Genomic DNA, 57,333 nt, shown 5'->3' with positions numbered 1-57,333 from the left:
CTGCTTCGAGGAAAAACTCGCGGTTCTGCACCGCAATTTCTTCCAGCGTCTCCAGGCAGTCGGCGGCAAAGCCAGGGCAGATAACCTGAATATGTTTAACCCCCTTCTCACCCAGCATCTTCAGCGTTTCATCGGTGTAAGGCGTTAGCCACGGCTCCCGTCCGAAGCGGGACTGGAAGGTCATCATTACTTTTTCAGGCGGCAGGCCCAGGGCCGAGACCAGCTCGCGGGTGGTGTCACGGCAGCGCTGCGGGTAATCATCCCCTTCATTCGCATAGCGCTGGGGAATGCCGTGATAGGACAATAACAGTAAATCCGGCTCGCCGTGGACGGCGAAAGAGGCGCGCACACTGTTAGCCAGCGCCTGAATATACGCGCTGTCGTCCGCGTAATCACGGATCAGGGTGACGCCGGGTACGCGGCGGTTTTTGGCCAGCAGCCGTCCCAGTTCATCCCACACCGCCGCCACCGTCGAGCAGGAGTACTGCGGGTAGAGCGGCAGCACCACGATATGATCGACATCGTTTGCCAGCAACTCATCCACCGCGCTGGCAAGCGAGGGTGAGCCATAGCTCATTCCCAGCGCGACCGGGACATCGGGCAGGCGTTCTGCCAGCGCGCGCTGCTGTCGGCGGCTGTAAACCATCAACGGCGAGCCTTCTTCCATCCACACCGACTGATAAAGCTTCGCCACGCGCGGCGAACGAATCGGCAAAATGACCCCACGCAGCAGCGGCCACCACAGTATACGCGGCGTATCTACCACACGTTTATCGCTCAGAAATTGCCGCAGATAGCGCTTAACCGCACCGGGCGTCGGTGCATCGGGAGTACCAAGGTTTGCCAGCAGAATACCGGTTTTCGTCTGACGCATTACCGCCTCTTATCGATTCAACTTGTTGATAATTGTAGCGGAAAAGTGAGGAAGAATAACTAATTGCTGTGAAAGGCGACGTTTTGCAGGATAACGTTAGGCAGCATCTTGTTCTGGCTGTAAACAATAAGCCCGAAAGCATGGCACTATCGGGCTTATTACATATTAGCCGAGGATTTTTTCCAGTTCGGCGCGTACGTCGCTGACCGCTTTGGTGCCGTCAACTTTCGCGTATTGGGTATTACCCGCCTGCGCTTCTTTCTGGTAGTAGCCGATCAGCGGCGCGGTCATCTGATGATACTCGACCAGACGTTTACGCACGGTTTCTTCCTGATCGTCTTTACGAGTGGTCAGCTCTTCACCGGTCACGTCATCTTTACCTTCCACTTTCGGCGGATTAAATTTGATGTGGTAGACGCGGCCAGATGCAGCGTGGACACGGCGGCCAATGATACGATCGACGATCAGTTCGTCCGGCACGTCAAATTCGAGCACATAATCAACGGTGATGCCCGCGTCTTTCATGGCGTCAGCCTGCGGAATGGTGCGCGGGAAACCGTCGAGCAGGAAGCCGTTGCGGCAGTCTTCCTGGGCAATACGCTCTTTGACCAGCGCGATGACCAGTTCGTCCGTCACCAGTTTGCCAGCGTCCATGATGTCTTTCGCCTGTTTACCCAGCTCGCTGCCGGATTTGACGGCCGCGCGCAGCATGTCACCGGTGGAGATTTGCGGAATGCCATATTTCTCCATGATGAACTGTGCCTGAGTTCCTTTACCCGCGCCTGGTGCGCCAAGCAGAATAATACGCATTACGAAAATCCCCTCAAAGGTTGTCATTTTTAAACAAAGCGCTAAACGATACCACCATCACGCTATCGGCTCAAGGAAGGGGAACGGCGCTGAAACGGTTAATGGGGAAGAATAAAGAGAAAAGCAGCGGTATGGCGTCGCAATGCCCGGTGGCGCTGCGCGTACCGGGCAGGCGGCACCGACCACCCTCACCCCAGCCCTCTCCCTGAGGGAGAGGGAGTACTCCGTACACCGGCGTAGCCCCGGTAAAGCGCAGCCGCCACCGGGCATGATGACACCAAAGCCAGAGCATCGTATTACGAATGCACAGGCCCGGTAAGGCGAGGCCGCCACCGGGCATCACACTACCGCTATCAGGAAACTAAAAGCTGGTTCATGCGGCGAATGAACAGGTTTGGATCTTCCAGGGTGCCACGTTCGGCGAACAGCGCCTGATCGAGCAGCAGTTCAACCCACTCTTTAAACTGTTCATCATCCTGAGTGTCCGCCGTGCGTTTCACCAGCACGTGATCCGGGTTCAGTTCAAAAATGTATTTCACTTCTGGTACCGCCTGGCCCGCCGCCGCAAACAGCTTCGCCATCTGGGTGCTCATTTCATCGTTGTCGGTGGTGACAATCGCGGGCGTATCGGTCAGACGATGCGTCAGCCGCACCTCTTTCACGCGATCGCCCAGTAAGGTTTTCACCCGCTCAACGAACGGCGTCAGCGCTTTTTCTGCTTCCTTCGCGCTTTCGTCAACATCGTCAGCCAGTTTATCCAGCGATTCGTCAGCTTTCGAAATGGACTGGAATGATTTACCGTCGAACTCGGTCAGATAGTTCATCATCCACTCGTCGATGCGATCGGAAAGGAGTAGCACTTCAATACCTTTCTTACGCAGCAGTTCCAGGTGCGGGCTGCTCTTCGCGGCCGCATAGCTGTCGGCGGTGATGTAGTAGATTTTCTCCTGCCCTTCTTTCATGCGCGAGACGTAGTCAGCCAGCGCAACCGTCTGCTCAGACGAGTCGGTATGCGTGGAGGCAAAACGCAGTAATTTAGCAATCGCTTCCTGGTTGGCGTTGTCTTCCGCCGGGCCTTCTTTCAATACCAGGCCAAACTGTTTCCAGAAGGTCTGGTATTTTTCAGCGTCGTCTTTCGCCAGTTTTTCCAGCATTTGCAGAACGCGTTTACTCAGCGCGCTGCGCAGGTTACGGGTGACGGTGCTGTCCTGAAGGATCTCGCGAGAGACGTTGAGCGGCAGGTCGCTGGAGTCGATCAGGCCGCGCACGAAGCGCAGGTAGTTGGGCATAAACTGTTCGGCGTCGTCCATAATGAAAACGCGCTGAACGTACAGCTTCAGGCCGTGCTTATGGTCGCGATTCCACATGTCCCACGGTGCCTGCGACGGGATATACAGCAGGCTGGTGTACTCCTGCTTGCCTTCCACCCGGTTATGGCTCCAGGTCAGCGGATCGGTGAAATCGTGGGCGATGTGCTTGTAAAACTCGGTGTACTCTTCGTCTTTAATTTCCGCGCGATTGCGGGTCCACAGCGCCTGCGCCTTGTTGATCTTCTCCCAGGAAACCACGGTCTCGCCGTCTTTCTCTTCGGATTTTTCGATCTCTACCGGCAGGGCGATATGGTCGGAGTATTTGCTGATGATCGAACGCACGCGCCAGTCATCGAGGAATTCGTCTTCACCTTCACGCAGATGCAGCGTGATTTCGGTGCCGCGATCCGCTTTATTGATATCCGCGACGGTATATTCGCCTTCGCCGGCAGATTCCCAGAACACGCCGTTCTCAGCAGCATCGCCCGCCGCACGGGTACGCACGGTCACTTTATCGGCTACGATAAACGCGGAATAGAAGCCGACGCCGAACTGACCAATAAGCTGGCTGTCTTTCGCCTGATCGGACCCCATCGATTCGAGGAACGATTTGGTGCCGGATTTGGCGATGGTCCCCAGATGATCGACCACATCGTCGCGGTTCATCCCCACGCCGTTATCAGCAATGGTCAGGGTGCGTTGTTCTTTATCGAACGAGACGCGTACGCGCAGTTCGCCGTCGCCTTCATACAGATCCGGGTTAGACAACGCGCGAAAACGCAGCTTGTCTGCCGCATCCGAGGCGTTCGAGATAAGCTCACGCAGGAAGATCTCTTTGTTGGAATAGAGAGAGTGGATCATCAGGTGCAGAAGCTGTTTTACTTCTGACTGAAAGCCGCGAGTTTCTTGTCCTTTCATCGTGTTCAACCTCAACAATACCGTTTATCAGGTAAAAAAAGTGATGAGGGTGAGATGGGGTTACGGTGGGAAAATTTCAAGCGGGAGCAAAAATTTCTGCTCCCGTTTGCTTAAAAACGAATCTTATGACGCCCGGCCAGAGAGTGTGACAGCGTAGTACCATCAACCATTTCCAGCTCGCCGCCGACCGGCACGCCGTGGGCGATACGGCTGGCTTCGACGCCATACTGCGCGCAGAGTTCGGCGATATAGTTAGCGGTCGCCTCCCCTTCCACCGTCGGGTTGGTGGCGAGGATGACTTCTTTAAGCGTTTCGCTTTCCAGACGCTGCTCCAGCCGGTCGAGACCGATATCGGCAGGGCCGATACCGTCCAGCGGCGAGAGGTGGCCCATCAGCACAAAATAGCGCCCGGAAAACTGTCCAGTCTGCTCAATGGCATAGATGTCCGCCGGACTCTCCACCACGCAGATTTGACCGTTTTCCTGACGACGCGGATTGGCGCAAATATTGCACACTTCCTGCTCGGTAAAGGTGCGGCAATCGGCACAGTGGCCGATTTCCGACATCGCCTTCGTCAGCGACTGCGCCAGGCGCATCCCGCCGCTGCGATCCCGCTGCAACAGCGTAAACGCCATGCGCTGTGCCGATTTCGGGCCGACGCCCGGCAGGCAGCGCAGGGCTTCCATTAGCTGAGTTAACAGCGGACTGGTTTGCATCAGAACGGCAACTTCATACCCGGCGGCAACTGCATGCCGGAGGAAACGGAGGCCATTTTCTCTTTCTGAGTCTCTTCAATGCGACGCGCTGCGTCGTTGAAGGCCGCAGCCACCAGGTCTTCCAGCATCTCTTTGTCGTCTTCCAGCAGGCTCGGATCGATTTCCACGCGACGGCAGTTGTGCGCACCGTTGATGGTCACTTTCACCAGTCCGGCACCGGATTCGCCAGTGACTTCCATCTGGGCGATTTCTTCCTGCATTTTTTGCATTTTTTCCTGCATCTGCTGGGCCTGCTTCATCAGATTACCCAGACCGCCTTTACCACCAAACATAGGCTTCTCTCTCATTAAAGGTTAACGACCCTACGCGTAGCGTGAGATCAAATGGGGCGGATACTCTCTTCATCCAAATCCGCGTCAAAGAAACGACGCAGCGTCTGGATGTTGTTATCCGCAATAATGGCCTCGCGCGCCTGCGCGAGTTTTTCTTCATAAATCGCCTGACGCCACTCCAGCGGCGTACGGATCGCCGGATTATCATCTTCAATGATAGTCAGTTCAACCGGCTTACCGTATAACGTGTTCATTGCTTCGCTCAGCTTCTGCTGCGCCCCGGCAGAATTCAAATGGCGCTGCGCGGGACGCAAATGCAGGCAAATCGCATCACCGCTCTGCTCCTTCCACGCGTTAAGCGCCACCTGCTCAACCAGTTTTGGTAACTGAAGCTGTTTCACTTCGGCCGCCCACGGATCGCGCGCCATGGCTTCTACCGCCAGCTTTTCTGCCAGCTCCGGCGTTTTTTCGTGCTCCAGCGCTTTTTTTAATGCTTTCGGCGTAGCGATAACTTCTTTAACTGCCTCGCTGACCGGCGTCGTCGCTTTCCAGCGGTAGGCTTCTTTCTTTACCGGCACCGCTTCCTGAGCAGTTTGCGCCGGGCGAGTCTGGAGCCGTTCGGAAACAGAAGCCAGTCTTTCCAGCGCAGCGTTATTCACCGGCCGCGCGCGGGATGCGGCTGCCGGTTCATTCTTTTTTGTTTTGGTTGCTCCCTGAGCGCGCTGTAGCTGGCTGCGCGCCGCCAGAACGCTGCTGGTGGCGTCATTTTGCACAACCGGCGCGGCTGGTGCAGGCGCAGACTGTACAGGGATCTGCGTCGGCGTCATGACCGCCGTCGGCGCAACTGGCGCAAATGACTGCTGGACGCCTTCCGGCTCCGGCAACGGCATCTGCGGATGGAATGCCAGCGCACGCAGTAGCGTCATCTCAACGCCCATCCGACGGTCTGGCGCATAGGGTAGCTCTTTGCGACCGACGAGCAGCGTCTGGTAATAGAGCTGGATATCCGCAGGCGGCACGGTGCGGGCTAATTCACGCATTCGCTGCTCAATGGACGCCATATCGGCTCCCAGCGCAGAAGGCGAAAGCTGGACCATCGCAATCCGGTGCAGCAGACTTTGCATTTCGACCAACAATGCGTCCCACTCAATCCCGTGCAGCGCCGCTTCATTGACCAGCGCCATTACGTTTTCGCCGTTAGCTGCCACCAGCGCTTCAATCAATGACAGCGCCTGATCGTCATCCAGAGTACCAAGCATAGTACTGACGGCGGCGGCAGTCAGTTGTCCGTCGCCGCTGGCAATCGCCTGATCGGTCAGGCTCAGCGCATCACGCAGGCTACCATCCGCCGCCCGCGACAGGAGCTGAAGTGCACGCGGTTCGTGGACAATCTTCTCTTCATCAAGAATGTGTTCGAGCTGATGGCCGATCTGCTCAACGTCGAGCGCCTTAAGATGAAATTGCAGGCAGCGCGACAGGATCGTCACCGGGAGCTTCTGCGGATCGGTGGTCGCCAGCAGGAATTTCACGTGCGACGGCGGCTCCTCCAGCGTTTTCAGCAGGGCGTTGAAGCTATGGCGCGACAGCATGTGGACTTCATCGATCAGATACACTTTGAAACGTCCGCGTGCCGGGGCGTACTGCACGTTATCCAGCAGGTCGCGGGTGTCTTCGACTTTAGTACGGGAAGCGGCGTCAATTTCAATTAAATCGACAAAGCGCCCCTGCTCGATTTCACGGCAGTTATCACACACGCCGCATGGCGTAGCAGTGATGCCGGTTTCGCAATTCAGCCCCTTCGCCAGCAGACGGGCGATAGAGGTTTTGCCGACGCCACGGGTGCCGGAAAAAAGATATGCGTGATGAATACGCCCTAACGATAAGCCGTTTGCCAGGGCGGTCAGCACGTGTTCCTGGCCGACGACGTCAGCAAAGGTTTGTGGACGCCATTTGCGGGCTAAGACCTGATAACTCATTGGCTGGCTCTGACGCTGGAAGGTGGATTCATGAAGGGGTAATGCTATCACAACCTCACCCGTTGAGCGAGGTTGTGCGTCAGGGGATTAATGCCCCGGGAAGGGTACCAGGCTGTAACTGGTAATACCTTGTTTTTCCAGACGTTGCTCGCCGCCCAGATCGAACAGATTGATGATAAATGCCGCATCAGTCACTTCCCCACCCAGACGGCGGATCAGCTTAACAGTGGCTTCAATCGTGCCGCCCGTGGCAAGTAAGTCATCCACCACCAGCACTTTATCGCCCGGCTGGATCGCATCAACGTGGATTTCCAGTTGGTCAGTGCCGTATTCCAGCTCATAGCTTTCTGCGATGGTTTCCCGCGGCAGTTTGCGCGGCTTACGTACCGGCACAAATCCTACCTCCAGACCCAGCGCGACCGGCGCACCGAACAGGAAACCACGCGCTTCAGTACCAACGACTTTGGTGATCCCGGCGTTTTTATAGCGCTCAACCAGCAATTCAATGCTGAGAGCATACGCTTTGGGGTCTTCCAGCAAGCTGGTGACATCGCGGAAAAGGATGCCAGGTTTTGGATAATCCTGGATACTTTTGATGCTGTTTTTCAGAAATTCAAGCTGCTGTGCAGTTGCGGTCATAGATATATGCCTGATTAATACGGTGTTACTCACCACGCAGCCGAAAGAGGCCAAAAGAAACATTTGTTTAACCTTTGACCAGGCGCGCGCGTGCTCGAAAACGGTCGAATTTACTGGCTGTGCCGGACAAATGCAACAGCGATTATTGCCGTTCAGTGCTTTTGTTGTTTTGCATCAACCACCGGAATACGCCACATGAAAATCAGCAGGCAGCTTAATATCACCAGCAGCAGGATACGCACCCATAACATCTTTACCAGCCATAGCGAAAGCGCGAAGGTCAGCAGGATCATAATAATAGCCCTGGGTTTCGCCCCCGGCGGCATGGCGCGATGGGCTTGCCAGTGGCGCAAATAGCTGCCGAACCATGACCTGTGCAAAAGCCAGTGATGAAAGCGCGGCGAAGAGCGCGCAAAGCACCAGGCTGCGAGTAAGATAAACGGTGTGGTCGGCAGCAGCGGCAAAAAAACGCCGAGCGTGCCGAGGACTACCGCCAGCCAGCCAATAATGAGTAAAATAGTGCGTCGCATAGTACGAATCGTTACGTAACTGAACGGCTAATGTAACATAGCTGTTGTAATTACAGGAGAGAATGCGCTGAAAACTGCCCGACTACTGCATATTCTGCATCAACAGCTTGAAGAACTGCGCGCCCGCGTGGTACCGCTGGCGCATTATGCCACGCTAAGCGCCCGCTTCGATCGCCATTTATTTAAAACCCGCAGCACGCTATTACAGGCCTGCGTTGATGAAGCGCAGGCTGGCTATGATGAACTTTGCCGGGCGGTTGAACAGCAGCAGCTTGCGCAGGTGGCCTGGCTGGCTGAGCACCTTAGCGCACAAATTGAGGCCATCACCCGGGAAACAACCAGTTGGTCGCTGCGCGCCTGGGATAATGGCTCTCCCGGCATCACGAAATGGCAACGTAAGCGTCTTCAGCATCAGGAATTCGAACGCCGCCTGATTGAGATGAAGGCGCAGCGTGTTAATCAGCATGCGCAGGCAACCTCGTTTGAAGAACAGCAGCGACTGGCGCGGGAAGTTGAGGCTTTTAATGGCAGGATTAGCCGCTGTCGTCATGCGCTGGCGGAAATTGAACAGGTACTGGCGCGCCTGACGCGCTAATGACAGGAGAGAAAATGTCACTGGAAAATGCGCCCGACGAGGTCAAACTGGCGGTCGATTTGATTATGCTGCTGGAAGAACATGCTATTGCACCAGAAACGGTATTAAAAGCGCTGGCCATTGTTCAGCGTGATTTTGAAAATAAAATCAACGCGGCTGAAGCGTAGCGTCACGTTCATTGCGATGCCATGTGCGCATCATGCCGGGCGGCGGCTACGCCTTGCCCGGCCTACGAAACCGCGCAGTACCTAAACGTTGGCCAGACAAAATGTAGGCCTGATAAGCGACAGCGCCATCAGGCATCACAACGCTCGCGGCTGGCCGTTGTGGCGGGATGCCGGGCGGCGGCTGCGCCTTGCCCGGCCTACGAAACCGCGCAGTACCCATACGTTGGCCGGATAAAAACACAGGCCTACAAATCGACTTACCGGAGGGCAGGTATCGGATCGTCGCTCTGGACCTCGCGTTTCACTTCCAGATGCTCATCGCCCTTCTCGTTATGCAGATGCACTTCAAGCTGATTAAAGGCAATATTAATCCCGTTCTCCCGACACAATCTGTCGATGGCACGGTTAATCTCGTCCACCGTATAGCTGCGATCACGCAGTTCACGTACATACAGCCGCAGTTCATGGTCAAGCGTGCTGGCCCCAAAGGTGGTAAAGAACACCGACGGTTCTGGGTCGTGCATGACTTTCGGGTGATCTTTCGCTGCTTTGAGTAAGACTTCTTTGACTTTATCCAGATCAGAACCGTACGCCACGCCGAGTTTAATCACCACGCGCGTCACGGTATCGGAAAGCGACCAGTTAATCAGCCGTTCGGTGACAAAGGCTTTATTGGGAATAATGACCTCTTTACGATCAAAGTCGGTAATGGTGGTGGCGCGGATACGAATTTTACTGACCGAGCCGGAAAATGTACCAATAGTCACCGTATCGCCAATACGTACCGGACGTTCGAAGAGGATAATCAGACCCGAAACGAAGTTACCGAATATCTCCTGCAAACCAAAACCAAGGCCGACCGATAACGCCGCCGCCAGCCACTGAAGTTTGTCCCAGGAGACACCAAGCGAGCCAAAAACGGTCATGGTGCCGACCACCAGAATAGCGTAGTTCAGCACCGTGGTGATGGCGTAAGACGCGCCCTGGCGCATATTCAGTCGGGAGAGCACCAGCACCTCCAGCAGGCCGGGCAGGTTGCGGATCAGCGCCCACGCGACCATTGCCGCCACCAGTGCAAACAGCAGGCTGCCCATCGTCACGTTTTTAATCACACTGGTCCCGGCTTCGCTGACGTTGTAATGCCACAGCGTGATGCTATCCAGGTAAGTAAATACGGTGATTAAGTCTGACCAGATGGTCCAGAACACCACTGCAAACAGGGCCAGCATCAGTAGCATGGTGATGCGCAACGTTTGCTGGCTGACCTGCTCCAGCGCCATCGCAGGGGCGTCCTGAGGTTCCGCGCCTTCGGCACCTTCTTTAATAATGTGCTGACGCCGGGCCAGCGCACGCCGCCAGGCAATACGCCGCGCCGCCACGCTCAGCCCGCGCAGGACCGTCTGGTAGAGCAGGTTCCAGACAATGACCAGATAGACGGTTTCTATCCAGCGCCCGGCAAGGCGCAGGGTAGTATAAAAGTAGCCAGTTGCCGTCAGCACAATGAGGGCAATCGGCACAATCGATAACACGGTTATGGTGACCAGACGAATGCCGCGCGACTCTTTATCTCGCCAGCTGTCGACAAATACCGGCCAGGTCAGAATGATAATCACCAGCAGGTTAAGGAAAATCACCAGTTGCCCCAGCACGTCATCCATCAAATGCAGCGGGGAAAGTTCGGAGACTACCGACCAAAAATGGAGCGGTAATAACGCCAGACTGATGCGCACAATCTGCCGCCGCCAGTGCCCGGTAAGCTGCGCAGGCATAGCAAAGTGTCGTATTGCCACCCCGTCTTTCTCCAGCACTTTCCAGCACAGCCCGAAGATCAGCCAGAACATCGTCAGTTTTTTACTGAATGCCCACAGCACGTCGCTAATGCTCAGTTGCATGGTCAACAGGATCAGCCCCAGTGCCAGAATGATCAGGCAGACGGGTAAGGCACGGACTAAATCAATCACTATCGCTTTTGGCGTATGAAGCTGACTATCATGACGTAACTGCCCGACTTCTGAGGCCAGCTTTGCCTGCCATGCCTTGAGCCATTGCAGACGCCAGCGAATAAGCCCTGCTACCAGCAGTAACGGCAGTCCGGCCAAAAAAGCAATAAACACGGCAGGCCAGGCTTTTTCCCAGTTCACCGTAATCTTCATGGACGTAAACTGTTCCTGAACGGATTTCGGAAAGGCTTTCAGCCACCCCCAGTCCATCGGTTTATTACTGTTGACCCAAAAAATCTGCTGGGTGAGGATGCCTTTCAGGTTTTTCGACACGCTCATCAACTGCTGCTGATTAATTTGCAGGTTAATCGCCATCATCAGATGGTTGCCGAGCTGTTTGTTCAGTTGGTCGAGTAATTCACGTCGCATTTCTACAACCTGAATCAGCGCCTCATGAACATCGGCATCCACCTCATTTTTATGCCCCTCTTCCAGTTTTGCCACGAAGGCATCACTCTGGAACAGCGCATCACGCTGCTGATTGATGTCAAATTGCTCAAGGCGCAGATCCGCAATCCGGTTAGTCATATCCTCCAGTTCGTCAGCGGAGGGTAATGTTTGTTGCTGCTGATACAAAATGCGGGACAACAGCAGGCTGCCTTTAAGCACCGCAATCTGCTCTTTGATATTACGTTCAGACTGAAGTGCACGATCCAGCCAGTTTTTGACTTTAATATTTTGCTGGACCAGGTCGTTGCCATTTTGGGTAGCCTGAATTAACCGCTCGCTGAGCTGATGATTGATCTCCAGCTCCTGTTTCACCAGCGGATTGGCCTGAATGCGAGCCGTTTCATCCGGGGTAACCGCCTGCTGCGCAGCCTTTTCGGTCAGACTCAGACGCTTGCTGTTCACCGCCTCCTGTAAAAGCTGGAGTTGATGCTCAAGCCGATTGCTGTTTGCCGTCACGTAGTCGCGCTGTTTTTGCAGGGTATCCTGAAGAACGGTATTGCCTTCAAGGCTTTTACGTTGCTGATCGATTTGCGCATTCAGTAATGCCTGTTGCGCTGCCAGCAAGGTTTGCTGGGAAGGACGCAGCGCCCCTTCCCCGGATGCATTGAGATGGTTGCGGATTTGCTGAAGCTGCTGCGACGCGTTAAACATAGCGTTCTGCACCCGCTCCGGCTGCGTTTGTAATGACACCAGTTGGCTGTTATAGCTGGCCAGATCGTTCTGGGAGGTTTGGAGTTCGTCCAGCGTTTGCGCAATGCGGGCCTCAAGCTGACGTAAAGAAAGTGCCGCCAGGGTTTTACGCGTCTCGTCGTCATTGTCTTTATCGTTAAATGCGTTCAGCCCCTCTGCCGCCTGACGCATTTTTTCAGGTGCCATGGCGACGCGCTGGCGCAGTTGAGCGGTTTCAGCTTTGACCCGCTCAATTTTATCCAGAATATCCAGCGTTTCCGTCAGATCCTGCTGAACCAGTTTATCCTGTGCGGAGAGGTCTTTTTGTTTATTCAGGGTCGTTAATTGAGACTGGATTTCGGCACGGTCGTTAATATCGCCCGTTCCTTGCGCAAGCGCCTGAGCCGTGCCAAAAACGCCAAAGAAAAGTACCCATACCAGCAAAAAAAGCCCGGCGGGTTTTCGAGAATTTACATTGCGTAGCATAGTATTAGCGTGAGTAATTAATAGACCGGTTCCACCGGGGATTGTCGCGGGCGAAGAATATCACGGCTCAGGAAAGCAGAGTAGCATCCCATAGAAAAATCGTGGCTATTGACGTTCGCTGGCGCAGAGGCTCGGACAACGCTGGTACATTTCCAGCAGGATGGCAACGAAGTCACGGGCTTCGCTTTTAAGATCAAACGAGTCCGGCGCAAACAACCAGTTTTCCATAATACCGGAAATATAACAGCGCATCAGGACCGCGGCACGGCGGGTAAGCAGGTTTTCAGGCAGCATTTTTGATTCGATACAGCGAGTTAGCGCTTGCTCAATGCGATCGTAGCTCTCCAGGCACAGGCTACGCTGCGCTTGCTGCACCACTGCCATTTCCCCCACAAATTCACATTTATGGAAGATTATCTCCATCATCAGGCGTCGACGCTCCACCACCACGGTGGCTTCAAGGACATAAATTAATATTTCTCGTAACACTGACAGTGGATCGTCAGGGAATTTTGCCTGATACTCAATCTCGAGGTCGGCGATGCTGGACTCTGAGAGTTCCCATATTTCACTAAATAGTTCTGACTTGTTTTTGAAATGCCAGTAAATGGCACCGCGCGTCACCCCTGCTGATTTAGCGATTTCAGCCAGCGAGGTTGCAGAAACGCCCTGCTGAGAAAACAGACGCATCGCCACATCCAGAATATGCTGGCGTGTGGCAAGTGCTTGTTGTTTGGTTTTTCGTGCCATAAGCAGGTGAATTTACAGAGGTCAGATTTACATACATTTATGAATGTATGTACCATAGCACGACGATAATAGAAACGCAGCAATGGGTTGGTGAGCGATAGCGCCATTGATCAATTTGAAATCGGACACTTGAGGTTTACTTATGAACAAAAACAGAGGGTTTACGCCTCTGGCGGTCGTTCTGATGCTTTCAGGCAGCTTAGCGCTAACAGGATGTGACGACAAACAGGAACAACAGGGAGCACAGCAGATGCCGGAAGTCGGTATCGTCACGCTCAAATCTGAACCTCTACAAATTACTACCGAGTTGCCCGGCCGTACCAGTGCTTATCGCATTGCGGAAGTTCGCCCTCAGGTCAGCGGCATCATCCTGAAACGTAACTTTACCGAAGGCAGCGACGTTAAAGCAGGTGTCTCTCTTTATCAGATTGATCCCGCCACCTACCAGGCGTCCTATGAAAGCGCCAAAGGGGATTTAGCCAAGGCAGAAGCCGCGGCGAAAATTGCCCAGGTGACGGTGAATCGTTACCAGAAACTGATCGGTACGCAATATATCAGCAAGCAGGACTACGACACGGCGCAGGCGGACTACCAGCAGGCCAATGCGGCGGCTATCGCGGCCAAAGCGGCGGTGGAAACGGCACGTATCAACCTTGCCTATACCAAAGTGACCTCCCCGATCAGCGGCCGTATCGGTAAATCATCGGTGACCGAAGGGGCGCTGGTGCAGAACGGGCAGGCAGATGCGCTGGCCACCGTGCAGCAACTGGACCCGATTTATGTCGATGTTACTCAGTCGAGTGATGATTTCCTGCGCTTACGTCAGGAAATGGCCAACGGCACCCTGAAGCAGGAAAACGGCAAAGCGAAGGTGGAAGTCATCGGCAACGACGGCAAAGCCTATGCCCAGAGCGGGACGCTGGAGTTTTCCGACGTCACCGTTGATCAGACCACCGGCTCCATCACCCTGCGCGCAGTGATCCCTAACCCGGATAACGCCCTGCTGCCGGGCATGTTTGTCCGCGCCCGTCTGGAAGAAGGGACCAACCCGAATGCGCTGCTGGTTCCACAGCAGGGTGTCACCCGTACTCCACGTGGCGATGCGACGGCCATGGTGGTCGGTGAAGGCGACAAAGTTGAAGTCCGCCAGATCAAAACCGCACAGGCGATTGGCGATAAATGGCTGGTCACCGACGGTTTGAAAACCGGCGACCGCGTGATTGTGACAGGTCTGCAAAAAGTGCGTCCGGGCGCTCAGGTTAAAGCCCAGGAAGTCACTTCTGACAACAAAGAGCAAGCGCCTGCCGCTGCCCAGTCAGAACAAACTAAGTCTTAACTTAAACAGGAGCCGTTAAGACATGGCTAAGTTTTTTATCGATCGCCCCATATTTGCATGGGTCATCGCGATCATCATCATGCTGGCAGGGGGACTTGCGATCCTCAAATTGCCGGTGGCGCAATATCCAACTATTGCACCGCCAGCGATTTCGATCTCAGCCACCTACCCTGGCGCAGATGCAAAAACGGTGCAGGACACCGTCACCCAGGTTGTCGAACAGAACATGAACGGTATCGACAACCTGATGTATATGTCCTCCAACAGTGACTCCACCGGTACGGTGCAGATCACCCTGACATTTGAGTCAGGTACCGATGCGGATATCGCTCAGGTTCAGGTGCAGAACAAACTGCAGCTGGCAATGCCTTTACTGCCGCAGGAAGTTCAGCAGCAGGGCGTAAGCGTTGAGAAGTCATCAAGTAGCTTCCTGATGGTTGTCGGTGTTATCAACACCAACGGCACCATGACTCAGGAAGATATTTCTGACTACGTTGCGGCCAACATGAAAGACGTGATCAGCCGTACGTCCGGCGTGGGTGACGTTCAGCTGTTTGGTTCGCAGTATGCGATGCGTATCTGGATGGACCCGAACAAGCTGAATAATTACCAGTTGACGCCAGTTGACGTGATCAGCGCGATTAACTCGCAGAACGCCCAGGTGGCGGCTGGTCAGTTAGGCGGTACGCCGCCGGTGAAAGGCCAGCAGTTGAACGCCTCGATCATTGCGCAGACCCGTCTGACCTCAACCGAAGAGTTCGGTAAAATCCTGCTGAAAGTGAATCCGGACGGTTCTCAGGTGCGCCTGAAAGACGTTTCGCAGATTGAACTTGGCGGTGAGAACTACGATATTGTGGCGAAGTTCAACGGTCAGCCTGCATCCGGTCTTGGGATCAAACTGGCGACCGGAGCGAACGCGCTGGACACCGCTACCGCGATCCGCGCTGAACTGCAAAAAATGGAGCCGTTCTTCCCGTCAGGGCTGAAGATTGTTTACCCGTATGACACCACGCCTTTCGTGCAGATCTCAATTCACGAAGTGGTAAAAACGCTGGTTGAAGCGATCATTCTGGTGTTCCTGGTCATGTACATGTTCCTGCAAAACTTCCGCGCAACGTTGATCCCAACGATTGCGGTACCGGTGGTACTGCTGGGAACTTTTGCGGTGCTGGCAGCGTTTGGTTATTCCATCAACACCCTGACGATGTTCGGGATGGTACTGGCGATAGGCTTGCTGGTGGATGACGCCATCGTGGTGGTAGAGAACGTCGAGCGTGTCATGGCCGAAGAGGGGCTACCGCCCAAAGAAGCCACGCGTAAATCGATGGGCCAGATCCAGGGCGCGCTGGTCGGTATTGCGATGGTACTGTCGGCGGTATTTATTCCGATGGCATTCTTCGGCGGCTCTACCGGGGCAATCTACCGTCAGTTCTCGATTACCATTGTTTCGGCAATGGCGCTCTCCGTACTGGTGGCGTTAATTCTGACCCCTGCCCTGTGTGCCACGATGCTCAAACCGATCGAGAAAGGTGGTCATGGCGAGCATAAAGGTTTGTTCGGCTGGTTTAACCGCACCTTTGATAAGAGTACGCACCATTATACCGACAGCATAGGCAATATTCTGCGCAGCACCGGTCGTTATCTGCTGCTCTATATCATCATCGTCGCCGGGATGGCATTCCTGTTTGTTCGCCTGCCAAGCTCCTTCCTGCCGGACGAAGATCAGGGCGTGTTCCTGACGATGGCGCAGCTGCCGGCAGGGGCAACGCAGGAACGTACGCAGAAAGTGCTGGATGAGGTAACGGATTATTATCTCAATAAAGAGAAAGCCAACGTTCAGTCGGTATTTGCGGTTAACGGCTTTGGCTTCGCAGGCCGCGGTCAGAACACCGGTATTGCCTTCGTGTCACTGAAAGACTGGGGCGATCGTCCGGGTGATGAAAACAAAGTCGGCGCGATTACCGGCCGTGCGATGGGCACCTTCTCACAGATTAAAGATGCGATGGTGTTCGCCTTTAACCTGCCGGCGATTGTTGAACTGGGTACCGCTACCGGCTTCGACTTCCAGCTTATCGATCAGGGCGGTCTCGGTCATGAGAAACTGACTCAGGCGCGTAACCAATTGCTGGGCGAAGTGGCGAAACATCCTGAGATGCTGGCAGGTGTACGTCCTAACGGGCTGGAAGATACGCCGCAGTTTAAAATCGATATTGATCAGGAAAAAGCCCAGGCACTGGGTGTTTCCATCAGCGATATCAATACCACACTGGGTGCGGCCTGGGGCGGTAGCTACGTCAACGACTTCATCGACCGTGGTCGCGTGAAGAAAGTGTACGTCATGTCGCAGGCGAAATACCGTATGCTGCCGAGCGATATTGATAACTGGTACGTTCGCGGTAGCGACGGGCAGATGGTGCCGTTCTCCGCCTTCTCGACGACACATTGGGAGTATGGCTCTCCGCGTCTGGAACGCTATAACGGTCTGCCGTCAATGGAGATCCTTGGCGAAGCCGCTGCAGGGAAAAGTACCGGTGAAGCGATGGATCTTATGGAACAGCTGGCGGGCAAACTACCCACTGGTATTGGTTATGACTGGACGGGAATGTCCTATCAGGAGCGGCTGTCCGGTAACCAGGCCCCTGCCCTGTACGCTATCTCGTTGATTGTGGTCTTCCTCTGTCTGGCCGCACTGTATGAAAGCTGGTCTATTCCGTTCTCGGTCATGCTGGTGGTGCCGCTCGGGGTCATCGGGGCGTTGCTGGCCGCCACGTTCCGTGGGCTGACTAACGACGTTTACTTCCAGGTAGGTCTGCTGACGACCATCGGCCTGTCGGCGAAGAACGCGATATTGATCGTGGAATTCGCCAAAGACCTGATGGAAAAAGAAGGCAAAGGTCTGGTAGAGGCAACGCTGGAAGCGGTCCGTATGCGTCTGCGCCCCATCCTGATGACGTCGCTGGCGTTCATCCTCGGCGTTATGCCGCTGGTGCTCAGCACTGGCGCTGGCTCCGGTGCGCAGAACGCCGTTGGTACCGGTGTAATGGGCGGGATGGTAACGGCGACCATTCTGGCTATCTTCTTCGTTCCGGTGTTCTTTGTGGTGGTTCGCCGCCGCTTCAGCCGCAAGAGCGACGATGTTGAGCATAGCCATACTGTAAAGCATCCTTAATGTGATGCTTACCAAAGGCCGCGCAAGCGGCCTTTTTTATGTCTTCGATATCTTCATACCTTTAAATGCGTCATCTTTATGTCTGACAAATAAGGAAATACTTACCCGAGAATATTAAGAAATATCTTAGACATAAGAATTTCATAATACTATTGCATCCATCTTACATATACCGCAGGTAAACGATTCACCAATTCGTTTTTAATGAACAGGTCGTCGCAGCGTTGCTTAGCAAGAAAAGTATTAAAATGTCAGAATTGTAATTTTTCGTTCCAGAGCGGTGAAATCTTTCCTAGAGTAGATTATAGTTAGAGCATCAGGAATGAACGTAAGCTTCAGGTAAGTGAGTTGTATCCATCCCAAACAGTGTTCGCAATCCGTTGTCTATAACATTTATAAGGGGATGCGCTATGGACGAATACTCGCCAAAAAGACACGATATCGCACAGCTTAAATTTCTCTGTGAAAACCTGTATCATGATTGTATTGCCAATCTCGATGAGAGCAATCATGGCTGGGTGAACGATCCCACCTCGGCGGTCAACCTTCAGTTAAATGAGCTTATCGAACACATAGCGACCTTCGCGCTTAATTATAAAATTAAGTACAACGAAGATAATAAGCTGGTTATGCAGATTGATGAATATCTGGACGACACTTTTATGTTGTTCAGTAACTATGGCATTAGTACGCAGGATTTGCAGAAGTGGCGTAAATCCGGTAATAAACTGTTTCACAGTTTTGTTAATGTGAGCCAGGCGAACCCGGCAAGTCTCTCCTGCTAAAACGAGAACAATCAACAAGGTACATCTATGACTGACAAAGCGTTAACCAAGACTGATTATTTGATGCGTTTGAGGCGCTGCCAGACAATTGACACCCTTGAGCGTGTCATTGAAAAGAACAAATATGAATTATCAGATAATGAGCTGGCCGTATTCTACTCAGCGGCCGATCATCGTCTTGCAGAACTGACCATGAATAAGCTTTACGATAAAATCCCCCCTTCCGTCTGGAAATTTATTCGCTAATACTTTATTTATTATTCAGGATGTGAAACACGTTGCGCTCCCCTTCTCTTCCATTGACAACGGTCACATAAAATGGGATTAACATCACAATGTATGATGGGGAACGTTCCCAACGGCACAAATACCTTCTAAGGTAGCTACCTGCTAACAGGAGCGCCGTATGAGTGAAGAAAAACGCAAAATGATTGCTGGTGAACATTACCACCCTGGAGATGAAACGCTCCGGGCAGAACGTATGCGCGCCAGGCACTTAATTTATCAATATAACCATACCACTCCCGATGAGCGCGCCGTACGTAAAGCGCTACTGGGCGATCTGCTGGGACAGGGTGACGGCGCGTATATCGAACCGAGTTTTCGCTGTGATTACGGGTACAATATCTTTCTTGGCGCAAATTTTTACGCCAATTTTGATTGTGTGATGCTGGACGTCTGTCCTATCCACATCGGTGACAACTGCATGCTGGCTCCCGGGGTGCATATCTATACCGCAACCCATCCGCTGGACCCTGATGAACGTAATAGCGGCGTTGAGCTGGGCAAACCCGTGGTGATTGGGCATAACGTCTGGATCGGCGGGCGGGCAGTTATTAATCCGGGTGTGACCATTGGTAATAATGTGGTCGTGGGCGCTGGCGCAGTGGTGGTAAAAGACGTCCCTGATAATGTGGTAGTGGGAGGCAATCCGGCACGGGTGATTAAATCGATACCCGTGTAACTGTTATGCTTTTTCGTAACCAATCTGTTACTTTTTGTTGGCTTTATTAAATTTTAAAATGGGATGTTTTCCTGCGCGTATAGAAGAATAAAGGCCCAACATGACAGAAATACGGCGACTGCTAACCCATACCATCGATGAACTCAATGCCCGCGAAAAACGTGACAATCGCCCGCGTTTTAGTATCAGCTTTATTCGCAATCATCCCGGCCTGTTTGTCGGGATGTATGTTGCCTGGTTTGCCACGCTGGTTGTGATGCTGCGTTCGGAAACCCTGGCAGATTCGGTGTGGCTGCTGGTGGTATTGTTTATTTTGTTTAACGCTTTCTTCTTCTTTGACGTTAATCCCCGCTACCGTTATGAAGATATTGACGTGCTGGATTTTCGCGTCTGTTTTAACGGAGAGTGGTATAACACCCGCTTTGCGCCAGAACAGTTAATTAACAATATTCTGCAGTCGCCACACGTGGAAGCCGCGTATAAAGCGCAGTTGCAGAATATGCTCTCCACTAAAGGCGATCTTTCATTTTACGACATCTTTACTCTCGCCCGTGCTGAATCGGCGCAATCAGGCGGTTAAGGGTGCGTATGGCATTGGGGTAATGCGATGCCGAGGTATTGCCGTAGCCAAGGACCAGACCGCGTAGTGCGTTGGCAGGTTTAAGATATAAACGGCTGAGTGCGCCCGGCGCTAAATGATAGCGCCGGGCCTGCTCAGCCAGCATAACATCATCCACGTTTTCCAGCGTCAGCGTCAGGTGCAGTCCGCCTTCGCCGCCATAAACCTGATGAGGGAATGTCAGCTCGCTTGCCAGCGCCTCGCGCAATGCAGCCTGCCGTTTACGATACAGCCGTCGCATGGCTGCTAAATGACGGGCGTAGTGTCCCTCTTCAATAAAGTGTGCCAGTGCCAGTTGCTCAGCACGATGACCTCCCCGTAGTAAAGAGGCAATCGCCGGCTCGAGCGCACCAGCCAGGGCGGGTGGCAGAACCATAAAACCAATACGTAGCGAGGGAAAAAGTGTTTTGCTGAAGGTACCCAGATACACCACCGGAGCATTCTCACGCATTCCGAGCATCGCCGGGACCGGCTCGCCGCTGTAGCGAAATTCGCTATCGTAATCATCCTCAATAATCCACGCGCCCTGCTGCTGAGCAAATTCCAGCAGCGCCAGACGGCGCGACACGCTCATCACCTGCCCAAGCGGATACTGGTGTGATGGAGAGGTAAAAATCAGCGAGGGAATGTCCGGTGATAGGGTGTTAACAGCCAGCCCTTCCCCGTCAACGGATACGCCAATGACCCGCAGTCCGGCAGCTATAAACACGCTTTTCGCCCCCGGATAACCCGGCTCCTCCACCCATGCTACTTCTCCGGCCTGACTGAGCAGGTGCGTACATAAGCCAACCCCTTCCAGAGAACCTTCCGTGATCACAATCTGGCTGGCATCACACTGAATGCCGCGCGACAGCGCCAGATGACGGGCAATAGCCTTTCTTAACCGGGGCTCGCCTGCCGGATCGCCATAGCCCAGCAGGACACTGCCTTCTGTGCGCAATACTTTATCAAGCAGACGACGCCAGAGGGAGAGGGGAAAGTAATTGGTCGCCGGCAAGCCGGGCGTCAGCCACAGCGCGGGAGAATCGCGGCGGCTACCCGCGGGCAAGTGCCGCAAACGCGCAGCAAGCGTGACGGGTGGACAAGCCTGCGTCACGCAAACGGGCGAAGACGGTAGAGGCGAGACCGCTGTGCCCTGCCGATTGCGTGTCAAATAGCCTTCTATGGCAAGTTGCTCAAGGGCAGCATTGACCGTGTTACGCGATACCTTCAGGGCCCCGGCCACTGTCCGCGAACCCGGCAGACGACTGTGCGGCTGTAATCGTCCGTCCAGGATGGCCTCCCGTAGTGCGTAATACAACGCCCGCTGGCGGGTGTGTGTTTTGCGTCGGTCAAGCGCCTGGCGCAGCAGAGTATAGAACGCATCATCCGGAATATTCATCCTGCCCTCTTTCACGTGGTACTACGAAAAATAGACTTACTGGCTCTTTTGACAGAGCCATACTCAGCATACGCTGGCCTTCCCGACTACTGAAGGAGTTTATGATGAGCGAAGTCAATCAATTTGGTCAGCCCGTAGGGAAAGCCTTACCCGACTGGCAACCGCGCCCCTGGCCGCAGCGCGTCACTCTCGAAGGGCAATATTGCCGACTGGAGCCTCTGGAATGCCGCCATGCCAATGCCCTGTATGCCGCTTATGCGACTGCTGAGGATACCCGTAGCTGGACCTGGCTTTTGCGCGAACCAGATGAAAGTGAAGACGCCTATCGCCAGTGGGTTGATAGCGTTTCTTCCCTGAGCGATCCGATTCATTTTGCGGTCATTGACCGGCGAACGGAGATGCCTGTAGGGTCTCTGGCGTTAATGCGAATCGATGCAAAAAATGGCGTTATGGAGGTAGGGCACGTTCACTTTTCACCGCGCCTCAGTCAGACGCCCATGTCCACTGAAGCTCAGTGGCTGCTGATGCACTACGCTTTTAACACACTTGGCTATCGTCGCTACGAATGGAAATGCAACAGCCTGAATGCGCCTTCACGCCGGGCGGCGCAGCGGCTGGGCTTTCAGTATGAAGGGTGTTTTCGTCAGGCGCTGGTCATTAAAGGACATAATCGTGATACTGACTGGTTTTCGATTATCGACAGTGAGTGGTCGCTTGTCGATCGCGCGTTGCGCACGTGGCTTGCCGCCGACAACTTTACTGCCGACGGCAGGCAAGTACGCACGCTGCAAAGCCTGCGTGCTTAACGTCTTTTCTTACGTCCCTGCACCGCTTTAAAGCGCGGGTTGGACTTACAGATAACATACAGCCGCCCTTTGCGCTTAACGATTTGGCAATCCGGGTGGCGCTGCTTCGCGCTGCGTAAGGAATTCAGTACCTGCATGATTTAGCTCCTTTTCGCGCCAATAAAACGACCATAGCGCTGCTGAAAACGCGCGGCGCTGCCCTCGTTACTCAGGGTTTTCTGTTTCCCGGTGTAATAAGGGTGAGAAGCGGAAGAGACGTCGAGTGTAACGTAAGGGTACGTCACCCCTTCCAGTTCAATTTCACGATCGGTCCTGATGGTCGAGCCCACTTTGAAATATTCGTCAACGCTGGTGTCGTGGAATACCACGGTACGGTAATGCGGATGGATATCCGGCTTCATAATAAACCTCAAATTTTATGTTATAACATAACAATAAAATATCCTGGGCATGATGAAAGATCAAGTGGCTTACGGGAGAAAGAAGCCGATCTCTGCGCGAAGCATAGATCGGCAAACGATTAACGTTGTCTGCCGAGCAGAATAGTCGTCAGCAGGAACGAGAGAAGCAGCGCGATGACTACCCCGGAAATGGCAAAGATAAAGTAAGGTCCAATATAGGCTGGCAGGCTAAAAATGCTGGATAAAATATAGCCGTACAGACGCACGCCGAAAAATGCGATAAACGCCGATGCCAGTGAACTGGCAATCGTTGCCGCCATAAAGGCTTTTTTGTAGCGAGTCAGTACCCCAAACAAGGCAGGTTCAGTGATCCCCAGCAGCGCCGAGATAGCCGCCGATAGCGTCACCGTTCTTTCCTGCCGGTCGCGGCTGATCCGCCAGATGGCAAAGGTAGCTCCGGCAATCGCCATATTGGCCATGAACATCATCGGCATCAGCATGTCATAACCACGATCGCTAAAGTTTTGCAGCGCAATCGGCGTCATGGCATGGTGCATGCCGGTCAAAATCGCCACCGGACGTATCGCCCCGACCACCAGCCCGGCGAAACTGGCCGATACGCTAAACAGCCCTTCAATACCCCAGGCCAGCGCCTTACCCAACCAGATGCCGGTCGGCCCGATGATCACTAACGCCGACAACGCGGCCAGAAACAGGGTCAGCGTGGGTGTAAAGACCGTTTTCAGAATATCCGGCATAATGCGGTCCACCCAGCGGTGGATATAACTCAGCGCCAGCACAGAAAAAATCACCGGGATGACGCTGGAGGCATAGTTAAAGACCGATACCGGCAGCACGTCCAGCAGCCAGAACGCACTGGCGGCTCCCTCCTGATGCGCCGCCAGGGCTTTGGCCGCATCAATTAGCGAAGGATACATCAGACAGGCGGCTACAGCGGCGGCCAGATATTCATTGGTTTTAAAGATTTTCGCCGCCGAAACGGCAAGGAAAAATGGCAGGAAGTAAAATACGCCGCTGGCGATCAGGTCGATGATAATCACGGTATCGCTTTTCGCCGGCACCAGCTGTAATGCAATCAGCCCGGCCAGCAAGCCTTTGATCATGCCTGCGCCCGCAATCGCCGGAACGATAGGACCAAACACTCCGGAGACCGTATCCATAAACAGCGAGACCAGACTTTTCCGCTCTTGCTTACCCTGCGGCGTCGCCTGCTGTTTTTGCCCCAGCGTCGCCAGCAGTTGTTCGTACCAGTGGTTCACTTTGGGCCCAATAATGATTTGAAACTGATCGCTTTGGATCTGCGCTCCGAGCACGCCCGGCAATTTTTTAATCTCCTGTTGATCAACTTTATTGTCGTCAATCAGATCAAAACGCAGACGGGTCATACAATGCCAGACATTATTAATATTGCTCTGTCCCCCTACCAGACGAATAATACTGGTAATGGCCTCTTCCGTTCCCATAAAAACCCCTGCCGGATACTTTGTTGGAGTGAATCGCTGTCACAGAGAGTAGAGAAACCAGAACAACAAAACAAACCAATAAAATTTGAGCAGGTTCACATTTTGGCCTTATACACCCGTTAAAAGAGGTTAAAAGGTAAAATTGGTATGGTTTACAATTAAAAAAATTAAAAATAACTGACCAAAATAAATAATAAAAAAACGGTTTACCCTTCCACAGTTTTTAGGGGATGATAATCAGAAAATTGCATTAAGTGAATGTGTTCACCGCCGTACAGGAGTATTTGCCGTGACCCCTACCATCATTAAGAACATCGAGTGTTTTGTCACCCGCCCTGACCGTCATAACCTGGTTACCGTGCGGGTAACGACGGATAAGGGCGTCACGGGCCATGGTTGCGCGACCTTCCAGCAGCGTCCGCTGGCGGTGAAAACGTTGGTCGAGGAGTATCTCACTCCACTGCTGGTGGGTCGCGATGCGAATCATATTGAAGACCTGTGGCAAATGATGAACGTCAACGCTTACTGGCGTAATGGCCCGGTAATGAATAACGCCATTTCCGGCGTCGATATGGCGTTATGGGATATCAAATCTCAGCTCGCCGATATGCCGCTCTATCAGCTGCTGGGAGGTAAATCCCGCGATGCGATTGCCGCTTATACTCACGCCAGCGGCGAAACGCTTGAGGAACTTTTTGCAGCCGTTGACGGCTTACGGGCGCAGGGATATCGACATATTCGCTGTCAGCTCGGTTTTTACGGTGGCACGCCCACGCAGATGCATACGCCGGAGCACCCCACGGCGGGTGCGTATTTTTCACAGGAAGAGTACCTGCATAACACCGTTGCCATGTTCCGGGCGCTGCGGGAGAAATACGGCGAGACGTTGAATATTTTGCACGATGTCCATGAGCGGCTCTTTCCACAGCAGGCGGTACAACTGGCAAAACAGCTCGAACCTTACCGTCCGTGGTTTCTTGAAGATATTCTTGCGCCGCAGCAGAGCGCCTGGCTGGATCAGGTTCGCCAGCACAGCAGCGTGCCGCTGGCGATGGGCGAGCTATTTAATAATCCGGCTGAGTGGCACGATCTGATTATTAACCGCCGTATTGATTTCATCCGCTGCCACATTTCACAAATTGGCGGCATCACCCCTGCGCTTAAACTGGCAGTGCTGTGTCAGGCATTTGGTATTCGCCTGGCGTGGCACGGCCCTGGCGATATGAGTCCTATCGGCGTGGCGGTGAATACGCATCTGAATATTCATTTGCATAATGCGGCAATTCAGGAGTTCATTGCGCGTTCCGCTACAACCGATGCCGTTTTTCCTGGCGCGCCCCAGGTTAAAGACGGGTTTATTTATCCGCCGGAACAGCCCGGGATCGGCGTGACGTTTGATCATGCGCTGGCGGAGCGCTACCCGGTGGTTTACCGCCCGCACGAATGGACCCAAAGCCGGCTGGCAGACGGGACTATCCACACGCCATGATTCAGGACGATCCCTGACGCCAGGCGAGATTATCGCGATTGTGGGGAATGACGTAGGTGCAGGTGTAATTGATATCAATAATATCGCTGATTTCAAACACCTGGCCGTCGCTTAAGATCCCACGATTATTAATGTGCATCGCCGGACTGCCTTTTTTACAGCCCAGCAGCGCTGCCTGCTCGCGGCTGACGCTAACCGCCCGATAGCTGGTGAGCAAATGTGAAATCTGGTAGCCCTTACTGAGCACATATTGCTGTAGTGATTGCTCAATAACCTGCTGATTCAGATCGGTGAATAGCGTTACCGGCATACGCGAGACTTCAATTTGTACGGCGCTTTCGTCCACATAACGCAGGCGACAAAACTGCCAGATAAATGTCTGCTCATTAATGCCAAAAATTTGCTGCTCATCACGGTCGGGCCGCTTTTTATGCAGGCTAATGGTGCGAAAACGGATCTGGTCGAAACGTTTTTCCGTAATTGAGTTATACACCAGCGGATTGTTACGGGCAGAGGTGTTGATCCAGATCCCCGACCCCTGCACGATCCGCACGACGCCAATGCGCACCAGTCTTTCCAGCGCCTGACGAATCGTAAATCGTGATACGCCGTACTCTTCGGCAAGCTGGCGCTCTGGCGGGAGTTTACGTGGACCAGAGGGATCATTCTGATAGATCTTGCTGAGCAGATCCTGGGTAACAAACTCGCTTTTTTTCATTGCGCTCTCGCCAAATAAAATCACGGTATGATAGCGGATTGAGCGCTATTATTTGCAGAATATCTTTTCTGCCTGCCCTTATTTCCACAGGAACAGCAACTATGCGAACCCGGCGTCTGATAGTATTGATCTCCGGCGTGCTTATTCTCACCGCGCTATTGCCGGTCAGCCTGAGCGTCTGGATGGCACATCAACATGCCAGCCGGCAATTTACTGATGAGCTGCAACGCTTCTCTGACAGAGTCATACTGCGCACAGAAAAGGTGGCAACCCAGGCTGAAGAGGCGCTACAACAGCTGGAAACCCTTCAGATGATACCGTGTAGCGATGCGCATTTGCTGGAGATGCGTCGGATTTCTTACAGCCGGCGTTACATTCAGGAAATTCTCTATCTCAATCAAGGTCAGCCAGTCTGTTCATCTTTTGAAGGCATGAACACCAGCGGTACGTTTCCCGCGCCACTCACCCTGACCCCAAAGGGGTACCGCTTCTGGTATACCGCAAAAAGCGATTTAGGCATCCACCGTAATATGGCGGCCCTCGGCAGCTCACACTACGTAATAATGATCGATCCTGATGCTTTAATTGACGTCATTCCGTATGGCCCTTGGCCGATAAATGTGGCGTTGATTGGCGTTAAAAACAATCTATTAATTGCCAGTAGTGCCCCCCTTGCCAACGAGGTGTGGACGCAGGCAGCGCGTACCGGACAGACGTCGTTTTCTCATGGCAACACGATGTACCACGTCAGCCGTTATCCTGAACTGAACATCGCTATCCTTACCTGGGCGTCCTTAACGCCGCTGGATAACGACTGGCGGCATCAGTTACTGTACTGGCTCCCCTTTGGCGGCATTGTCAGTGTAGTGGCAGCCTGGCTCATCATGCGCATACTGCGCCGTCTCCAGTCGCCGCGCCAGCGGCTGCTGGACGCCATCCGTGCCCGAGATATTATCGTTTATTATCAGCCCATTATCGCCCTGGAAGATGGCCGTCTGGCTGGCGCAGAAGCCTTAGCTCGCTGGCCGCAGCCCGATGGCACATTTCTCGCGCCGGATATTTTTATCCACCTGGCAGAACAAACGGGTTTAATGGCACCGCTGACGGAATTGATTGTCGATCGCGTGTTTACCGATCTGGGCGCATGGCTTCAGCAGCATCCCGATTGCCATATTTCTATTAATATAGCCGCCAGCGATTTGCTTTCTCCTTCCCTGCCTGCACGCTTAGCGCGGCATATCGCGCACTGGCAGCTTCGTCCGGCGCAAATTGCTCTGGAACTAACCGAACGCAGTTTTACCGATCCTGCCATGAGCGCCCCCGTCATTGCGCGCTACCGACAGGCGGGGCATGCTATTTATATCGATGATTTTGGCACCGGTTTTTCGAGTCTCAGCTATTTGCAGAATATCGAAGCGGACCTGCTTAAGATCGATAAGTCTTTTATTGAGGCGCTCGAATACAATAACGTGACGCCACATATTATTAAAATGGCCCGAACGCTTCATCTGGAAATGGTTGCGGAAGGTATTGAGACAGCGCAGCAAGAATCCTGGTTTCGCGAACATGGCGTACAATATGGTCAGGGGTGGTTTTACAGTAAGGCCCTCGATAAGCTCTCGTTTATCGCCTGGGCCAGCAGGAGATAACGCCGATGAAAAAACAGCAATGGCCGGTGGAAGATGTCCGTCACTGGCTGGAACCGGGTCCGGTCGTCCTCATCAGCAGCCGCTGGCAGGATCAGGATAATATCATGACGCTTGGCTGGCATACGATCCTCGAATTTTCGCCTTCGCTGATAGGTTGCATGATTTCAGCGGGTAACCTCAGCTTTGAGCGCATTCGCAACAGCGGTGAATGCGTCATTAACCTGCCCGATGCGGCGATGGCCGATACGGTGGCGAAAATTGGTAACTGTAGCGGTACCAACACGAATAAGTTTGAGACCTTCTCACTGACGGCAGAAACCAGCGAGCGGGTCAGCGCACCTTCTATTGCCGAATGCCATGCCAATTTTGAGTGCCGGTTGTACGATGACGCCATGGTCGAGCGCTACAACTTTTTTATTTTTGAAGTGGTGGCCGCGCGGGTAAAACCGAAGCCGGAGTGGCCGCAAACGCTTCACTACACCGGGGATGGCGTGTTTCGCACCGACGGTGCTCTCATTGAGCGCAGGGCATTATTTACGAAAGTATCCTGACGTTACGCCAGCACATAAAATAGCGGCGGGTTACGTAACCCGCCGTAAACGTCATCCATGAACGAGATGAGGTGGATCGATCTTCTCATTTTTTTGTCATCATGACGTTTTGCTGTTTCGCCTTAATGACGGAAACATGACAACAGCATTATTGCTGAGGGGGGATAGGGAATCCTTTCAATGCGATGATAAAACTTCCGCCCTCTTTTTTAATTTTCGCCCCGGTATCGCACCAGTCAGAGGCAATACGAAAAAACTCATCGCTGCCAACATTCCAGTTAAGGCGGACCTGTTTAACATAGCCTGAACGTAAAAGTTCACAGGCTTCGGCATAGTTACGCGCTACTGAGGTTTGTGGTTTCATTTTCTCTTCTTCAGAATTTTTCGTAATGCTTTGATTTCTTTAGGAGTGAAAGGAGTGACTTCCTCTTCAGTATGCTGACTGTCAATGTCATCTTCCGAGACGTCCGCGTCATCGGTAATCTCGAAGGCCGACAGTAATAATTTCTCCGTTGCTGTACTCAAATTTTCATTATTTTCTTCTGCATACCGACGAAGTTTTTCTTTTAGCGTCTCATCAATTTTTACATTTAAGACTACAGTGGCCATGGTTAACGCTTCCCTTGTAGGTAATATACAACGTTAATTTATTGTCCGTTCCACAGATAAATTCTATCCCGAAACTAATCCCATTGTTATTGTGCCTGCCGTTTGTGACAGAAGAATGAAAGATTCTTTTCAGGATTATTACAATCGATTGGGTAAAACCTTAAGGTGAATAATTTTGAGGCTAATGGCAGGATGCAAAGCAAGCCGAAAAAATGAAGCGCAGAAATGGGTGGGGGCCCTGCCAGCTACATCCCGGCACACACGTCATCTGCTCTGGCTGCTTCCTTCCGGACCTGACCTGGTAAACAGAGTAGCGTTGCGGGAGAACCAACAGAGCCCCCATTGAGAGCGTTGTAACCAACGCGCAGGCGCATTATCACTGCTGCGAGTGGCAATTGCAAGCCAGGGGAAACCGTATGCTGGTTTATTGCACAGCGCCTTTCAGGCTTCACACCGCCTGCCTGTCCGCTTATGCTACCCCTTCTATACACAGGAGCAGGCCATGGACCCAGAAGATTCATTTCCGCAGCGCGTCTGGCAAATCGTTGCCGCCATACCCGAGGGATACGTCACCACCTATGGTGATGTCGCCCGACTGGCAGGCTCTTCCCGTGCTGCGCGCCAGGTGGGAGGTGTACTCAAACGTCTGCCGGAAGGATCTACCCTGCCATGGCACAGGGTGGTTAACCGTCACGGTACGATTTCACTGACCGGACCAGATCTCCAGCGTCAGCGGCAGGCCTTGTTAGCGGAGGGTGTATACGTGTCGGGAAGCGGGAAAATTGATTTGCAGCGCTATCGGTGGATATTTTAAACGCCCTCACCGGTGACGATGAGGGCGGAGATTTTAATAGACCGTAGGAGCAGGTACAGCTGACGACGGGGTAATTTGCGTCGGCGACGTTGACGGAACCGTCGTCGCTGCACCGCCACCAGACTGAAGCGGTACGGCAGTCTGTGGTACCGGGACCAGGGTCAGGTCAACTTTAGTACCGCCCTGATTAATAACCGGTTTCACACCATCAGTAATAAACACCAGTTTATCTTTAACCGTAATAGCCGCACTCAGCAGAATGCGGGCATTCGGCTGAATATCCGAGGGGTTAAAGGGCAGCACATAGCTGTACGGAGGCTGTTTACCCTCGGTACGAACGGCTTTCTGCGCAATCACTTTTGATGGGGCATCAGACTGGGACGCATCAGAAACAGTGACAGTTAATACCGCATCAGGCGGTAAAGCCACTTTCTGACGAATCCACACGGTACCGGAAACATTAGGCTGCTGTATGACAGACTTTGAGGCTACACCAGACGTATTGGGGTTGAGCGCTGGGGTCTGAATATCTGCACTTTTATCAGCACAGGCCGCCAGAGCAACCGCTACGGCAATACCACTTAACATGTGCACGACTTTCATTACGTTCTCCTTATACGCTATGCACTGCGAGATTGATTCCCACCAGATGAGTGGTTAACTAAAAGACAACGTGGTTAAGTGTGGCACAAGTCACTTATTTTTGCCTGGAATCAGGCCGTTAATCAGATTTTTGAACGCATCGGACCACTTCACTTTCTGGGTTATAATGAACCGTACAGCCCGCTATTTACTTGAGGAAAGCTATGAGTCAGGCGTTAAGCAATTTGCTGACATTATTAAATCTGGAAAAAATTGAAGAAGGGCTTTTTCGCGGCCAGAGCGAAGATTTAGGCCTGCGCCAGGTCTTTGGCGGTCAGGTAGTGGGTCAGGCACTTTATGCGGCAAAAGAAACTGTGCCGGAAGAGCGGCTGGTGCACTCTTTCCACAGCTATTTTTTGCGACCTGGTGATAGCCAGAAACCCATCATTTATGACGTTGAAGTGTTGCGTGATGGTAATAGCTTCAGCGCCCGCCGTGTGGCCGCCGTGCAAAACGGCAAGCCGATTTTTTATATGACCGCCTCGTTTCAGGCACCGGAATCAGGTTATGAGCATCAGAAAATCATGCCACCAGCCCCTGCGCCAGATTCGCTGAAATCAGAAACGGATATCGCCCGTGCGCTGGCGCATTTACTGCCGCCGCAGGTGAAAGATAAATTTCTCAGCGAAAAACCGCTGGAGATCCGCCCGGTAGAGTTCCATAACCCACTGAAAGGCCATGTTGCAGAACCAACGCGTCAGGTGTGGATGCGCGCCAATGGCCAGATGCCGGATGATTTACGCGTGCATCAGTCCCTGCTGGGCTACGCCTCTGACTTCAACTTTTTACCGGTGGCGCTTCAACCGCACGGCGTCGGTTTTCTGGAAAAAGGGATGCAGGTGGCGACTATCGATCACTCCATGTGGTTCCATCGCCCGTTTACGCTGAACGACTGGCTGCTGTATAGCGTGGAAAGCACCTCGGCCTCCAGCGCACGCGGCTTTGTGCGCGGCGAATTTTATACCCAGGATGGCGTGCTGGTGGCGTCGACCGTCCAGGAAGGGGTAATGCGCAATCGTAGTAACGGCTAATCTGACAGCGCCTGAAAAAGCTCCCCCGAGAATAAGACGGCCGGGCAGGCATCCTGCCCGGCACGTTTATCAGGCGTTATAGGCATTCTCGCCGTGGCTGTTAACATCCAGCCCTTCGCGCTCCTGTTCTTCCGGTACGCGCAGCCCAACGGTCATATCTGCCAGTTTATAGCCAATGAAAGCCACTACCGCTGACCAGACAATCGTAATGGCGATGCTTTCAAGCTGTACCAGCACCTGATGGCCCATCGTCACACCTTCCGCATAGCCAACGCCGCCGAGAGAGGTCGCCGCAAAGATCCCGGTGAGGATACAGCCGACGATGCCGCACACGCCGTGGACGCCAAACACATCACACGGATCGTCAACGCGCAGTACGCGTTTGAGCATCGTTACGCCCCACAGCCCTGCCAGACCCGCCGCGATACCGACGATCAGTGCGCCGCCGACGCCGATGTAACCACAGGCAGGCGTGACGCCAACCAGTCCGGCAATCGCGCCTGAGCAGGCACCCAGCAGGGAAGGTTTACCGCGGGTGATCCACTCGCCGAACACCCACGCCAGAATGGCTGCTGCCGTGGCGACAACGGTATTGACGAAAGCCAGCGCCGCGATTTCGTTGGCCGCGCTTGCCGACCCGGCGTTAAAGCCAAACCAGCCGACATACAGAATAGCGGTACCGGTGAACACCATCGGCAGGTTGTGCGGTTTAAACGCTTCTTTACCGAAGCCCACGCGTTTGCCAATCAGATACGCGCCTACCAGCCCGGCAATCGCCGCGTTAATATGCACCACCGTGCCGCCCGCGAAATCCAGCGCACCGTGGGTAGCAAGCAGACCGCCGCCCCAGACCATATGTGCAATCGGGATGTAGGAGAGCGTCAGCCATACCACCACGAAAATCAGCACCGCGGAGAAGCGAATACGTTCCGCCAGCGCACCAACAATCAATCCAACAGTAATGCAGGCGAACGATCCCTGGAAAGCAACGTGGATATACTGATAGAAGCTGCCCATAACCGCCGTCAGCTCGATGTTTTTCAGCATTGCCCAGTTAAAGTTACCAAAGAAGCTGTTGCCCTCGCCGAAGGCCAGCGAGTAGCCGTAAATCACCCACAGCACGCAGACCAGGGCGAACGTCACCGTCACCTGCGTGAGCATTGAAAGCACGTTTTTGCCGCGGATCAGGCCGCCGTAAAACAAAGCAATGCCGGGAATAGTCATAAACAGGACCAGCGCGGTACAAATCATCATAAACGCGTTATCAGCTTTATCAGCCACCGCCGGTGCGGCCATGGCAAGGCCAGGTAACAGCGCCGCAGCACCCAGAGCCGTTTTCATCGTTGCTATCTTCATTTTCTTGTTCCCTATCACTGTGTGCCAGGAGTTAAAGTGCCGCTTCGTCGGCTTCGCCGGTACGAATGCGAATAACGCGTTGCAGCTCGGCGACAAAAATCTTGCCGTCGCCAATTTTTCCGGTGTAGGCCGCTTTACTGATGATGTCGATGACTTCATCCAGCTGATCGTCAGCGATAGCCACATCAATCTTGACCTTTGGCAGAAAGTTAACGCTGTACTCTGCCCCCCGATAGAGTTCAGCGTGCCCCTTTTGCCGCCCGAAGCCTTTCACTTCGGTCACGGTCAGCCCCTGAATACCAATAGAAGAGAGCGCTTCACGCACGTCCTCGAGTTTAAATGGCTTAATTACCACTGTTACCAGCTTCATAGATCCCCTCCAGTCAGAATTCAGTTTTGGCCGCAGCTCACACGGATGAAGTAAAGCAAGCGGCGTGCCAGAAATGGTTTTTGCGTGACAGGTGCGGGAAGACGCCAGCAGAAAAGTGTGACCGGGGTTCAGATTGTGGCAGCACAAAAAAAACGCACCATGCTGGTGCAGGGTGCGGGGGAGTATTGCACCAGAAAATCTCCTGATGCGCAGGTTGCCTGAAAGTAGTGCGTCAGGCAGTCAGCGAGGTGTCCTGTTCACTGGACTGGAGTTCTTCACTCGCAAGTTGAAGCTGGTACATTTGCCAGTAGCGCCCTTTCGCCGCCAGAAGCTGCTGATGCGTTCCCCGCTCTACCGCCTGCCCACGGTGCAAGACCATGATGGTATCGGCCTCCACAATCGTTGACAGACGGTGGGCGATGACAATCAGCGTGGTCTGCTGACGCACTGCCGCCAGCGCCAGCTGGATCGCCCGTTCCGTGCCGGAGTCGATATTGGCGGTCGCTTCGTCAAGGATCAGGATCTGCGGCGTGTCAATCAGCACGCGCGCCAGCGCCAGAAGCTGTTTTTGCCCCACCGAGAGATTATTGCCCTGCTCTCCCAGCTGCGTGTGGATGCCGTCAGGCATTCCGCGCGCCAGGTCTGCAAGCTGCACCGTTTCCAGCGCCTGCCAGACCTGCGCTTCTTCGATTTTACGCCCCAGCGTGACGTTGGTGAGAAATGAATCCGCCAACACCACCGGGTCCTGCTGAACCATTGCCACGCCGTGACGCAACGTTTGATGGCTAAGCGAGGCCAGCGGCCGCCCGTCGAGGCGTATTTCACCCTGGCTCAACGGATAATTGCCCATCAGCAAACTGGCAAGGGTACTTTTACCGCTGCCGGTATGGCCGACCAGCGCGATAAAGCTACGCGAGGGAACGTGCAGATTAATATCCTGCAACACCAGCCGGTCCTGGTGATAGGCAAAAGAAACATTTTCAATGTCGATAGTGCCGCTACGCAGCGGCTGGTCATCACCGCCATAATCCTGACGGGGGCGGTCCATCAACTCAAAAACACGCTCACCGGCAACCACCGCCTGCTGGAGCATTGACTGCTGGGTGGTCAGCTCAATCAGTGGCTCGTTCAGGCGGCCAAGATAGCTAATGAACGCGTAGAGCACCCCGACTTCAATGGTGCCGACCGAGGTAAAACCAAACAGCATCAGCAGGCCGCACAAAACGAGCGCGGAAAACAGGCTCAGCAGCGGACGCAGCAAAAAGCCATCCAGCTTCAGGGTTTGCATCCGCGCCTGGTAATGCGCATAGCTGGCCTCGCGCATCCGCTCGCCAAAGCGGGCCTGCTGGCGGAACTGCTGGATAACACTCATGCCGTTGATGACTTCATTAAAGCCATCGTTGATTTCAGCAAGCCAGGCACGTACCCGGCGGACGATCGGCGTGCTGTAACGCTGGTAAATAAGCATGACGATGATCACTGCCGGGAAGATGGTGATGGCCACCAGCGCCATTCGCCAGTCGAGGCTGAACATGGCAACCAGCATTGCGCCAACCAGCGCCGCACTGCGCAGTACCGTCGCAACGACGGTGACGTAGAGATCGCGAATGACTTCGGTATCATTGGTCACGCGCGAGATAAGCTCGCCGACCGGCTGCGTATCAAAGGCGCTGAGCGGCTGACGCAGCGCAGCGTCCATCACGTCAGTACGCAACTGCTGAACCACGCCTACCGCCGCCCGGTTAAACAGGATCGACTGTGAATAATGCAGCCCGGCCGCCAACAACTGAAGGCCGATATAGGCCGCCGCCAGCCCACAAATCGGCCCCAGTGGCAGGGTGCGCTTTGCGACCATGTTATCGATAAAATAACTGATCAGCAGCGGACCACTCACTTCAGCTACCGCCGCGATCCACAGCATTCCCACGGCCAGGGACAGCGGTTTGCGCCATGGAGAACCATATTTCAGCAGGCGTTTGAGCGTGGGCCATAACTGTCCAAAACTACGCATGGCTGGTCTCCTCCGGCTCATCATCCAGTGCGGCTTCAAGCTGCTGATAGCGATACATATCGCGGTACCATCCAGGCTGAGAGACTAGCTGTTCATGCTCTCCACGCTGACTAATATGTCCCTGTTGCATCACGATAATTTCATCCGCCTCTGTCAGGGCAGACAAGCGATGCGCGCTGATAATCACCGTCCTCCCCTCCCCCCACTGCCGCAGGTTATGCAGGATTTGATGTTCGGTACGGCCATCCACCGCCGACAGGGCGTCATCAAGGATCAGGATTTCTGCATCAACCAGTAGCGCCCGGGCGATTGAGAGGCGCTGTTTTTGCCCACCCGAGAGCATGACCCCGCGCTCGCCAACTTCCGTCTCATAGCCCTGCGGCAGACGCAAAATATCATCATGCACACTGGCAAGACGCGCCACATGCTCGATTTCCTGTTGTGTTGCATCCGGTTTACCCAGCGCAATATTGCGGGCAACGGTATCGGAAAACAAAAACGGCGTCTGATTGACGATAGCCAGACGGCTGCGCCAGTTGTCGATTTGCAGACGGGGAAGCGGAATATCGTGGTAGCGGATTTCACCCCGGTCGACGTCAAAGTGACGCTGGATGAGCGCCAGTAGCGTGCTTTTTCCGGCTCCGGTCGGCCCGCAAATCCCCAGCATTTTTCCGGGCTTCAGCGTGAAATTAACGTTGTTTAGCGTGGGATGCGCCGCGTGCGGCCAGCGGAATTCGGCAATCGCCACCGCCAGCGTGCCGCGCTCCGCTGGCAAAGTTTCACTTCCGTCGTCAACCACCGGCGCTTCCGAAAGCATCGCGCGAATGCGACTGTAAGCCGCGCTGCCGCGCTCCACAATATTAAACATCCACGCCAGCGCCAGCATCGGCCAGATCATCAGCCCGAGATACATAATAAAACTGGTCAGCTCGCCGAGGGTTAAGGTGTTATTAATCACCATCCAGCTGCCGCCGCCAATCGCCAGCAGGTTCGCGGTACCGATGGCGATATAGATGGTGGGATCAAAACGCGCATCAATGCGGGCAACGCGGAGGTTCTTCGCCCCGGTATCCGCCGCATCGGCGGCAAACAGCGCCGACTGACGATCTTCCAGACCAAAAGCTTTGATCATGCGGATGCTGGTCATGCTTTCCTGGGTGCGATCGTTGAGCGACGAAAACGCCGCCTGTGCCAGTTTAAAACGCTCATGCAACTGATCGCCGTTGCGTTTGATCATCAGCGCCATGACCGGCATTGGCACCAGCGCCAGCAAGGTAAGCTGCCAGCTAATTTGCGTTGACATAACAATCAGTACCGCGCAGCCCATCACCAGGGAATCCACCAGCGTTAACACCCCTTCCCCGGCAGCAAAAACCACGCGGTCAACGTCATTAGTTGCGCGGGCAATCAAGTCACCGGTACGGTGACGCAGGTAAAACTCCGGATGTTGACGGCTCAGTTGACGGTAGTAATCTTCCCGCAGTTCAATAGCAAGCTGATAGGACGCGCCGAACAACAGCACGCGCCACACAAAGCGCAGCAAATACACCACCACCGCAATCAGCGCCATCAGCCCTAACCACATCAGGACTTGCGTTGCGCTGTAATGCTGCTGGGTGACACCATCAACGATCACCCCCACGACTTTCGGCGGGATTAGCTGCAGAACAGCAATGATAATGAGCAGGGCAACCGCCCCGAGATAGCGTCGCCACTCCCGGCGGAAGTACCAACTTAATTGAGCAAATAATCGCACGCGATAGAATCCTGAATTCCCGAGTAGCCCGACCACAACGCCGGGAAATTAGTCGATGGGGAGCGCCGTAGTATGTTTGATCTGCTCCATCGCAAAGCTCGATGTGACGTCAGATAAGCCTGGCACGCGGCTGACCAGCCGTTTATAAAATTCATCGTAGCGTTTCATATCAGCGACCTGTACCTGCATCAGATAGTCATACTCCCCCGCCATGCGCCAGACGCCCAGTACTTCAGGCAGCTCGGTGACCACTTTCACCAGCTGGCTGTACCATTCGCTGCTGTGATGCTGCGTTTTAATAAGCACGAACGCGGTTAAGCCCAGCCCGAGTTTTTCCGCATCAAGCAGCGCCACTTTGCCAAGTAGCACTTTATCGTCTTCCAGCTTTTTCAGTCGCTTCCAGCAGGGGGTGGTGGTCAGATTAACGGCATCGGCCAGCGCCTGCAAAGACAGGGTGCAGTCCTGCTGTAATAGCGAAAGCAGCTTACGGTCAATTTTATCTAACACAGCCCTCTCCCGGAGAATAAATTTCTCTTTCAATTGTAATTTAAAGGTTAAATAGCAACAATTTTTTCCGTGCTTTTCGCTACGCTGGGCACAAAATGACAAATGGAAAACCATCATGAACCGCAACTGGGTCAATCATGCCATCAGCGAAATTAATGCTGACTACCAGCGCTCCGCCGACACGCATCTTATTCGCCTGACGCTGCCGGGCTTCAGCGGCATCCCGCTTTATCTGAAAGATGAAAGCACACATCCGACCGGCAGCCTGAAGCACCGCCTGGCGCGCTCGCTGTTTCTGTACGGTCTGTGCAACGGCTGGATCACTGAAGGAACGCCGATTATCGAAGCGTCTTCCGGCTCGACAGCGGTGTCAGAAGCCTATTTCGCGCGTCTGCTGGGGCTGCCGTTCATTGCCGTGATGCCCGCCTGCACGGCCAGACGTAAGATTGAACAAATAGAGTTTTACGGCGGTCGCTGCCACTTCGTGAATAGCGCCTGCGAGATTTATGCCGCCTCTGAAACGCTGGCCCGCGAACTGAACGGTCACTACATGGATCAGTTTACCTTTGCCGAACGCGCAACCGACTGGCGCGGTAATAATAATATTGCCGACAGTATTTTCCGGCAGATGCAGAACGAGCCGCATCCGGTGCCTGCGTTTATTGTGATGAGCGCCGGAACCGGCGGCACGTCAGCCACCATTGGTCGTTATATTCGCTCTCAGGGCTACGATACCCGGCTGGCGGTAGTCGACCCGCAAAACTCAGTGTTTATGGACTACTGGCAAACCCGCGATGCCACCCTGCGCAGCACGGTCGGCAGTAAAATCGAAGGCATTGGCCGCCCGCGTGTTGAGCCGTCGTTTATTCCGCACGTCGTTGACGAGATGCTGCGCGTGCCCGATGCCGCCAGCGTCGCCACCGCGCAGTGGCTGGAAACGCAGCTTGGCCGTAAGGTCGGCGCGTCTACCGGGACCAACATGTGGGGAGCGCTGCAACTGGCTGCCAGAATGCGTGAGCAAGGCCGTTGCGGCGCGATTGTCACCTTGCTGTGTGACAGCGGCGAGCGCTATCTGGAGACCTACTATAACCCGCAGTGGGTGAAGGAAAATATCGGCGACGTGACCCCGTGGAAAGCAGAGCTTGCGCGGCTGACAGAATAAAAAAAGCCAGACTGACGTCTGGCTTGCTGGAAAAAATCTTACTATTCGGGGGAATAAGGAAGATGGGGGTTATCCAGCCAGTGAGCCAAAAAATGGGAGACTGCCTGCGTCTGGCAGTGTCCAATAACCGTTAAGTGGGGCAGAACATTTATAAGCTGCGGCATGGCGTTACCCATAATCAACCCGTGCCCCACGCTTGAAAGCATTTCGCTGTCGTTCATCGCGTCGCCAAAGGCCATACAATCCTGCATTGAAATGCCCAAATGCTGGCTTAACACGCTAAGCGCTGCACCTTTGTTGCATCCTGTGGGCAATACCTCAAGGCAATAAAGGGCAGAAAAACACAGGTGCGCGCGCTCACCCAGTGTCTCCTGTAGCTGAATTTGCAGGCGGCAGAGGTCTTCATGCTCGCCACAAAAACAGATTTTTGTCACCTCATCCAGCGGCACCCGCTGTAAATCGCGGATCTGATAGCGGAAACCGCTGAAGGCATGCGCCTGAAGCAGGAGCGGCATCTCTTTGTCCGTGAACCAGCCGCGGTCATTGAAAATGTGCATGCTGGCATCGGTCTGCCAGTTTCCGTGCAGGACCGCTTGCGCCACATCGGGAGCCAGATCCTGCTGGTGAAGTAGCTCGCCTTCCAGAGAATGAATACGCGTTCCGTTACCGGTGATAAGAAACGCCTCCAGTGCCAGTTCGCCAATCACATGACGCATTTCCAGGGCATGGCGGCCGGTAGCAAACGTCAGCGTAATATCACGATCGCGCAGGCGTTTAAGCGTAGTCAGGGTTTTGTCTCCCAGACGATGGTCCGGCATCAGTAGCGTACCATCCATATCAAATGCAGCCAGTTTGACCATGATCGTATCCCGATAAATGATGCGTTTGTCTTGCGCTTAAGTATCTACCGGGATATACGGAAGTAATAGTGAATAGTTGATGAATATTGTTCCGGGTTTTTATGAGACTGCTTAATCGCCTTAACCAATATCAGCGGCTCTGGCAACCGTCCGATGGCGCGCCCCAGGAGGCCACTATTGCCGAGCTGGCAGCCCGCTGTTTTTGCAGCGAAAGACATATGCGAACGCTGTTGCGCCAGGCGCAGGAGGCAGGCTGGCTGCACTGGCAGGCCCGCTCGGGGAGAGGAAAGCGTGGTGTGCTGAAATTTTTGGTTTCTCCCGTCATGTTACGCAATCAGATGATGGAGCAGGCACTAAATAAGGGCCACCAGCACGATGCGCTTGAACTGGCGCAACTGGCTCCGGTTGAACTACGGGCACTGTTACACCCTTTTCTGGGCGGGCAATGGCAAAACAATACGCCCACCCTGCGCATACCTTATTACCGGCCACTTGAACCGCTGCATCCCGGTTTTTTATCAGGTCGCGCAGAACAACATCTGGCGGGGCAAGTATTCTGCGGCCTGACCCGCTTTTTGCAGGATTCATCGCAGCCGCAGGGCGATCTCGCCCATCACTGGGAAATTTCCGCTGACGGCCTGCGCTGGCAGTTTTATATCCGTTCAACGCTTTACTGGCATAATGGCGATGCCGTTACGACCGGACAGTTAAAGGCGCGCCTGGATATGCTGTTGTCTTTGCCCGCCTTACGCAGGTTATTTGCCAGCATCAGCCGTATTGAGATCACACACGCACAATGCCTGACCTTTATTCTTGATCGTGCGGATTACTGGCTGGCGCACCGCCTCGCCAGCTATTGCAGCGTACTGGCACATCCGGAGCATCCGGCGGTAGGTACCGGCCCGTTTTGCCTGAAAATCTTCGGGCCGGAGCTGGTACGGCTGGAAAACCATGACCGCTACCATTTAACGCACCCACTGCTGAAAGCGATTGAATACTGGATCACCCCACTGCTTTTTGAGCAGAATTTAGGCACCAGTTGTCGTCATCCGGTACAAATCGCCATTGGCGAGCCTGAAGAGTTAAGCCAGCTGCGGTTAGTGAGCAATAGCATCAGCCTCGGTTTTTGTTATCTCGCTCTGCGCCAAAGCGAGCGGCTTACCCAGGCACAGGCACAACGAGTGATTGATATCATTCACCATACCGCCCTGTTGCAGACGCTGCCGCTGGATGAAAATCTGATCACCCCCAGCCAGGAGCTTTTACCCGGCTGGGCGATCCCTCCGGCATCCAGGGAAACCAATACGCCTCTTCCGCCAGCGTTAACGCTGCTTTACCATCTTCCTGTCGAATTGCATACCATGGCGCAACAGCTCAAAACCGCGCTGGCAGCAGAAGATTGTGAGCTGAAACTGGTTTTTTATGATGCCAAAAACTGGGAGGGATGCACCAGTCTGCCAAAGGCGGACATTATCATGGGTGACAGGCTGATTGGTGAGTCTGCTGAGTATACTCTCGAACAGTGGCTGCGCTGCGATCCGCTGTGGCCAGCGCTCCTCAGTGAAGCGCAATTTTCCCGACTGCAACTGACGCTGGACGAGGCGCAACGGCATCCGGATGATGACCAACGTTGCGCCGCACTCAAACAGGTTTTCGATTCGCTCATGTCGCAGGGCATTTTAACGCCGCTGTTTAATTATCATTATCGGGTTAGCGCCCCGCCGGGGGTGAACGGTATTCGCCTTAATACGCGGGGCTGGTTTGATTTTTGTTCAGCATGGCTACCTGCCTCCATCCGCTGAAGAAGCTGGTCGCCGTGGTCAGCAGACGTTACCATAGCGGTTTAATGTAATAAGCGGGAAGAGTAATGAAACGCGCGGTTGTTGTTTTTAGCGGAGGACAAGACTCCACAACCTGTCTGATTCAGGCACTGCATCAGTATGATGACGTTCACTGCGTGACGTTCGACTATGGCCAGCGGCATCGGGCGGAGATTGACGTCGCGCGAGAACTGGCCCTGAAGTTAGGTGCCCGGGCGCACAAAGTGCTGGATGTGACGTTGCTCAATGAACTGGCGATTAGCAGTCTGACCCGTGACAGCATTCCGGTGCCGGATTATAAACCCGATGCCGATGGCATTCCGAATACCTTCGTACCAGGACGTAATATTTTATTTTTAACCCTGGCGGCGATTTACGCTTATCAGGTGAAGGCCGAAGCGGTGATCACCGGGGTATGTGAGACCGACTTCTCCGGCTATCCGGATTGCCGCGATGAATTTGTTAAGGCGCTTAACCACGCGGTAAGCCTGGGAATGGCAAAGGATATTCGTTTTGAAACGCCGCTAATGTGGCTTGATAAAGCCGAAACCTGGGCGCTGGCCGATTACTGGGGCAAGCTGGATCTGGTTCGTAATGAGACGTTGACCTGTTACAACGGCATTAAAGGTGATGGTTGCGGGCAATGTGCTGCCTGTCATCTGCGTGCCAATGGGTTAAACCATTTTCTGGCGAATGTAACGTCGGTGAGGACAGCAATGCAGAGAAAAACCGGGCTGGCATAAGGGAATGCCGGGCGGAGTGTTCGAATGACGATAGCCGCACCGTGGCCGTGTTGCCCGGTGGCGGCTTTCGCCTTACCGGGCCTACAAAACAGGTGATCTCCAGCAGTAAGTACCACAGGCCGCGCCAGCGCCGCCGGGCAAAACCATCACCCGAGCCAGCGTCATCCCCCGTAGGCCCGCGCAAGCGCCAGCGCCGCCGGGTAAAACACCACCCGAGCAAGCGTCATCCCCCGTAGGCCCGCGCAAGCGCCAGCGCCGCCGGGCAAAACACCACCCGAGCAAGCGTCGTACCCCGGGCATTACTGGCACGGCAAGCGTTATTCTCCCGGCATCATCGCTTCCAGTTTCTCCCGCAGTTCCCCCTCCAGCGCCAGTGCTTTCTGGGTTTTCAAATCAATACACACAAAGGTGATTAACGCGTCGGCGACAACCTGGCCTTCTGGCTCAAGCGTTACGACCTGGCTGAGAATTCCGCTCTTACCGTTAAGCTGCCGGAGTTCGCTGGTTATAGTGAGAAGATCGCTCAACACTGCCGGACGCCGGTAATTAATATTGATATTAACCACGACAAAAGCGATATGGTGCGCGGTCATCCACTGAAAACTATCGCTGCTTTCCAGCCCATCCCAGCGTGCTTCTTCCAGAAACTCCAGGTAGCGGGCGTTATTAACATGTTGATAAACATCGAGGTGATAACCCCGAACTTTAATTTGAGTCTGCATAGCGCGTTAACCTTTATTGTTGTAATAGAGACAGAGGTCACACCACTGGTATGACCTCTTTAGTCTGGCAAAAATTTGCCGCCATGCAACTCTTTGAATGAAATTTACAGGGTCAGATGCGCAAGATTACGCTCCACCAGCGAGCTACCCATGCCTGGTACCTGCTGAAGATCGTCAAGTGACTTAAAGGGACCATACTCATCACGATAGCTGACAATCGCTTGTGCTTTTTTTAATCCCACGCCGTTCATGGCATGCGCCAGCTCTTCAGCAGATGCCGTATTGATATTCACCCTGGTACCTTCATCATCGCTGGACTGCGCCGCAGCAACGGCTTTAGTTTGCGTTGTGGGCTTAGCATCGGACGTTGTTTGCACTGCCTGTGTTTTTGACGCCGGCGACGCCGCCAGCGTCGGAAAGCTCAGCCCGGCACAGGCCAGTGCTACGGTAATGAGAGCCACTTTGATTCCACGTTTCATGCTGTTATCTCCTTGTTTGTTGACAGCGAAGTCACGATAACGGGAGAGAAAACTGGAAACAAATGGCGAATGTTAAAAATGGAAAAGGCCGCGAAAGCGGCCTTTAGTTATTGCAACGAGTTGCAAAATTCTGGAAGCAGCCTCGTTATTGTTGCTGCTCAACAATGTCGCCATACTTGATTTTGGCTTGCTTACGCAGGTTACTCATCAGGGCTTCAAAGGCGATCTGAGCATTGTTACGCGTAATGCCCTGTACCATTGCTTTTTTCTGATCGTCCGGCATGGTTCCGGCTTTAACGTCATCCAGCGCCAACAGGACAATATTTCCCTGCATATCATTGGCGGTACCATAAGAAGGCTTACCGTTTGCTGGTAGTGCCAGCGTAAAGGCGGCCTGACTTACCGGGTCCTGACCCGTACGGCTAAGCGTTTTCGCCTCGCCGAAGCTCAGTCCAGCAGCTTTCATTGCTTCATCACCTTTACCGGTTTGCAGCGCGGTCAGCAGTTTTTCTGCATCCAGCTTCGCCTGCTGAGTGGCTTTCTCACGTCTGACGCTTTCTGCCACCAGATCTCTCACCTCAGCCAGCGGTTTTACAGCTTCCGCTTTGTGCTCGCTCACGCGAATAACAAACGCACGATCGCCATCAACAGTGATGATGTCTGAGTTGCTGCCCGGCGTACCGTTCTGCCCCACCAGCGCGCCGCTGAAGATAGCGTCGGAAACTGGCTTGAAGTTCAGCTCTGCGGGCAGGCTGTTGCGGTCAAACCAGCCGGTTTCCACGGCTTTGATGCCAGCCGCCTGTTCCGCACCAGCCAATGATTCATTGTCATTGCTGGCGGCCTCGCTGACTTTCTGTTGCAGGGCAAAGTAAGCGTCCAGCCCTTTTTCCTGCTTCACTTTGGCGGCGATGTCATCACGCGCTTCTGCCAGCGGTTTCACTTTCGCAGGCTGAGTGTCATCAAGACGAGCCACCAGGAAACCAACGGATGATTTAATCACCCCGGAGATCTGCCCTTTTTCTTTCAGGCCAGCGCCTTTCAGCTCTGGCAGCGTACCTGCATCATCCAACCAGCCGATATCACCGCCGTTACGGGCAGAGATGATATCGGTGGATTTTTCTTTCGCCACGGTGGCAAAGTCTGCGCCCTTATTCAGCTCGTCCAGCACCGCCTTTGCATCGGCTTCGGTTTTTGTCTGGATAACGCTGTAGCGGTTACGTGCGGATTGGGTAAACAAATCCTGATGCTCGTCGTAGTATGCCTGAATCTCGTCGTCAGAGGCGTTTTGCTGCATCGAGGCCGCGTCCATTTTGATGTAGCTTACGCGGAACTGCTCAGGCGAAACAAACTGGCCTTTATTCTGCTCATAGGCGGCCTGAATCTCCGCATCGCTGGCCTGCTGTTTGGCGACCAGCGCATTGACATCGATAGTGGCTTCACGGACGACACGCTGCTGTGAGACCAGCGACGCCAGTTCGTCGGTTTCCCCCGGCAGCATAAAATCGGTGCCGACGACGGCGTTAATCAATTGCTGAGTAACCAGTTGATTACGCAGCGCCTGGGCATATTGATCGGCAGTCATTCCCATGCGGTTAACCAGTTCGTTATAACGAGTGTTGTCGAACTGACCGTTACTCTGGAAAGCCTGAGTCGAGAAAATGGCCTTTTTGACCTGATCGTCGCTAATACCCAGCCCCAGTTCGCGGGCGTACTGGTCGAGGAGCGCTTCGTCAACCAGACGGCTGAGCACCTGCTGGCGCATATCTCTGATGTAGTTTTCGTTAGACGCCAGTTCCGAAAACTGATCGCCCATCTGCTGCTGGCGCTGGTTACGCTCGCTGGCCACGGCATTTTCAAACTGCTGACGACCAATTTCCTGGCCGTTCACTTTTGCGGCGTAATTATTGTTACCGCCAATCAGGTAGCTGCTTACGCCGGTCAAAATGAACGACACAATAATGATAACGAAAATAATCTTGAGTACGAGGCTGTTAGCCGCCGTACGTAGGTTGTCCATCATGGTGTAACAACGCTCCGCTGTAGATGACTTGATACGTCGCGCAGCATAGCACGAACCCTGCGCGTAAAGGGGTATTGTGACAAGAAAACGGGGCCATTGTCAGCAGCAAAAACAGAAATCCCTCATCACAAATAAAAAAGGCACATCAAATGATGCGCCCTCATACTGTGTCACATCCCTTACGGGAAACGATCAGTTTACTGCGTCTTTCAGCGCTTTACCCGCGCGGAAACCCGGGACTTTAGCGGCAGCGATGGTGATCTCTTTACCTGTTTGCGGGTTGCGACCAGTACGGGCAGCACGCTCTTTCACAGCAAAAGTACCAAAACCTACCAGTGCAACGTCATCTCCGGCCTGCAGAGATTCCGTAACAGAAGCAATTAAAGCATCTAACGCACGTCCAGCCGCAGCTTTAGAGATATCAGCCCCTGCAGCAATTTTGTCTATCAGTTGAGATTTATTCACTGTTCTCTTCCTCTCTTTATAATTTATATCGTACATGAGTCCTTCATCGTACGACCGCGCAGCAGTTATAACAGGACTGACATGCCCTTACAACATCAGTTACCAATGACGTGTCAGACCAGCAATCTAAATTAGCTATACAAAAAAAGGCTGGCAAGTCCGAATTCACTCACCAGCCCCTTTTTTATTAGCGCTCTTTGCGCAAGGTCACTATTTTGCGCTTACAACCTGCATTCCGGAGGGTTCATTTTGCAATGCGAGACTCAGAACTTCCTCAATTCGCTTCACAGGATGAATCTCAAGGTCGGCAATCACGTTGTCCGGGATCTCTTCCAGATCGCGTTTATTCTCGTAAGGAATAAGCACCGTTTTAATACCGCCGCGATGCGCCGCCAGCAGTTTCTCTTTCAGACCACCGATAGGCAGTACCAGCCCGCGCAGGGTGATTTCACCAGTCATCGCCACATCAGCGCGTACCGGGTTGCCGGTTAAGCAGGAGACCAGTGCGGTACACATTGCGATACCGGCGCTTGGACCGTCTTTCGGTGTCGCCCCTTCCGGTACGTGAACATGAATATCGCGTTTTTCGTGGAAGTCGCTATTGATGCCAAGTTTCTCAGCACGTGCACGCACCACGGTTAGCGCCGCCTGAATGGATTCCTGCATGACTTCACCCAGCGAACCGGTGTAGGTCAGCTTACCTTTACCCGGCACGCAGGCAGTCTCAATGGTCAGCAGATCGCCACCCACTTCGGTCCATGCCAGACCAGTGACCTGGCCCACGCGGTTTTCGTTGTCCGCACGACCATAGTCAAAGCGCTGGACGCCGAGGAAATCCTTCAGGTTGTCACTGTTGATAGTGATGTGCTTGAGCGTTTTGTCGAGCAGCAGTTGTTTAACCGCTTTGCGACACAGTTTGGAAATTTCACGCTCAAGGCTACGCACGCCCGCTTCACGGGTATAGTAGCGAATGATGCCGGTAATCGCGCTATCATCAACGGTAATTTCACTGCTTTTCAAGGCGTTACGCTCAATTTGCTTCGGCAGAAGGTGCTGTTTGGCAATATTGAGTTTTTCGTCTTCGGTATAACCGGACAGACGGATCACTTCCATACGATCCAGCAGCGGAGCCGGAATATTCATGGAGTTCGACGTTGCTACGAACATCACGTCGCTGAGATCGTAATCCACTTCCAGATAATGATCGCTAAATGCCACGTTCTGCTCAGGGTCCAGTACCTCAAGCAGGGCGGAAGCCGGATCGCCACGCATGTCCGACGACATTTTGTCGATCTCATCAAGCAGGAACAGCGGGTTTTTCACGCCCACTTTCGCCATTTTCTGGATAAGTTTACCCGGCATTGAACCGATATAAGTGCGGCGGTGACCACGAATTTCAGCTTCGTCACGCACGCCGCCCAGTGCCATACGGATGTATTTACGCCCGGTAGCTCTGGCAATGGACTGACCCAGAGAGGTTTTACCTACCCCCGGCGGCCCCACCAGGCACAGAATCGGTCCTTTCAGCTTGTTCATGCGGCTTTGTACCGCGAGGTACTCGAGGATGCGGTCTTTGACGCGCTCCAGGCCGTAGTGATCGGTGTCGAGGATTTCCTGCGCCTGACGCAGGTCTTTTTTGACCTTGCTACGCGCATTCCACGGTACCTGAACCATCCAGTCGATATAACCGCGCACCACCGTCGCCTCCGCGGACATCGGCGACATCATCTTCAGCTTTTGCAGTTCGGCTTCGGTTTTTTCTTTTGCCTCTTTCGGCATTTTCGCCGCGTCGATTTTGCGTTTCAGCGCTTCGTTTTCATCTGGCGCGTCATCCATCTCACCGAGTTCTTTCTGAATGGCTTTCATTTGCTCATTCAGATAATACTCACGCTGCGATTTTTCCATCTGCTTCTTAACGCGGTTGCGAATACGTTTCTCAACCTGGAGCAGATCGATTTCTGATTCCATCATCGCCATCAGATATTCAAGGCGCTCATTAACGTCGGCCATTTCCAGCACCGATTGTTTATCCGCCAGTTTTAACGGCATATGAGCGGCGATGGTGTCCGCCAGGCGCGCCGGATCGTCAATACTGTTTAATGAGGTCAGTACTTCCGGGGGAATTTTTTTATTCAGTTTGATATAGCCTTCAAACTGACCGATCGCGGTGCGAACCAGGACTTCCTGTTCGCGCTCGTCCATCGCCGGGGATTCCAGGTACTCCGCTTTGGCGGAAAAATGCTCACCATCGTCCGTTAACGCAGTAATACGCGCACGCTGCAAGCCTTCAACCAGCACTTTTACCGTGCCGTCAGGCAGCTTCAGCATTTGTAAAATAGAGGCCACGGTCCCGACGGTGAAAAGATCGTTTACACCCGGCTCATCCGTCGATGCTTCTTTCTGCGCCACCAGCATGATTTTTTTATCATGATCCATAGCGGCTTCAAGGCAACGGATAGATTTTTCCCGCCCTACAAATAAGGGTATGACCATGTGCGGATAAACCACCACATCGCGCAATGGCAATACGGGGATTTCAATGCGTTCAGAACGCTCAGGATTCATAGAGCTCTCTCTTAGTTTAGTGTCCGCCAGGTAAACAGATAGCACTGTACTGCATGCATCTTTAACATGTGATTCAGTATATGGGGATGATTCACCTACATTCAACGCTCTGTGACAGGAAAAATAAAAGGGGAGATAAAATCCCCCCTTTTTTATTAACTGATTGTATAAATTGGTTAATTATTCGCCTGATGCCTGCTGGGCTTCAGAGGTACCATAAATCAGCAATGGTTTAGTGTGTTCGGTAATAACCGACTCGTCGACAACCACTTTTTCAACTTCTTCCTGAGACGGAAGGTCGTACATGGTATCCAGCAGCGCAGCCTCGACGATGGAGCGCAGACCGCGCGCGCCGGTTTTACGTGCCATCGCTTTTTTAGCGATAGCGTCCAGCGCTTCGTCACGGAATTCAAGTTCAACGCCTTCGAGGTTAAACAGCGCCTGATACTGCTTGGTCAGGGCGTTTTTCGGCTCTTTGAGGATCTGAATCAGCGCTTCTTCGCTCAGCTCGCTGAGGGTAGCCACCACCGGCAGACGGCCAATAAATTCCGGGATGAGACCAAATTTGATCAAATCTTCCGGTTCAACCTGCGCCAGTAATTCACCTTCGCTCGCTTTATCAGATTGTGCTTTTACCGTCGCGCCAAAACCAATGCCGGAGCCGGTTTCGACACGATGGGCGATGACTTTATCCAGGCCGGCAAACGCACCGCCACAGATGAACAGGATTTTGGAGGTATCGACCTGCAAAAACTCCTGCTGCGGATGTTTACGTCCACCCTGCGGCGGAACGGCAGCCACTGTACCTTCGATCAGTTTCAGCAACGCCTGCTGTACCCCTTCGCCGGACACATCACGGGTAATCGACGGATTATCAGACTTACGAGAAATCTTATCGATTTCATCGATATATACGATACCGCGCTGAGCTTTCTGCACGTCGTAGTCACATTTCTGCAGCAGTTTCTGGATGATATTTTCGACGTCCTCACCCACGTAACCGGCTTCAGTCAGGGTGGTCGCATCTGCCATAGTGAATGGCACATCCAGCAGGCGCGCCAGGGTTTCCGCCAGCAGGGTTTTACCAGAACCGGTCGGGCCAATCAGCAAAATGTTACTTTTGCCGAGCTCTACACCGTTGCTGGTATCGCCATTGCGCAGACGCTTGTAATGGTTGTAAACCGCAACCGCCAGGACTTTTTTCGCCTGTTCCTGACCGATGACATAATCGTCCAGATGATGACGGATTTCATGCGGCGACGGCAGTGCGCTACGTTCGCGATGCGGTGCCACTTCTTTGATCTCTTCGCGAATGATATCGTTACATAAATCGACACATTCGTCGCAGATATACACGGACGGCCCGGCAATCAGTTTACGCACTTCATGCTGGCTTTTGCCGCAAAAAGAGCAGTACAACAGTTTGCCCGATCCATCTTTGCGTTTATCTGTCATGAGTAAAACCTCTTCTTAAGTTCTTTGTGCCGCACATCACGACGCAAGTGCCATTCTTAAGCGCAAGCCGCTTCGCAAGCGTTGTGCCGCCATAGCTATAGTATAGCGGCACACGTACTGCCTGGGCATCAATTACGTTGGGTCAGGATAGAGTCCACCAGACCATATTCTACGGATTCCGTCGCAGATAAGAAGCGATCGCGCTCGGTGTCGCGTTCGATCTGCTCAAGAGATTGACCCGTGTGATGTGCCATAAGTTCATTCATGCGGCCTTTCACTTTCAGGATTTCGCGGGCATGAATTTCGATATCCGTCGCCTGACCCTGATAACCGCCTAACGGCTGGTGGATCATGACGCGTGAGTTCGGCAGGCAGAAACGCTTGCCTTTCGCCCCGGCAGTCAGCAGGAAGGCCCCCATCGAAGCAGCCTGCCCCATACAGATGGTGCTGACGTCTGGCTTGATGAACTGCATGGTGTCATAGATTGACATCCCGGCAGTGATCACCCCACCCGGCGAGTTAATATACAGGTAAATATCTTTTTCCGGGTTTTCCGCTTCCAGAAACAGCATCTGCGCTACGATCAGGTTAGCCATATGGTCTTCGACCTGGCCGGCCATGAAAATAACGCGTTCCTTGAGCAGACGGGAGTAAATATCAAAAGAACGCTCACCACGTGAAGTCTGCTCAATGACCATGGGCACCAGGGCCATGTGCGGTGCAAAATTATCTCGTTCGCCACTGTATGACATTTCCGTCTCCTGGATAATAATTGAAAAAAGCGCTGTACTGATGGTTACCACGTAGACGGATTATACACTTCTTCATCCCTCGGGCTGCCAGTTCATTGGCGACCTTTACTAAAAGCATTAACGCTATTTCGGTATATCAGTCAGAAACTTTACAGCTGTCTCCCCGTTATGGGTACGACATCACCCTATTTCAAGCATAACAACCTTTTGCTGTTACGCTAACACTGAAATAGCGTTTTGGCACTCTTTCAGAGCATTAACGACAGTAAAAAAAACCCGTCACCAGAAGGTGACGGGTTTTTGTACAAACATAGAGCCAAAGGCGGTGAAAATTACGCCTGCTGGTTCATCAGTTCGCTAAAGTTGGTGGCTTTTTCCGTCACGCTTGCTTTGGCCAGAACCGTTTCAACAGCCTGCTCTTCCAGGGCAACGTTACGCATATTGTCCATCAGCTCTTTGTTTTTGCTGTAGAACTCGATCACTTCTGACGGATCTTCGTAGGCAGAAGCCATCTCTTCGATCAGACCTTTTACGCGCTCTTCGTCAGCTTTCAGCTCGTTGGTACGAATGACTTCGCCCAGCAGCAGACCGACAACAACGCGACGTTTAGCCTGCTCTTCGAACAGTTCACGCGGCAGTTCCAGCGCCTGTTTTTCGTTACCGCCGAAGCGCTGTGCAGCCTGACGGCGCAGCACGTCGATTTCGCTATCGATCAGGGCAGCAGGAACGTCGATGTCGTTCGCTTTCACCAGGCCTTCGATGGCCTGAGTTTTGATGCGGTTACGGACTGCACCTTTCAGCTCGCGTTCCATGTTTTTACGTACTTCAGCACGCAGACCATCGATAGAACCGTCCTCAACGCCAAAACGCTTGATGAACTCTTCGGTCAGCTCCGGCAGTTCACGCTGTTCAACTTTTTTCAGGTTGATGACGAACTTAGCCGCTTTACCTTTCAGGTTTTCTGCGTGGTATTCTTCCGGGAAGGTCACGTCGATGGTGAACTCATCACCGGCTTTGTGGCCTTTGATACCGTCTTCAAAGCCCGGGATCATGCGGCCCTGGCCCAGGGCCAGAACGAAATCAGAGGCTTTACCGCCTTCGAATTCTTCGCCGTCTACTGAACCGGTGAAGTCGATAGTAACGCGATCTTCTTCTGCCACTTCGCCGTCTTTATCAGACCAGGTCGCCTGCTGCTTACGCAGGGTGTCCAGCATGGTGTCAACGTCAGCGTCGGTCACTTCAACAACCGGTTTTTCAACCTCGATAGTTTCCAGACCTTTCAGTTCAACTTCCGGGTACACTTCGAACTCTACAGAGTAGGTGAAGTCTTCGCCCAGTTTGTATTCGCCCGGAACATAGTTCGGTGCACCGGCCGGATTGATTTTTTCCTGAATGATCGCATCAACAAAGTTGCGGCTCATCAGATCGCCCAGAACGTCCTGGCGAACGGAAGCACCGTAACGCTGAGCAACGACATTCATAGGTACTTTACCCTTACGGAAGCCGTCAATACGTACTTTCTTCGCGACGTTGACCAGCTCGCTTTTTACAGCGGTCTCGATGCTGTCAGCAGCGATTGTAATAGTCAGGCGGCGGCCAAGGCCCTGAGTGGTTTCAACTGAAACTTGCATCTTGTTACCTCAAAAAATCACAGTGCTCGGTCAACTCTACCTGGAAACATGTCTGTGTTTCACAGTACCGGGATGTTCTCTCGAATCAGAAACCCATTCCCTGCGTCAGAATCATCCCGAAGACATTCCGAAAAATAAGACGCAGCATTATAGCGGCATCACTTTTATGAGTCGAGAACGGTTATTGCGCGCGCGGCTGCACTTTTCACAATTCCCGGCTAATTTTGTCTGAAGGCTGCGCATTTTGCGCAAAATTCAGACAAAACAAAACGGCCCGCAGGCCGTTTTCACATAATCTGTAGCAACATACTGGAAAAGCTCCGCTCGTTGCAAATACGTTTTCTTACGCGATGCTACCCGCACCGCGGCAGGGAGGCGAGGCAAAGATCGTATCCTGTAGCCCTTCCCACTCTTTATGGGTATAGGTATGCAACGCCAGCGCGTGCACAGTGGAAGACAGTTCACTGCTTAAGGTGCTGTAAATCATTCGATGGCGGCTAAGAAAACGTTCGCCGGTAAAGCGATCGCTGACCAGAACCACTTTAAAATGGCTTTCTGAACCAGCCGGTACGTTGTGGCGGTAGCTTTCATCCACAACTTCGAGGAACACGGGGTTAAACGCTGCCCTTAATTTATCTTCGATTTGTTCGCGTATCATCATGAATTTACTCCTCCGACAACGTTGAGGGGTCGCCCATCCCTTTAAATCGTAGCCGCTTTTACCGCTTCTATTACATTTAGACAACAAAAATTTAGCTTCCATCCCCTTTTTCCAGCCAAACCGCTGAAGTTAACGGCCGGATACGGCTGATTTGCCAACTGTATCTGCCATTAACCTGCTGACCGGTCAGAAAACGGACAACGCGGTGAATTTACATGCGCCAGGCACTTCCCCTAATTGTTAGCAATGTTATGATGGCGGAAATTTTCTTCTTATAAGTACACACTGCGCTGAGATCCTCAAAATGTTTAAAAAATTACTTTTCCCGTTAATGGCTTTGTTTATGCTGGCGGGATGCGCCACACCACCCACGACGATTGATGTTTCGCCCAAAATCACCCTTCCCCAGCAGGACCCAAGCCTGATGGGCGTGACGGTCAGCATTAACGGTGCCGATCAACGTCCTGACCAGGCGCTGTCCAAAGTCACTCGTGACAATCAGCAGGTGACTTTGACCGCTTCCCGCGACCTGCGCTTCCTCTTGCAGGAAGTGCTGGAGAAACAGATGACCGCGCGGGGATATATGATCGGGCCAAACGGCGCGGTGGATCTGCAAATCATCGTTAATCAGCTCTACGCCGACGTCTCGCAGGGTAATGTGCGTTACAACATCGCGACCAAGGCTGACATCGCAATTATCGCCACGGCGGCGAACGGCAGTAAGATGACGAAAAATTATCGTGCTAACTACTCTGTTGAAGGCGCATTCCAGGCATCCAATAAAAACATCGCTGATGCGGTTAACAACGTCTTAACGGATACCATTTCCGATATGGCGCAGGACACCAGCATTCACGATTTCGTCAAACAGAACGCGCGTTAATGTTGTTTACTGACCCGGCGCAGGCCGGGTCAGTACTCACCTTTTATGTCCAGCCGCTATTTGCACCTCTTCCGGCAGCCTAAATCTGCCATTCTGCTGATCCTGGGTTTTGCCTCAGGCTTACCGCTCGCCCTGACTTCCGGCACGCTTCAGGCGTGGATGACCGTCGAGAATATCGATCTTAAAACCATTGGTTTTTTTTCGCTGGTCGGTCAGGCGTACGTGTTTAAGTTTCTCTGGTCGCCGTTGATGGACCGCTATACGCCACCACTGTTTGGTCGCCGACGTGGCTGGTTGCTGGCCACGCAGGCGTTACTGTTACTGTCGATTGCCGCGATGGGTTTTCTCGATCCCGGCAGCCAGTTGCGCTGGATGGCAGCACTGGCGGTGATTATTGCTTTCTGTTCAGCGTCGCAGGACATCGTTTTTGACGCGTGGAAAACGGACGTATTACCCGCGCAGGAACGCGGTACCGGTGCGGCGATCAGCGTGCTCGGCTATCGCCTCGGCATGCTGGTATCCGGTGGACTGGCACTGTGGCTGGCGGACCGCTGGCTCGGCTGGCAGGGAATGTACTGGCTAATGGCAGCGCTGCTTATTCCATGCATTATTGCGACCCTGCTGGCTCCTGAACCCGCAGATTCCATCCCGGTGCCCAAAACGCTGGAACAGGCCGTCGCGGAACCTTTACGTGACTTTTTTGGCCGCAATAATGCCTGGCTTATTCTGCTGCTGATTGTGCTTTATAAACTTGGGGATGCCTTTGCCATGAGTTTAACCACCACCTTCCTGATCCGCGGCGTGGGCTTTGACGCTGGTGATGTTGGTGTTGTGAATAAAACGCTGGGGCTGCTGGCAACCATTATTGGCGCACTTTACGGCGGTATGTTGATGCAGCGTTTGTCCCTGTTCCGCGCCCTGCTCATCTTTGGCATTTTACAGGGCGCGTCTAATGCTGGTTATTGGCTGCTCTCCGTGACCGATAAAAATATGATCAGCATGGGCGCGGCGGTGTTCTTTGAAAACCTGTGCGGCGGCATGGGGACGGCGGCCTTTGTCGCCCTGCTGATGACGCTATGCAATCGCGCTTTCTCCGCTACCCAGTTTGCCCTGCTCTCGGCCCTTTCCGCAGTTGGTCGCGTTTACGTGGGCCCCATTGCCGGCTGGTTTGTTGAGGCGCACGGCTGGTCAACGTTCTACCTTTTCAGCGTCATTGCCGCAGTGCCAGGGTTATTGCTGTTACTGGTATGTCGGCAGACACTGGAATATACCCGGCAACATGATGGCTTTCTGCCGCGCTCACGCTTTACCCGCGCTTATCGTTTTGCACTACGCCTGTTGATGCTGGGTTGCCTGTTGCTTGGCCTGTGGCTGGTTACGCTCATCATCAATGCGGCAGGGCTATTCCATCTGTCTTTTGCACCGTACCTCCTGGAGGCAGGCGCACTGATCGCGGTAGCGGGCGTCGCGTGCGGCGGCATGCTTGATTATCTGGCGCTACGCCATTCCCCGCTCATCCAGAAATAAGAAAGTATTATTTGCCGTTGTAATCACCGCAGGTAATTATAACGGTTGCCTCATTTTTTATTTTTTAAAATATTTGTTGTTTTGTGCGCTATAGAATTCTGGAAATTATTAGCAATTTTCCAAAAAAATAATTTACCCTAAACCGATTCAGCTGCTAGCAATTTTATTTTTCGCTCAGCAATTGTCTTTTATTTGATATGCATTTGTTAATTATTTGTATATTTTAAGCAATGGTTATACCAATTGCCCTTCAGCCTCCCCTTTTGCGCCCGGTTTCGTTATAACACCCGCGCCGTGCCTGCGCTGGTCGAAAAATAGACACATTACGCAACATGTGTGACATAGACGGCAGAAGACGGTAACACTTAACTGACACTGCTCCATTCATGTTTACAGTAATGTAACCTTCCCTTAAAATGACCATACTCTTTAAACGCCACCAGATCCCGTGGAATTGAGGTCGTTACATGAGACTCAGGAAATACAATAAAAGTTTGGGATGGTTGTCATTATTCGCAGGCACTTTTTTACTCAGTGGCTGCGATTCTGCACTCCTTGACCCCAAAGGACAGATTGGACTGGAGCAACGCTCACTGATACTGACGGCTTTTGGCCTGATGATGATTGTCGTTATTCCCGCCATCTTGATGGCTGTAGGTTTTGCCTGGAAGTACCGAGCGAGCAATAAAGATGCGAAGTATAGCCCTAACTGGTCACACTCCAATAAAGTGGAAGCTGTGGTCTGGACGGTGCCGATTCTGATCATCCTGTTCCTTGCCGTACTGACATGGAAAACCACGCACTCGCTCGAACCCAGCAAGCCGCTGGCGCACGACGAGAAACCCATCACCATCGAAGTCGTTTCGATGGACTGGAAATGGTTCTTTATCTATCCGGAACAGGGCATAGCTACCGTGAATGAAATCGCCTTCCCGGCGAACACGCCGGTTGCGTTCAAAGTGACCTCCAACTCCGTGATGAACTCGTTCTTTATCCCGCGTCTGGGCAGCCAGATTTATGCGATGGCGGGCATGCAGACTAACCTGCACCTGATCGCCAATGAAGCGGGCACGTATGACGGTATCTCCGCCAGCTATAGCGGTCCAGGTTTCTCTGGCATGAAGTTCAAAGCTATCGCTACACCGGACCGTGCAGCATTCGATCAATGGGTTGCGAAGGCGAAACAGTCTCCGAACGCCATGAGCGATATGGCGACGTTCGATAAGCTCGCAGCGCCCAGCGAATATAACAAAGTGGAGTACTTCTCCAGCGTGAAACCGGATTTGTTTAAAGATGTTGTTAACAAATTTATGGGCCACGGGAAGAGCATGGACATGACCCAGCCGGAAGGTGAGCACGCCTCACACGACGGTATGGAAGGCATGGACATGAGCCACGCGGAATCCTCTCACTAAAGGGGCCGAGGAAGAAAACGATGTTCGGAAAACTTACACTGGATGCAGTGCCGTACCATGAACCTATTATCATGGTTACGATCGCGGCCATTATCGTCGGCGGTCTGGCGGTATTAGCCGCGATCACTTACTTCGGTAAGTGGTCCTGGCTATGGAAAGAGTGGCTCACGTCTGTTGACCACAAACGACTCGGTATCATGTATGTCATCGTGGCGATTGTTATGCTGCTGCGTGGCTTTGCCGATGCCATTATGATGCGTAGCCAGCAGGCGCTGGCCTCTGCCGGGGAAGCAGGCTTCCTGCCGCCCCACCACTACGATCAGGTCTTCACCGCGCACGGTGTGATCATGATTTTCTTCGTGGCAATGCCGTTCGTTATCGGTCTGATGAACCTGGTGGTTCCGTTGCAGATCGGTGCGCGTGACGTAGCGTTCCCGTTCCTGAACAACCTGAGCTTCTGGTTCACGGTGGTTGGGGTCATTCTGGTAAACCTGTCGCTGGGC

The 57,333-nt window shown here is 53.3% G+C and carries 55 protein-coding genes, 1 other RNA gene and 1 other annotated feature (2 of these 57 only partly in view); of the genes, 22 read left to right on the top strand and 34 right to left on the bottom strand.

Annotated elements, in window-relative coordinates:
* A protein-coding gene (hemH, locus tag CHU32_RS07890; RefSeq protein ID WP_103750819.1) for a ferrochelatase crosses the window boundary here: on the bottom strand, positions 1-874 show its 5' portion. Its footprint begins 89 nt before the window's first position; only the first 874 of its 963 coding nucleotides appear in the window; its start codon is at positions 872-874; its stop codon lies beyond the left edge, outside the window.
* Positions 875-1,039: 165 nt separating this feature from the next.
* Complete coding sequence (gene adk / locus CHU32_RS07885; RefSeq protein ID WP_103674961.1) at positions 1,040-1,684, bottom strand: adenylate kinase; 645 nt, start codon at positions 1,682-1,684, stop codon at positions 1,040-1,042.
* Positions 1,685-1,826: 142 nt separating this feature from the next.
* Here adk and CHU32_RS28215 point away from each other — a divergent pair, with 142 nt between their 5' ends.
* The gene (locus tag CHU32_RS28215; protein ID WP_176691629.1) at positions 1,827-2,003 is read left to right on the top strand and encodes a hypothetical protein; all 177 of its coding nucleotides are present in this window, start codon (positions 1,827-1,829) and stop codon (positions 2,001-2,003) included.
* Positions 2,004-2,037: 34 nt separating this feature from the next.
* On the opposite strand, the gene htpG is transcribed toward CHU32_RS28215, so the two are convergent.
* The 6 genes from htpG to CHU32_RS07845 form a co-directional block, all read right to left on the bottom strand.
* Entirely contained in the window at positions 2,038-3,912 is a 1,875-nt protein-coding gene (gene htpG, locus CHU32_RS07875) for a molecular chaperone HtpG (RefSeq protein WP_103674960.1), read from the bottom strand.
* A 110-nt stretch (positions 3,913-4,022) separates the two neighbouring features.
* Positions 4,023-4,628, bottom strand: a complete 606-nt coding sequence (recR, locus tag CHU32_RS07870) for a recombination mediator RecR (RefSeq protein ID WP_103674959.1) — start codon at positions 4,626-4,628, stop codon at positions 4,023-4,025.
* Positions 4,628-4,960, bottom strand: a complete 333-nt coding sequence (locus tag CHU32_RS07865; protein WP_103674958.1) for a YbaB/EbfC family nucleoid-associated protein — start codon at positions 4,958-4,960, stop codon at positions 4,628-4,630. Before CHU32_RS07865 ends, recR begins: the two co-directional genes overlap by 1 nt.
* Positions 4,961-5,007: 47 nt before the next feature.
* The gene (gene dnaX, locus CHU32_RS07860; RefSeq protein ID WP_103674957.1) at positions 5,008-6,936 is read right to left on the bottom strand and encodes a DNA polymerase III subunit gamma/tau; all 1,929 of its coding nucleotides are present in this window, start codon (positions 6,934-6,936) and stop codon (positions 5,008-5,010) included.
* Positions 5,614-5,678, bottom strand: a sequence feature (DnaX frameshifting element). Its footprint overlaps the gene before it by 65 nt.
* An 87-nt stretch (positions 6,937-7,023) precedes the next feature.
* A complete protein-coding gene (gene apt / locus CHU32_RS07855; protein WP_103674956.1) occupies positions 7,024-7,575 on the bottom strand; it encodes an adenine phosphoribosyltransferase in 552 nt (183 codons plus the stop codon).
* Between the two features lie 152 nt (positions 7,576-7,727).
* Entirely contained in the window at positions 7,728-8,105 is a 378-nt protein-coding gene (locus tag CHU32_RS07845; protein ID WP_103674955.1) for a DUF454 family protein, read from the bottom strand.
* A gap of 67 nt (positions 8,106-8,172) precedes the next feature.
* Here CHU32_RS07845 and priC point away from each other — a divergent pair, with 67 nt between their 5' ends.
* Positions 8,173-8,700 (top strand): primosomal replication protein N'', encoded by a 528-nt coding sequence (priC, locus tag CHU32_RS07840; protein ID WP_103674954.1) that lies wholly within the window; start codon positions 8,173-8,175, stop codon positions 8,698-8,700.
* A gap of 14 nt (positions 8,701-8,714) precedes the next feature.
* Positions 8,715-8,867 (top strand): pleiotropic regulatory protein RsmS, encoded by a 153-nt coding sequence (rsmS, locus tag CHU32_RS07835; RefSeq protein ID WP_103674953.1) that lies wholly within the window; start codon positions 8,715-8,717, stop codon positions 8,865-8,867.
* Between the two features lie 257 nt (positions 8,868-9,124).
* Here the strand turns inward: rsmS and mscK are convergent, their stop codons facing one another.
* Both mscK and acrR read right to left on the bottom strand, forming a co-directional pair.
* Positions 9,125-12,472: a mechanosensitive channel MscK gene (gene mscK, locus CHU32_RS07830; RefSeq protein ID WP_103674951.1), complete on the bottom strand. Its 3,348-nt coding sequence runs from the start codon at positions 12,470-12,472 to the stop codon at positions 9,125-9,127.
* 105 nt (positions 12,473-12,577) lie between these two features.
* The gene (acrR, locus tag CHU32_RS07825) at positions 12,578-13,222 is read right to left on the bottom strand and encodes a multidrug efflux transporter transcriptional repressor AcrR (protein ID WP_103674950.1); all 645 of its coding nucleotides are present in this window, start codon (positions 13,220-13,222) and stop codon (positions 12,578-12,580) included.
* 142 nt (positions 13,223-13,364) lie between these two features.
* Between acrR and acrA the strand changes: the two genes are divergently transcribed.
* The 6 genes from acrA to CHU32_RS07795 all read left to right on the top strand — a co-directional run bounded on the left by acrA (position 13,365) and on the right by CHU32_RS07795 (position 20,056).
* Positions 13,365-14,558 (top strand): multidrug efflux RND transporter periplasmic adaptor subunit AcrA, encoded by a 1,194-nt coding sequence (gene acrA, locus CHU32_RS07820; RefSeq protein WP_103674949.1) that lies wholly within the window; start codon positions 13,365-13,367, stop codon positions 14,556-14,558.
* Positions 14,559-14,580: 22 nt separating this feature from the next.
* The gene (gene acrB / locus CHU32_RS07815) at positions 14,581-17,727 is read left to right on the top strand and encodes a multidrug efflux RND transporter permease subunit AcrB (protein WP_103674948.1); all 3,147 of its coding nucleotides are present in this window, start codon (positions 14,581-14,583) and stop codon (positions 17,725-17,727) included.
* A 410-nt stretch (positions 17,728-18,137) separates the two neighbouring features.
* Positions 18,138-18,512 carry an Hha toxicity modulator TomB gene (gene tomB, locus CHU32_RS07810; RefSeq protein WP_103674947.1) on the top strand — a complete coding sequence of 125 codons (375 nt, stop codon included), beginning with the start codon at positions 18,138-18,140 and terminating at the stop codon, positions 18,510-18,512.
* 27 nt (positions 18,513-18,539) lie between these two features.
* A complete protein-coding gene (locus CHU32_RS07805; protein ID WP_049839846.1) occupies positions 18,540-18,758 on the top strand; it encodes an HHA domain-containing protein in 219 nt (72 codons plus the stop codon).
* A 160-nt stretch (positions 18,759-18,918) separates the two neighbouring features.
* Positions 18,919-19,476 (top strand): maltose O-acetyltransferase, encoded by a 558-nt coding sequence (gene maa / locus CHU32_RS07800; RefSeq protein WP_103674946.1) that lies wholly within the window; start codon positions 18,919-18,921, stop codon positions 19,474-19,476.
* A gap of 100 nt (positions 19,477-19,576) precedes the next feature.
* The gene (locus CHU32_RS07795; protein ID WP_103674945.1) at positions 19,577-20,056 is read left to right on the top strand and encodes a YlaC family protein; all 480 of its coding nucleotides are present in this window, start codon (positions 19,577-19,579) and stop codon (positions 20,054-20,056) included.
* Here the strand turns inward: CHU32_RS07795 and pdxR are convergent.
* Positions 20,016-21,476, bottom strand: coding sequence for a MocR-like pyridoxine biosynthesis transcription factor PdxR (gene pdxR / locus CHU32_RS07790; protein ID WP_103674944.1), 1,461 nt, complete (start codon positions 21,474-21,476; stop codon positions 20,016-20,018). The two genes, CHU32_RS07795 and pdxR, sit on opposite strands and share 41 nt — an antisense overlap.
* 104 nt (positions 21,477-21,580) lie before the next feature.
* Between pdxR and CHU32_RS07785 the strand changes: the two genes are divergently transcribed.
* The gene (locus tag CHU32_RS07785) at positions 21,581-22,282 is read left to right on the top strand and encodes a GNAT family N-acetyltransferase (protein ID WP_103674943.1); all 702 of its coding nucleotides are present in this window, start codon (positions 21,581-21,583) and stop codon (positions 22,280-22,282) included.
* On the opposite strand, the gene ykgO is transcribed toward CHU32_RS07785, so the two are convergent.
* From ykgO to CHU32_RS07770, 3 genes are all read right to left on the bottom strand, one after another.
* A complete protein-coding gene (gene ykgO / locus CHU32_RS07780) occupies positions 22,279-22,419 on the bottom strand; it encodes a type B 50S ribosomal protein L36 (protein ID WP_003859006.1) in 141 nt (46 codons plus the stop codon). The two genes, CHU32_RS07785 and ykgO, sit on opposite strands and share 4 nt — an antisense overlap.
* 3 nt (positions 22,420-22,422) lie before the next feature.
* The gene (locus tag CHU32_RS07775) at positions 22,423-22,683 is read right to left on the bottom strand and encodes a type B 50S ribosomal protein L31 (protein WP_103674942.1); all 261 of its coding nucleotides are present in this window, start codon (positions 22,681-22,683) and stop codon (positions 22,423-22,425) included.
* Positions 22,684-22,802: 119 nt separating this feature from the next.
* Positions 22,803-24,167, bottom strand: a complete 1,365-nt coding sequence (locus CHU32_RS07770) for a PTS transporter subunit EIIC (protein WP_103674941.1) — start codon at positions 24,165-24,167, stop codon at positions 22,803-22,805.
* A 289-nt stretch (positions 24,168-24,456) separates the two neighbouring features.
* On the opposite strand from CHU32_RS07770, the gene CHU32_RS07765 reads away from it, so the two are divergent.
* Positions 24,457-25,656 (top strand): enolase C-terminal domain-like protein, encoded by a 1,200-nt coding sequence (locus CHU32_RS07765; RefSeq protein ID WP_103674940.1) that lies wholly within the window; start codon positions 24,457-24,459, stop codon positions 25,654-25,656.
* A 1-nt stretch (position 25,657) separates the two neighbouring features.
* Here CHU32_RS07765 and CHU32_RS07760 read toward each other — a convergent pair whose 3' ends face one another.
* Positions 25,658-26,374, bottom strand: coding sequence for a GntR family transcriptional regulator (locus CHU32_RS07760; protein ID WP_103674939.1), 717 nt, complete (start codon positions 26,372-26,374; stop codon positions 25,658-25,660).
* Positions 26,375-26,475: 101 nt separating this feature from the next.
* On the opposite strand from CHU32_RS07760, the gene CHU32_RS07755 reads away from it, so the two are divergent.
* On the top strand, positions 26,476-28,023 hold the full coding sequence (locus CHU32_RS07755; RefSeq protein ID WP_103674938.1) for an EAL domain-containing protein: 1,548 nt from the start codon (positions 26,476-26,478) through the stop codon (positions 28,021-28,023).
* Positions 28,024-28,028: 5 nt separating this feature from the next.
* A complete protein-coding gene (locus tag CHU32_RS07750; RefSeq protein ID WP_103674937.1) occupies positions 28,029-28,574 on the top strand; it encodes a flavin reductase family protein in 546 nt (181 codons plus the stop codon).
* 148 nt (positions 28,575-28,722) lie between these two features.
* On the opposite strand, the gene CHU32_RS07745 is transcribed toward CHU32_RS07750, so the two are convergent.
* From CHU32_RS07745 to ffs, 3 genes are all read right to left on the bottom strand, one after another.
* Complete coding sequence (locus tag CHU32_RS07745) at positions 28,723-28,938, bottom strand: hypothetical protein (protein ID WP_103674936.1); 216 nt, start codon at positions 28,936-28,938, stop codon at positions 28,723-28,725.
* Entirely contained in the window at positions 28,935-29,183 is a 249-nt protein-coding gene (locus CHU32_RS07740; protein ID WP_103674935.1) for a hypothetical protein, read from the bottom strand. Before CHU32_RS07740 ends, CHU32_RS07745 begins: the two co-directional genes overlap by 4 nt.
* A 236-nt stretch (positions 29,184-29,419) precedes the next feature.
* Positions 29,420-29,516, bottom strand: an RNA gene (ffs, locus tag CHU32_RS07735) — signal recognition particle sRNA small type.
* Between the two features lie 169 nt (positions 29,517-29,685).
* Between ffs and CHU32_RS07730 the strand changes: the two genes are divergently transcribed.
* Positions 29,686-29,997, top strand: a complete 312-nt coding sequence (locus CHU32_RS07730) for an MGMT family protein (protein WP_103674934.1) — start codon at positions 29,686-29,688, stop codon at positions 29,995-29,997.
* 33 nt (positions 29,998-30,030) lie between these two features.
* Here CHU32_RS07730 and CHU32_RS07725 read toward each other — a convergent pair whose 3' ends face one another.
* Positions 30,031-30,600 (bottom strand): YbaY family lipoprotein, encoded by a 570-nt coding sequence (locus CHU32_RS07725; protein ID WP_103674933.1) that lies wholly within the window; start codon positions 30,598-30,600, stop codon positions 30,031-30,033.
* 203 nt (positions 30,601-30,803) lie between these two features.
* Between CHU32_RS07725 and tesB the strand changes: the two genes are divergently transcribed.
* Positions 30,804-31,670 carry an acyl-CoA thioesterase II gene (gene tesB / locus CHU32_RS07720; protein ID WP_103674932.1) on the top strand — a complete coding sequence of 289 codons (867 nt, stop codon included), beginning with the start codon at positions 30,804-30,806 and terminating at the stop codon, positions 31,668-31,670.
* A 69-nt stretch (positions 31,671-31,739) separates the two neighbouring features.
* Here the strand turns inward: tesB and amtB are convergent, their stop codons facing one another.
* The 5 genes from amtB to CHU32_RS07695 all read right to left on the bottom strand — a co-directional run bounded on the left by amtB (position 31,740) and on the right by CHU32_RS07695 (position 37,670).
* Complete coding sequence (gene amtB / locus CHU32_RS07715) at positions 31,740-33,026, bottom strand: ammonium transporter AmtB (protein ID WP_103674931.1); 1,287 nt, start codon at positions 33,024-33,026, stop codon at positions 31,740-31,742.
* A 31-nt stretch (positions 33,027-33,057) separates the two neighbouring features.
* Positions 33,058-33,396 carry a P-II family nitrogen regulator gene (gene glnK, locus CHU32_RS07710; RefSeq protein WP_025861672.1) on the bottom strand — a complete coding sequence of 113 codons (339 nt, stop codon included), beginning with the start codon at positions 33,394-33,396 and terminating at the stop codon, positions 33,058-33,060.
* A 232-nt stretch (positions 33,397-33,628) separates the two neighbouring features.
* Positions 33,629-35,407 carry a SmdB family multidrug efflux ABC transporter permease/ATP-binding protein gene (locus CHU32_RS07705; protein WP_103674930.1) on the bottom strand — a complete coding sequence of 593 codons (1,779 nt, stop codon included), beginning with the start codon at positions 35,405-35,407 and terminating at the stop codon, positions 33,629-33,631.
* Positions 35,400-37,163 (bottom strand): SmdA family multidrug ABC transporter permease/ATP-binding protein, encoded by a 1,764-nt coding sequence (locus CHU32_RS07700; protein ID WP_103674929.1) that lies wholly within the window; start codon positions 37,161-37,163, stop codon positions 35,400-35,402. Before CHU32_RS07700 ends, CHU32_RS07705 begins: the two co-directional genes overlap by 8 nt.
* Before the next feature lie 48 nt (positions 37,164-37,211).
* Positions 37,212-37,670: an Lrp/AsnC family transcriptional regulator gene (locus CHU32_RS07695; protein ID WP_176691628.1), complete on the bottom strand. Its 459-nt coding sequence runs from the start codon at positions 37,668-37,670 to the stop codon at positions 37,212-37,214.
* 115 nt (positions 37,671-37,785) lie between these two features.
* Here CHU32_RS07695 and CHU32_RS07690 point away from each other — a divergent pair, with 115 nt between their 5' ends.
* A complete protein-coding gene (locus CHU32_RS07690) occupies positions 37,786-38,832 on the top strand; it encodes a PLP-dependent cysteine synthase family protein (protein WP_103674927.1) in 1,047 nt (348 codons plus the stop codon).
* Between the two features lie 41 nt (positions 38,833-38,873).
* Here CHU32_RS07690 and cof read toward each other — a convergent pair whose 3' ends face one another.
* Positions 38,874-39,692: an HMP-PP phosphatase gene (gene cof / locus CHU32_RS07685; RefSeq protein ID WP_103674926.1), complete on the bottom strand. Its 819-nt coding sequence runs from the start codon at positions 39,690-39,692 to the stop codon at positions 38,874-38,876.
* A 101-nt stretch (positions 39,693-39,793) separates the two neighbouring features.
* Here cof and CHU32_RS07680 point away from each other — a divergent pair, with 101 nt between their 5' ends.
* Both CHU32_RS07680 and queC read left to right on the top strand, forming a co-directional pair.
* Positions 39,794-41,494 (top strand): SgrR family transcriptional regulator, encoded by a 1,701-nt coding sequence (locus CHU32_RS07680; RefSeq protein ID WP_103674925.1) that lies wholly within the window; start codon positions 39,794-39,796, stop codon positions 41,492-41,494.
* Between the two features lie 65 nt (positions 41,495-41,559).
* Complete coding sequence (gene queC / locus CHU32_RS07675) at positions 41,560-42,255, top strand: 7-cyano-7-deazaguanine synthase QueC (protein WP_103674924.1); 696 nt, start codon at positions 41,560-41,562, stop codon at positions 42,253-42,255.
* A gap of 317 nt (positions 42,256-42,572) precedes the next feature.
* Here the strand turns inward: queC and fadM are convergent, their stop codons facing one another.
* The 9 genes from fadM to bolA all read right to left on the bottom strand — a co-directional run bounded on the left by fadM (position 42,573) and on the right by bolA (position 53,005).
* A complete protein-coding gene (gene fadM, locus CHU32_RS07670) occupies positions 42,573-42,977 on the bottom strand; it encodes a long-chain acyl-CoA thioesterase FadM (protein ID WP_103674923.1) in 405 nt (134 codons plus the stop codon).
* Positions 42,978-43,081: 104 nt separating this feature from the next.
* Positions 43,082-43,456 (bottom strand): helix-hairpin-helix domain-containing protein, encoded by a 375-nt coding sequence (locus CHU32_RS07665; RefSeq protein ID WP_103674922.1) that lies wholly within the window; start codon positions 43,454-43,456, stop codon positions 43,082-43,084.
* A gap of 145 nt (positions 43,457-43,601) precedes the next feature.
* Positions 43,602-45,476: a peptidylprolyl isomerase gene (gene ppiD, locus CHU32_RS07660; RefSeq protein WP_103674921.1), complete on the bottom strand. Its 1,875-nt coding sequence runs from the start codon at positions 45,474-45,476 to the stop codon at positions 43,602-43,604.
* A gap of 192 nt (positions 45,477-45,668) precedes the next feature.
* Positions 45,669-45,941 (bottom strand): nucleoid-associated protein HU-beta, encoded by a 273-nt coding sequence (gene hupB, locus CHU32_RS07655; protein ID WP_002444653.1) that lies wholly within the window; start codon positions 45,939-45,941, stop codon positions 45,669-45,671.
* Positions 45,942-46,151: 210 nt separating this feature from the next.
* On the bottom strand, positions 46,152-48,506 hold the full coding sequence (gene lon, locus CHU32_RS07650; RefSeq protein ID WP_103674920.1) for an endopeptidase La: 2,355 nt from the start codon (positions 48,504-48,506) through the stop codon (positions 46,152-46,154).
* 180 nt (positions 48,507-48,686) lie between these two features.
* Positions 48,687-49,961, bottom strand: a complete 1,275-nt coding sequence (gene clpX, locus CHU32_RS07645) for an ATP-dependent protease ATP-binding subunit ClpX (RefSeq protein ID WP_103674919.1) — start codon at positions 49,959-49,961, stop codon at positions 48,687-48,689.
* 128 nt (positions 49,962-50,089) lie between these two features.
* Positions 50,090-50,713, bottom strand: a complete 624-nt coding sequence (gene clpP / locus CHU32_RS07640) for an ATP-dependent Clp endopeptidase proteolytic subunit ClpP (RefSeq protein ID WP_103674918.1) — start codon at positions 50,711-50,713, stop codon at positions 50,090-50,092.
* A gap of 332 nt (positions 50,714-51,045) precedes the next feature.
* Positions 51,046-52,344, bottom strand: a complete 1,299-nt coding sequence (gene tig / locus CHU32_RS07635; RefSeq protein ID WP_103674917.1) for a trigger factor — start codon at positions 52,342-52,344, stop codon at positions 51,046-51,048.
* Between the two features lie 343 nt (positions 52,345-52,687).
* Positions 52,688-53,005: a transcriptional regulator BolA gene (gene bolA, locus CHU32_RS07630; protein WP_103674916.1), complete on the bottom strand. Its 318-nt coding sequence runs from the start codon at positions 53,003-53,005 to the stop codon at positions 52,688-52,690.
* Between the two features lie 304 nt (positions 53,006-53,309).
* Between bolA and CHU32_RS07625 the strand changes: the two genes are divergently transcribed.
* The 4 genes from CHU32_RS07625 to cyoB all read left to right on the top strand — a co-directional run.
* Complete coding sequence (locus tag CHU32_RS07625) at positions 53,310-53,888, top strand: lipoprotein (RefSeq protein WP_103674915.1); 579 nt, start codon at positions 53,310-53,312, stop codon at positions 53,886-53,888.
* Between the two features lie 45 nt (positions 53,889-53,933).
* Positions 53,934-55,415: a muropeptide MFS transporter AmpG gene (gene ampG, locus CHU32_RS07620; protein WP_103674914.1), complete on the top strand. Its 1,482-nt coding sequence runs from the start codon at positions 53,934-53,936 to the stop codon at positions 55,413-55,415.
* A gap of 467 nt (positions 55,416-55,882) precedes the next feature.
* Positions 55,883-56,830 (top strand): cytochrome o ubiquinol oxidase subunit II, encoded by a 948-nt coding sequence (gene cyoA, locus CHU32_RS07615; protein ID WP_103674913.1) that lies wholly within the window; start codon positions 55,883-55,885, stop codon positions 56,828-56,830.
* 20 nt (positions 56,831-56,850) lie between these two features.
* A protein-coding gene (gene cyoB, locus CHU32_RS07610) for a cytochrome o ubiquinol oxidase subunit I (protein ID WP_103674912.1) crosses the window boundary here: on the top strand, positions 56,851-57,333 show its 5' end (the start). The gene runs 1,500 nt beyond the window's last position; the window shows 483 of its 1,983 coding nt (coding positions 1-483); its start codon is at positions 56,851-56,853; its stop codon lies off the right edge, out of view.

Source organism: Superficieibacter electus (assembly GCF_002915575.1).
GTDB classification, from domain to species: domain Bacteria; phylum Pseudomonadota; class Gammaproteobacteria; order Enterobacterales; family Enterobacteriaceae; genus Superficieibacter; species Superficieibacter electus.
This window is presented reverse-complemented; position numbering and strand designations above follow the sequence as displayed.

Bases quoted from the DNA above. Each gene is read 5' to 3' on its own strand.
- adk (WP_103674961.1), bottom strand. From the start codon at position 1,684: ATGCGTATTATTCTGCTTGGCGCACCAGGCGCGGGTAAAGGAACTCAG.
- CHU32_RS28215 (WP_176691629.1), top strand. From the start codon at position 1,827: ATGCCCGGTGGCGCTGCGCGTACCGGGCAGGCGGCACCGACCACCCTC.
- htpG (WP_103674960.1), bottom strand. From the start codon at position 3,912: ATGAAAGGACAAGAAACTCGCGGCTTTCAGTCAGAAGTAAAACAGCTT.
- recR (WP_103674959.1), bottom strand. From the start codon at position 4,628: ATGCAAACCAGTCCGCTGTTAACTCAGCTAATGGAAGCCCTGCGCTGC.
- CHU32_RS07865 (WP_103674958.1), bottom strand. From the start codon at position 4,960: ATGTTTGGTGGTAAAGGCGGTCTGGGTAATCTGATGAAGCAGGCCCAG.
- dnaX (WP_103674957.1), bottom strand. From the start codon at position 6,936: ATGAGTTATCAGGTCTTAGCCCGCAAATGGCGTCCACAAACCTTTGCT.
- apt (WP_103674956.1), bottom strand. From the start codon at position 7,575: ATGACCGCAACTGCACAGCAGCTTGAATTTCTGAAAAACAGCATCAAA.
- CHU32_RS07845 (WP_103674955.1), bottom strand. From the start codon at position 8,105: ATGCGACGCACTATTTTACTCATTATTGGCTGGCTGGCGGTAGTCCTC.
- rsmS (WP_103674953.1), top strand. From the start codon at position 8,715: ATGTCACTGGAAAATGCGCCCGACGAGGTCAAACTGGCGGTCGATTTG.
- mscK (WP_103674951.1), bottom strand. From the start codon at position 12,472: ATGCTACGCAATGTAAATTCTCGAAAACCCGCCGGGCTTTTTTTGCTG.
- acrR (WP_103674950.1), bottom strand. From the start codon at position 13,222: ATGGCACGAAAAACCAAACAACAAGCACTTGCCACACGCCAGCATATT.
- acrA (WP_103674949.1), top strand. From the start codon at position 13,365: ATGAACAAAAACAGAGGGTTTACGCCTCTGGCGGTCGTTCTGATGCTT.
- acrB (WP_103674948.1), top strand. From the start codon at position 14,581: ATGGCTAAGTTTTTTATCGATCGCCCCATATTTGCATGGGTCATCGCG.
- tomB (WP_103674947.1), top strand. From the start codon at position 18,138: ATGGACGAATACTCGCCAAAAAGACACGATATCGCACAGCTTAAATTT.
- CHU32_RS07805 (WP_049839846.1), top strand. From the start codon at position 18,540: ATGACTGACAAAGCGTTAACCAAGACTGATTATTTGATGCGTTTGAGG.
- maa (WP_103674946.1), top strand. From the start codon at position 18,919: ATGAGTGAAGAAAAACGCAAAATGATTGCTGGTGAACATTACCACCCT.
- CHU32_RS07795 (WP_103674945.1), top strand. From the start codon at position 19,577: ATGACAGAAATACGGCGACTGCTAACCCATACCATCGATGAACTCAAT.
- pdxR (WP_103674944.1), bottom strand. From the start codon at position 21,476: ATGAATATTCCGGATGATGCGTTCTATACTCTGCTGCGCCAGGCGCTT.
- CHU32_RS07785 (WP_103674943.1), top strand. From the start codon at position 21,581: ATGAGCGAAGTCAATCAATTTGGTCAGCCCGTAGGGAAAGCCTTACCC.
- ykgO (WP_003859006.1), bottom strand. From the start codon at position 22,419: ATGCAGGTACTGAATTCCTTACGCAGCGCGAAGCAGCGCCACCCGGAT.
- CHU32_RS07775 (WP_103674942.1), bottom strand. From the start codon at position 22,683: ATGAAGCCGGATATCCATCCGCATTACCGTACCGTGGTATTCCACGAC.
- CHU32_RS07770 (WP_103674941.1), bottom strand. From the start codon at position 24,167: ATGGGAACGGAAGAGGCCATTACCAGTATTATTCGTCTGGTAGGGGGA.
- CHU32_RS07760 (WP_103674939.1), bottom strand. From the start codon at position 26,374: ATGAAAAAAAGCGAGTTTGTTACCCAGGATCTGCTCAGCAAGATCTAT.
- CHU32_RS07755 (WP_103674938.1), top strand. From the start codon at position 26,476: ATGCGAACCCGGCGTCTGATAGTATTGATCTCCGGCGTGCTTATTCTC.
- CHU32_RS07750 (WP_103674937.1), top strand. From the start codon at position 28,029: ATGAAAAAACAGCAATGGCCGGTGGAAGATGTCCGTCACTGGCTGGAA.
- CHU32_RS07745 (WP_103674936.1), bottom strand. From the start codon at position 28,938: ATGAAACCACAAACCTCAGTAGCGCGTAACTATGCCGAAGCCTGTGAA.
- CHU32_RS07740 (WP_103674935.1), bottom strand. From the start codon at position 29,183: ATGGCCACTGTAGTCTTAAATGTAAAAATTGATGAGACGCTAAAAGAA.
- CHU32_RS07730 (WP_103674934.1), top strand. From the start codon at position 29,686: ATGGACCCAGAAGATTCATTTCCGCAGCGCGTCTGGCAAATCGTTGCC.
- CHU32_RS07725 (WP_103674933.1), bottom strand. From the start codon at position 30,600: ATGAAAGTCGTGCACATGTTAAGTGGTATTGCCGTAGCGGTTGCTCTG.
- tesB (WP_103674932.1), top strand. From the start codon at position 30,804: ATGAGTCAGGCGTTAAGCAATTTGCTGACATTATTAAATCTGGAAAAA.
- amtB (WP_103674931.1), bottom strand. From the start codon at position 33,026: ATGAAGATAGCAACGATGAAAACGGCTCTGGGTGCTGCGGCGCTGTTA.
- glnK (WP_025861672.1), bottom strand. From the start codon at position 33,396: ATGAAGCTGGTAACAGTGGTAATTAAGCCATTTAAACTCGAGGACGTG.
- CHU32_RS07705 (WP_103674930.1), bottom strand. From the start codon at position 35,407: ATGCGTAGTTTTGGACAGTTATGGCCCACGCTCAAACGCCTGCTGAAA.
- CHU32_RS07690 (WP_103674927.1), top strand. From the start codon at position 37,786: ATGAACCGCAACTGGGTCAATCATGCCATCAGCGAAATTAATGCTGAC.
- cof (WP_103674926.1), bottom strand. From the start codon at position 39,692: ATGGTCAAACTGGCTGCATTTGATATGGATGGTACGCTACTGATGCCG.
- CHU32_RS07680 (WP_103674925.1), top strand. From the start codon at position 39,794: ATGAGACTGCTTAATCGCCTTAACCAATATCAGCGGCTCTGGCAACCG.
- queC (WP_103674924.1), top strand. From the start codon at position 41,560: ATGAAACGCGCGGTTGTTGTTTTTAGCGGAGGACAAGACTCCACAACC.
- fadM (WP_103674923.1), bottom strand. From the start codon at position 42,977: ATGCAGACTCAAATTAAAGTTCGGGGTTATCACCTCGATGTTTATCAA.
- CHU32_RS07665 (WP_103674922.1), bottom strand. From the start codon at position 43,456: ATGAAACGTGGAATCAAAGTGGCTCTCATTACCGTAGCACTGGCCTGT.
- ppiD (WP_103674921.1), bottom strand. From the start codon at position 45,476: ATGATGGACAACCTACGTACGGCGGCTAACAGCCTCGTACTCAAGATT.
- lon (WP_103674920.1), bottom strand. From the start codon at position 48,506: ATGAATCCTGAGCGTTCTGAACGCATTGAAATCCCCGTATTGCCATTG.
- clpX (WP_103674919.1), bottom strand. From the start codon at position 49,961: ATGACAGATAAACGCAAAGATGGATCGGGCAAACTGTTGTACTGCTCT.
- clpP (WP_103674918.1), bottom strand. From the start codon at position 50,713: ATGTCATACAGTGGCGAACGAGATAATTTTGCACCGCACATGGCCCTG.
- tig (WP_103674917.1), bottom strand. From the start codon at position 52,344: ATGCAAGTTTCAGTTGAAACCACTCAGGGCCTTGGCCGCCGCCTGACT.
- bolA (WP_103674916.1), bottom strand. From the start codon at position 53,005: ATGATGATACGCGAACAAATCGAAGATAAATTAAGGGCAGCGTTTAAC.
- CHU32_RS07625 (WP_103674915.1), top strand. From the start codon at position 53,310: ATGTTTAAAAAATTACTTTTCCCGTTAATGGCTTTGTTTATGCTGGCG.
- ampG (WP_103674914.1), top strand. From the start codon at position 53,934: ATGTCCAGCCGCTATTTGCACCTCTTCCGGCAGCCTAAATCTGCCATT.
- cyoA (WP_103674913.1), top strand. From the start codon at position 55,883: ATGAGACTCAGGAAATACAATAAAAGTTTGGGATGGTTGTCATTATTC.